The following is a 57,671-nucleotide window of genomic DNA, read 5'->3' as shown; positions in this document are numbered from 1 at the left end:
GATGCCAGCGTGCAGGGTGTGCGCCTGCTGGGCGGCGAGGAGCGCAGCAACTACCCGCTGACCCTCAGCGTCGATGACCTGGGTGAAGGCTTCACCCTCAGTGTCCTGGCCCAACAGGGGATCGGCGCCGAACGCGTCGCGCTGTGGATGGCGCAGGCACTGGCACAGTTGAGCCAGGCGCTGGATCAGGGTGGCGACACCCCGGTGGACGCGTTGTCGATTCTCGACCTGCCGGCCCGCCAGCAGGTACTGCATGCTTTCAACGCCACCGCCCGGCATTACCCGCAAGGGCAGACGGTGCATGCCTTGGTCGAGGCCCAGGCTGCACAGTCACCCCAGGCCGCCGCGCTGGTGCAGGACGGCCAGGTACTGAGCTACGGCGAACTCAACCGCAGCGCCAACCGCCTGGCCCATCACCTCATCGCCCGTGGCGTGCTGGTCGGCGACCGGGTAGCCGTGTGCCTGCCGCGCAGCCTTGAGCGCCTGGTCGCACTGCTGGCCGTGCTGAAGGCCGGCGCCGCTTATGTGCCGGTAGACCCTGCGTACCCCGCTGAGCGCATCGCCTACCTATTGCAGGACAGCGCACCGGCGCTGGTGCTGACCGACGCTGGCACCCGGGCCCTGGTTGGCGATACCCCGCGTGTCGACCTGCAAGCTGACGGCTGGCAGGCCCAGGCGGGCAGCAATCCATGGGTCGCCGGCCTGGAGGCGCAGCAGCTGGCCTATGTGATCTACACCTCCGGCTCCACCGGCCAGCCGAAGGGGGTGATGGTCGAACACACCACCCTGGCCAACCTGGTGCACTGGCACTGCGACGCCTTTGCCCTTGGCGCTGGCAACCACACCAGCAGCGTGGCCGGTTTCGGCTTCGATGCCGTGGCCTGGGAAGTGTGGCCGGCGTTGTGCGCCGGAGCCGTGCTGCACCTGCCGCCAGCGCGCATTGCCGGCGAGCATGTCGACGAACTGCTCGACTGGTGGCTGGAACAACCGCTGCAGGTCAGCTTCCTGCCCACTCCGGTCGCGGAACAGGCGCTGCGCCGCGAGCGCCAGCACCCGACCTTGCGCACCTTGCTGGTCGGCGGTGACCGCCTGCGCCAGTTCGAGCGCGACCCAGGCTTTGCCCTGGTCAACAACTACGGCCCGACCGAGGCCACCGTGGTCGCCACCTCCGGGCTGCTGCAAGCGGGTGGCGCGCTGCATATCGGCAGGCCGATCGGCAACACCCGTGCCTATGTGCTCGACGAGCGCCGCCAGCCCGTGCCAGTTGGGGCCGTAGGCGAGCTGTACATCGGCGGCGCCGGTGTCGCCCGTGGCTACCTGAACCGTCCGCAGTTGACCGAGGAGCGCTTCCTCGCCGACCCGTTCAGCGAGCACCCGGGTGGCCGTATGTATCGCAGTGGCGACCTGGTGCGCTGGAACGCCGATGGCGCCCTCGACTACCTGGGCCGCAACGATGACCAGGTGAAGATCCGCGGTGTGCGTGTCGAACTGGGCGAGATCGAGGCGCTACTGGCTGCGCAGCCGGGGGTTGCCGATGCCGTGGTCCTGGTCCGTGACGAGCGCCTGCTGGCCTGGTTCACCGAGGCCGCACCGGTGGCGGTGGGGGCCTTGCGCGAGGCGCTGCAAGCCAGCTTGCCGGCGCATCTGCTGCCGCTGGCGTTCATTCGCCTGGAGACCTTGCCGCTGACCAGCCATGGCAAGCTCGACCGCAAGGCCCTGCCAGACCCGGACCCGGCGCTGCTTGCCTGCCAGGCCTATGTGGCGCCGCAAGGTCCGGTGGAAACCGCCCTGGCGCAGGTGTGGGCGCAGATGCTCAACGTCGAGCGGGTCGGGCGCCATGACAACTTCTTCGAACTGGGCGGCCATTCGCTGCTGGCGGTGAACCTGACGGCGCGCTTGCGCCAGCAAGGCCTGCAGGTCGATGTGCGGACGCTGTTCGGCCAGCCGACCGTTGCCGCGCTGGCTGCCACCCTGGGCCAGGCACAGCAGGTTCAAGTGCCGGACAACCTCATCCCGGCCAACTGCCAGCACCTCACCCCGGCGATGCTGCCGCTGGTGGCGCTGGAGCAGGCGGCCATCGACCGTATCGTCGCCCAGGTGCCGGGTGGTGCTGCCAACGTGCAGGACATCTACCCACTGGCGCCGCTGCAGGAGGGCATCCTCTATCACCATGTCAGCGCCGTCGGGCATGACCCCTATGTGCTGCAGTCACGCTTCGCCTTTGCCAGCCGCGCGCATTTCGACGACTTCGCAGCCGCGCTGGACAAGGTCATTGCCCGGCACGACGTATTGCGTACGGCCGTGCTTTGGGAAGGCCTGCCACAGCCGGTTCAGGTGGTGTGGCGCCAGGCACCGCTCGGGGTGTTCGAGGGGGATACCGGCAATGCCTGGCTTGAACTGGCTCAGGCGCCGTTGATCCGCTTGCACCATCGCGAGACGGCTGCAGGCATCGAAGCCACCTTGCAGTTCCACCACATCGTCCTCGACCACACGGCCATGGAGGTGGTCGGCGAGGAGTTGATCGGCTTCCTGCAAGGCGGCGAGCCCACCCATGCACCGGTGCCTTACCGCAACTACGTGGCGCAGGCCCGGCTGGGCATCAGCCAGGCCGAGCACGAGGCGTTCTTCCGCACGCAACTGGGCGATATCGACGAACCGACCCTGCCGTTCGGGCTGAGTGATGTACAGGGTGATGGCCGCGATATCGAGGAGGCCCAGCTGTGGCTGGACGCTGACCTGGCCCAGCGCCTGCGTCAGCAGGGGCGGCAGTTGGGGATCAGCGTCGCCAGCCTGTTCCACCTGGCCTGGGCGCGCTTGTTGGGTGCGGCCAGTGGCAAGGACCGCGTGGTGTTCGGCACCGTGCTGCTGGGTCGCCTGCAAGGCGGCGAAGGCGCAGAGCGGGCACTGGGCATGTTCATCAACACCTTGCCGTTGCGCATCGACCTGGGCGGCATCAGCCTGCGCGAGGGCGCCCATGCCGCGCACCAGCGCCTCAGCGCATTGCTGGCCCACGAGCACGCCTCGCTGGCGTTGGCCCAGCGTTGCAGCGGTGTGGCCGCGCCGTTGCCGCTGTTCAGTGCCATGCTCAACTATCGCCACAGTACGGTGGCCACGGCCCGCCACAAGCAGGCGACCGAGGGGATCGACAACCTGGCCAGCCAGGAGCGCAGCAACTACCCGTTGGGCCTGAACGTGGATGACACGGGCGAGGGCTTCCGCCTGGTCGCCATGACACCTGCCGACGTCGGCGCGGCACGTGTCTGCGGGCAGATGAACCAGGTGCTGGCGGCCATGGTCGAGGCTCTTGAGCATGAGCCGGAGCTGCTGTTGCAGCGCCTGCCGGTGTTGGAGGCAGAGGAACGCCAGCGGGTGCTGGTGGACTTCAATGACACGGCAGTCGATTACAACCTTGAGCAGACCTTGCATGGCCTGATCGAGGCGCAGGTTGTGCGGACGCCGGATGCGCTTGCCGTGCGGGCTGAGGAGGGTGAGCTGAGCTATGGCCAGCTCAACCAACAGGCCAACCGCCTGGCGCATCACCTGATCGCCCTGGGCGTCAAACCGGATGATCGGGTGGCGATCTGCGTCGAACGTGGCCTGTCGATGGTGGTCGGGCTGCTGGCGATCCTCAAGGCCGGCGGCGCTTACGTCCCGGTCGATCCGGATTACCCGGCCGAGCGCGTGCGCCACATGTTGACCGACAGCGCGCCGGTGACGGTGCTGGTGCACGCGGCGACCCGTCATGTGCCGGATGCCGGGCAGATCATCGATCTGGATCAGCCGACTTGGAGCAATCAATCGGCTGACAACCCTGTTGTCGTTGGATTGACGCCACGTCATCTGGCCTACGTGATCTACACCTCAGGCTCCACTGGCTTGCCCAAAGGCGTGATGAACGAGCATGCCGGCGTAGTGAACCGCTTGCTGTGGATGCAGGACGCCTATCAGCTGGGCGCCGATGACGTGGTGCTGCAGAAGACCCCGTTCAGCTTCGACGTTTCGGTGTGGGAATTCCTCTGGCCACTGCAGACCGGCGCCCGCCTGGTCATGGCCCGCCCAGGCGGACACCGCGATCCCGAGTACCTGCGCCAGGTCATCCAGAGCGAAAGCATCACCACCTTGCACTTCGTCCCCTCGATGCTGGATGTATACCTATCTTCAGCAGCGAGCACGTCCCCTGTGGGAGCGGGCATGCCCGCGAACACCGGCGAAGCCGGTGCCATGCACCGCGTCGACTTCTTCGCGGGCACGTCGGATCGCCGCACCGCCGCTCCCACAGGGACTGTGCAGATCTTGGGAGAGGTGCAGGCCCTGAAGCGGGTACTGTGCAGCGGCGAGGCTTTGCCAGGCAGCCTGGTGCGCCGCTTCCACACCCAACTCCCCACCGTTGAACTGCACAACCTCTACGGCCCCACCGAAGCCGCCGTGGATGTCAGCGCCTGGCACTGCCTGACCGCCCCCGACAACACCCCGATCGGCAAACCCATCGCCAACACCACCCTGTACGTGCTCGATGGCCAAGGCCAGCCGGTACCGCAAGGCGTGGCCGGCGAGTTGTTCATCGGCGGCGTGCAGGTCGCCCGTGGTTACCTCAACCGCGCCGAACTCACCGCAGAACGCTTTATCGACGACCCGTTCCGCCCAGGCGGTCGGCTGTACCGCACAGGCGACCTCGCACGCCACCTGCCAGACGGCAATATCGAATACCTGGGCCGCAACGACGATCAGGTGAAAATCCGCGGCCTGCGCATCGAACTGGGCGAGATCCAGGCCGGCCTGACCGCCATCGATGCCATCAAGGAAGCGGTAGTGATCGCCCGCGACCAGCGCCTGATCGCCTACTACACCGGCACCGCGCAAACCGTGGAAACCCTGCGCACGGCACTGCTCGCGCACCTGCCGGAGTTCATGGTCCCGGCGCAGTTCATGCACCTCGACGCCTTGCCGCTGAGCCCCAACGGCAAGCTCGACCGCAAGGCGCTGCCGGCGCCCGACGCCCTTCAGGACCGCCCTTACGAAGCACCAGAAGGCGACACTGAAACCCTGCTGGCCAGCATCTGGTGCGAGCTGCTGGGTGTAGAGCGGGTAGGGCGCCACGACAACTTCTTCGAACTGGGTGGCCATTCGCTGCTGGCTGTAACCCTGACCTCCCGCTTGCGCGAACAAGGCCTGGAAGCCGATGTGCGCGCGCTGTTCGAGCAACCGACCCTGGCCGGCTATGCAGCCATCACAGACAGAATGGAGATCGTCCTGTGAGTATCAACCAACTACTGACAACACTTTCGGCCAACAACGTGCAGCTGGCGCTCAAGGACGGCCAGCTGGTGGTCCAGGGCAACCGTCAGGCGCTGACCGACGCTACCCTGGTGGCACGCCTGCGCGAACACAAGCCGGCGCTGGTGGCGCTGATCGAAAGCGGTGAATACGTAGCCGTGAAACAGGGCACGGTGCACGTGCCGGGCAACCTGATCCCGCGGGATTGCACGCGGATCACCCCGGCGCTGGTCAACCTGGTCGAGCTGGACCAGGACACCCTCGACCGGCTGGTCGCCGAGATTCCCGGTGGCGCGGCCAATGTCCAGGACATCTACCCGCTGGCACCGCTGCAGCAGGGCATGCTGTTCCACCACGCCAGCGCCAGCGGCCACGACCCCTACGTGATGCAGGCACGTTTCGTGTTCGCCAGCGAGGCGCGCCTGCAGGCGTTCGCCCAGGCCCTGCGCGGGGTGATCGCGCGGCACGATATCCTGCGCACCTCGGTGCACTGGACAGGCCTGGAAGCGCCGCTGCAGGTGGTGTGGCGGCATGCCGAGCTGCAGGTGCTGGCGCTGCCTGCCGATGACCCGGCGCGTGCCTGGCTCGACTTGACCCAGGCCCCGCTGATGCGCCTGTTGCGCGAGGCGCCCGAGGCCGATGGCAGGCTCAGTGCCACCTTGCAGTTCCACCATATCGCCATGGACCACAGCGCCCTGGAGGTAGTGCGCCACGAGCTGATCGCCTTCCTCGGCGGCGAAGATCAGCAGCTGGGCACGCCGGTGCCGTTTCGCAACTACGTGGCGCAGGCGGTGCTGGGGGTCAGCCAGGCGCAGCACGAGGCGTTCTTCCGCGACATGCTCGGTGATATCGACGAAGCGACCCTGGCCTATGGCATCCAGGACGTACAGGGCGAGGGCGACAGCCACCAAGAGCACGCCATCGACCTGCCGCTTGCCCTTTGCCAGCGCCTGCGCGCCCATGCCCGCAGCCTTGGCGTGAGCGTTGCCAGTGTGTTCCACCTGGCCTGGGGCCGGGTGCTGGGTGGCCTGACCGGGCGTGAGAAAGTGGTGTTCGGTACGGTGCTGATGGGCCGCCTGCTCGGTGCCGAGGCCACCGACCGGGCACTGGGGATCTTCATCAATACCTTGCCGCTGCGGGTCGACCTGGGCGACAGCGACCTGCCGACGGCCATCTGCGCCACACACCAGCGCCTGAGTGCGCTGATGCGCCATGAGCATGCGCCGCTGGCCCTGGCCCAGCGTTGCAGCGGCGTGGCGGCCCCGGCGCCACTGTTCAATGCTCTGCTCAACTATCGCCATAGCCCTGTGAATAGCCCGGCCGGTGCAGCCGCGCCACGCCGGGCAGCGTTGGCCGGCATCGATATCGTCGACTCCGCCGAGGCCACCAACTACCCGTTGACCTTGAGTGTCGATGACCTGGGTGAAGCCTTCCGCCTGACCTTGCTGGCCAGCGCCGAGGTGCCCGCCGAGCGTGTCTGCGCCTACCTGCAGCAGACGCTGGAAAGCCTGCTGCAGACGCCCGAGGCCCAGGTGCTGGCGCTGCCGATGCTGCCGCACAGCGAGCGCCATGCACTGCTGGAAGGGTTCAATGACTACGCGGCCGGCTTCGAGGCGACGCTGACCCTGCACCGGCGCATCGAAAACCAGGCGCAAGCGCACCCGGACACCGTCGCCGCCCGTTGCGGCGAGCAGGCATTGAGCTATGCCGAACTCAACCACCAGGCCAATGCCTTGGCGCACCGGCTGATTGCGCTGGGCGTGCGCCCCGATGACCGTGTGGCGGTGCTCGCCCGCCGAGGGCTGGAGACGTTGGTCGGGCTGCTGGCCGTGCTCAAGGCCGGTGCCGGCTATGTCCCCATCGACCCGGCGCACCCGGATGAGCGGGTGCACTACCTGCTGGGCGACAGCGCCCCGCTGGTGGTGCTTACCCAGCAGGCACTGCGCGGGCGCCTGGGGGCCGTCGCAGTGCCGGTGCTGCTGCTGGACCAGCCAGACTGGCCGGCCCGGGCCGGCAACCCGAGCGTGGCGACACTGGAGGCCAACCACCTGGCCTACGTCATCTACACCTCAGGCTCCACCGGCCAGCCCAAAGGGGTGATGGTCGAGCACCGCACCGTCAACAACCTGGTCGACTGGCACTGCCGCGCCTTCGACCTGTGCCACGGTCGCCATACTTCGTGCCTGGCCGGTTTCGGCTTCGATGCCATGGCCTGGGAGGTGTGGCCGGCGTTGTGCGCGGGGGCCACGCTGCACCTGGCGCCGCCCGCCGAAGGCAACGAAGACCTCGACGCCATGCTCGCCTGGTGGCGCGGCCAACCCCTTGACGTGAGCTTCCTGCCCACGCCAGTGGCCGAATATGCCTTCAGCCACCAGCTCGAACACCCGACCCTGCGCACCCTGCTGATCGGCGGCGACCGTCTGCGCCAGTTCAACCGTACCCAGCGCTTTGCCGTGGTCAACAACTACGGCCCGACCGAAACCACCGTGGTGGCCAGCTCTGGCGTGGTCGAGGCGGGCGGGGTGCTGCATATCGGCCGGCCGGTGCACAACGCGCGCCTGTACGTGCTCGATGCGCACCGGCAACTGGTGCCGCTGGGGGTGCCGGGCGAGCTGTACATCGGCGGTGCAGGGGTGGCCCGGGGTTACCTGAACCGCCCTGAGTTGACCGCCGAACGCTTTCTCGATGACCCCTTCAGCGCAGGCGGGCGCCTGTACCGCAGCGGCGACCTGGTGCGCTGGCTGGCCGATGGCACCCTCGAGTACCTGGGGCGCAACGATGACCAGGTGAAGATCCGTGGCGTGCGCATCGAGCTGGGCGAGATCGAGAGCCGCCTGGCCAGTCTGGCGGGTATCAACGAGGCCGTGGTGCTGGCCCGTGAGGACCAACCCGGTCAGCCGCGCCTGGTTGCCTACTTTACCCCCCAGCCCGACGTCGAGGCGGCTACCCCGGAAAGCCTGCGCGCCCAGTTGCAGGCACACCTGCCCGAATACATGGTGCCGGTGGCGTTCGTCGAGCTGCAGGCCTTGCCGCTGACCGCCAACGGCAAGCTCGACCGCCGCGCCTTACCCAGGCCCGAGCGTTCGGCCCTGTTCGAGCAGGGCTATGAGGACCCCGAGGGCGAACTGGAGCAGGCCCTGGCGCAGATCTGGGCCGAACTGCTGCAAGTCGAGCGGGTAGGGCGGCGTGACCACTTCTTTGCCTTGGGTGGGCATTCGCTGCTGGCCATGCGCATGGTTTCGCAGGTGCGCCTGCGCCTGGGCGTGGAGCTGACCCTGGCCGAGCTGTTCGCCAATGCCGAACTGGCGGCAGTGGCCGCGGTGCTGGCGGGGGCCGGGCGCAGCACGTTGCCGGCGATCGTGCCGGTCCCCCGCGAGCAGCCATTGCCCATGTCGTTCGCCCAGCAGCGGCTGTGGTTCCTGGCGCAGATGGACGGCGGCAACCAGGCCTACAACGTGCCGCTGGCCCTGGGCCTGCGCGGGCCGCTGGATGACGACGCCCTGGAGTGCGCGCTGCTGCGCATCGTCGAGCGCCATGAAACCCTGCGCAGCCATTTCGTGCCGCGCGACGACAGCGCCGAGGTGATCATTGGCACCAGCGCCGGCGCGGGCTGGTTCCAGCGCGAAGAGATTGGCCCGGATGCCTTGCCCGGCAAGCTGCGCGAAGAGGCCGGCAGGCCCTTCGATCTGGCCCACGGGCCGTTGTTGCGGGCGCGGCTGCTGCGCCTGGGGGCCGAACAGCATGTGCTGGCCTTGACCGTGCACCATATCGTGGCCGACGGCTGGTCGCTGGGGGTACTGACGCGCGAACTGAGCGCCCTGTATCCGGCTCTGCGCCAAGGCCTGGAAGACCCGCTGCCGGCACTGGCCATCCAGTATGGCGACTACGCGGTGTGGCAGCGGCGCTGGCTTGCCGGCGAGCAATTGCAGCGCCAGGCCGATTACTGGCGCGAGGCGCTGGACGGCGCGCCCAGCCTGTTGAAACTGCCGAGCGACCGGCCACGGCCCGAGCGCCAGGACTTCGCCGGGGCCAGCCTGCCCGTGCAACTGGCCCCGCGCCTGGCGGCCGGCCTGCGCACCCTGGCCCAGCGCCATGGGGTGACCTTGTACATGACCGTGCTGGGCGCCTGGGCCACCTTGCTGGCCAGGTTGTCCGGGCAACAGGAGGTGGTGATCGGCTGCCCGGTGGCCGGCCGTGGCCACGCTGAACTCGAGGCGTTGGCGGGGTTGTTCGTCAATACCCTGGCCATCCGCATCGACAGCGGCTCAGCGGCCACTGCCGAGGCGTTGCTCGAACAGGTCAAGGCCCGGGTGCTGGCGGCCCAGGCGCACCAGGACCTGCCGTTCGAACAGGTGGTCGAGATCGTCCGGCCGGCCCGCAGCCTTGGCCACACGCCGTTGTTCCAGGCGACCTTGAACTGGCAGGCGACCCAGGGCGCGGCCTTGCAGCTGCAAGGTTTGCAGCTCGAAGCCGTGGCACAGGCCGCGCAGGTGGCCAAGTTCGATCTCACCCTCAACCTGGGCGAGCACGGCGACGTCGTGGCCGGCAGCCTGGAGTACGCCACAGCGTTGTTCGACGAGATCACCGCGCAGCGCTACCTCGGTTACTTGCAAACCTTGCTGTGGGCCATGGTTGGCAACGACCAGGCGCCGCTGCAGCGGGTCGAGCTGATTGGCGAAGACGAGCGCCAGGCGCTGCTGCACACCTTCAATGCCACGACGGCGGATTACCCCCGCGACCTCAGCGTCGCCCAGCTGTTCGAGCAGCGTGCAGCCTGCCAGCCACTGGCCCTGGCGGCCGTGCATGGCGAGCAGGCGCTGAGCTATGGCGAACTCAACCTGCAGGCCAACCGCCTGGCCCATTACCTGATCGCCGAAGGCGTCGCGCCTGGCGCCTGCGTGGCGATCCTGCTGCCGCGCTCGCTGCCCTTGCTGGTGGCGCAACTGGCGGTGCTCAAGTGTGCGGCGGTGTATGTGCCGCTGGATGTGCATGCCCCGGTCGAGCGCCAGGGCTTCATGGTCGAAGACTGCCAAGCTGTCGTGTTGCTTACCTTGGCCGCGATTGAGGCGGACTTCCCGGTGCGTCGCCTGGACCTCGACACGTTGATGCTCGACCCGCAAGCCGGGCATGACCCAGGCCTGGCGCAGGATGCCGGCAGCGCCGCCTACGTGATGTACACCTCGGGTACCACTGGCCAGCCGAAGGGCGTGTGCGTGCCGCACCGTGGCATCGCCCGCCTGGTACTGAACAATGGTTATGCCGACTTCAATGCCCAGGACCGCATCGCCTTTGCCTCCAACCCGGCGTTCGATGCCAGCACCATGGACGTCTGGGGCGCGCTGCTCAATGGCGGACAGGTGCGGGTGGTCGATCACCAGACGCTGATCGACCCCCAGCGTTTCGCCAGGGCGCTGGCGAAGGACGGCATCACCGTGCTGTTCCTGACCACGGCGCTGTTCAACCAGTACGTGCAGCTACTGCCCGAGGCGCTGGCTGGCTTGCGCATCCTCATCAGCGGCGGCGAGCGTGCCGAGCCTGCTGCCTTCCGCGCCATGCTGGAGCAGGCGCCGGGCTTGCGCCTGATCAATGGCTACGGGCCGACCGAGACCACGACGTTTGCAGTGACGTGTGCCGTTCAGGGGCTGGCACCGAATGCCACTCAGGTGCCGATTGGCCGCCCCATCGGCAACACCCAGGTCTATGTGCTCGATGCCCATCGCCAGCTGGTGCCGCGTGGGGTGGTCGGCGAGCTGTACATCGGTGGCGATGGGGTGGCGCTGGGTTACCTCAATCGCCCTGAACTCACCGCCGAGCGTTTCATCGACGACCCGTTCAGCCAGCGCCCCGGGGCCAGGCTCTACCGCACCGGCGACCTGGTGCGCTGGCAGCCTGACGGCCAGCTGGAATGCCTGGGCCGCAATGATGACCAGGTGAAGATCCGGGGCTTCCGCATTGAACTGGGGGAAATCAGGCAACAGCTGTCGCAGTGCCCGGGCATTGGCGACGTGCAAGTGTCGGCGCTGGCGGACGGGCAAGGGCCACTGCGGCTGGTCGCCTGGTTCACCCGCCACGATGCGGCGCTGGACGCCAATGCACTGCGCAGCTTCCTGCGCGGTCGGCTGCCCGACTACATGCTGCCGGGGGCCTATGTGGCCCTGGCGCGGATGCCGCTGACCAACAATGGCAAGCTCGATCACAAGGCGCTACCGCAACCTGGCCCGCAGGACTTTGCCGCGGCGGCCTACGAGGCACCGCAGGGTGAGCGCGAAACGCTGTTGGCCCAGCTGTGGGGTGAGCTGCTGCAGGTGGAGCAGGTCGGGCGTCAGGATCGCTTCTTCGAGCTGGGTGGCCATTCGCTGCTGGCCATGCGCATGCTCGCCCAGGTGCGTCAGCGCCTCGGGTTGGAGCTGGCGCTGGGTGAGCTGTTCGCCGATGACAGCCTGGCGGCGGTGGCCGCCAGCCTGGGCAGCCATGCCGAGCGTGCCTTGCCGGCGATCCAGCCGGCCCCCCGGCTGGGCAGCCTGCCGCTGTCGTTCGCCCAGCAGCGCCTGTGGTTCCTGGCGCAAATCAGCGGCGGCAGCGCGGCCTATCACATCCCCCTCGGCCTGCACCTGCGCGGCACGCTGGATGCGCTGGCGCTGGAGCGGGCGCTGCGGCGACTGGTCGAGCGTCACGAGAGCCTGCGCAGCCACTTTGTGGAGCAGGACGGCGAGCCGCGTGTGGTGCTGGCCGCGGACGCGCGCGGTTTCCAGCTAGCCCTGGAAGATGCGCGCGATCTGCACGAGCAGGCGCTGGCGCAACGGGTCGAGCTGCACGCCAGCGAGCCCTTTGCGCTGAACCATGACTTGCCGGTTCGTGGCTGCTTGCTGCAGCGGGCCGACGATCACCACATCCTGCTGCTGACCGTGCACCACCTGGTCGCCGATGGCTGGTCGCTGGCGGTGCTGGTGAAGGAGCTGGGCGCGTTGTACCAGGCGTTCAGCGCCGATCGCGACGACCCGTTGCCGCCTTTGCCGGTGCAGTATCTGGACTATGCACTGTGGCAGCGGCGCTGGCTGAGCGCTGAAGCCCTGCAGCGCCAGGCCGACTATTGGCGTGGCCGGCTGAGCGGTGCGCCAACCCTGCTCAGCCTGCCGTGGGACCGACCACGGCCAGAGCGCCAGCAGTATGCCGGCGATAGCGTGGCGCTCAGCCTGGACCCACGCCTGAGCCTGGAGCTCAAGGCCGTGTGCCGGGCCCAGGGCGTGACCCCGTACATGTTGTTCATGGCGGCCTGGGCGGTGTTGCTGACACGCCTGGCCGGCCAGGATGAAGTGGTGATCGGCTCGCCGCTGGCCAACCGCCGGCAGGCGGAGGTGGAGGGACTGATCGGCATGTTCGTCAATTCCATCGCCTTGCGCGTGGACACGTCGGGCTCACCGCAGGTGGCCACGCTGCTGGCGCGGGTCAAGGCCGCAGTGCTCGAAGCCCAGGGCCATCAGGACCTGCCGTTCGAGCAGGTGGTCGAGGCCGTGCGCCCACAGCGCAGCCTGGCCCATACGCCGCTGTACCAGGTGTCGCTGGACTGGGATGCCACGCCCGAGCGCCAGGCCTTGGAGCTGGGTGATCTGGCGGTGACGGCGCTGGGCGGGCAGGCGCGCATCGCCAAGTTCGACCTGAGCCTGAGCATGGGCGAGGGCGCCGATGGCTTCAGCGGCGGCATCGTGTTTGCCACTGCGCTGTTCGAACGGGCCACCGTCGAGCGCTATGTGGGTTATCTGGAACAACTGCTGTGGACCTTCGCCGAAGGCGAGCACGCCGTTCCGGCCCACACCGGGTTGCCCGATGCCGACGAGCGCAAGCGGCTGTTGCTGACATTCAATGACACGGCAGTCGATTACAACCTTGAGCAGACCTTGCATGGCCTGATCGAGGCGCAGGTTGCGCGGACGCCGGATGCGCTTGCCGTGCGGGCTGAAGCGGGTGAACTGAGCTATCGCCAGCTCAACCAACAGGCCAACCGCCTGGCGCATCACCTGATCGCCCTGGGCGTCAAACCGGATGATCGGGTGGCGATCTGCGTCGAACGTGGCCTGTCGATGGTGGTCGGGCTGCTGGCGATCCTCAAGGCCGGGGGCGCTTACGTCCCGGTAGATCCGGATTACCCGGCCGAGCGCGTGCGTCACATGTTGACCGACAGCGCGCCGGTGGCGGTGCTGGTGCACGGGGCGACCCGCCATGTGCCGGATGCCGGGCAGATCATCGATCTGGATCAGCCGACTTGGAGCAATCAATCGGCTGACAACCCTGTTGTCGTTGGATTGACGCCACGTCATCTGGCCTACGTGATCTACACCTCAGGCTCGACCGGCTTGCCAAAAGGGGTGATGAACGAGCATGCCGGCGTAGTGAACCGCTTGCTGTGGATGCAGGACGCCTATCAGCTGGGCGCCGATGACGTGGTGTTGCAGAAGACCCCGTTCAGCTTCGACGTTTCGGTGTGGGAATTCCTCTGGCCACTGCAGACCGGCGCCCGCCTGGTCATGGCCCGCCCAGGCGGACACCGCGACCCCGAGTACCTGCGCCAGGTCATCCAGAACGAAAGCATCACCACCTTGCACTTCGTCCCCTCGATGCTGGATGTATACCTGTCTTCAGCAGCGACCACTTCCCCTGTGGGAGCGGGCATGCCCGCGAACACCGGCGAAGCCGGTGCCATAAACCGCGTCGACTTCTTCGCGGGCACGCCCGCTCCCACAGAGACTGTGCAGGTCTTGGGGCAGGCACAGGCCCTGAAGCGGGTACTGTGCAGCGGTGAAGCCTTGCCGGGCAGTCTGGTGCGCCGCTTCCACGCGCAGTTGCCAGCAGTAGAACTGCACAACCTCTACGGCCCCACCGAAGCCGCCGTGGATGTCAGCGCCTGGCACTGCCTGACCGCCCCCGACAACACCCCGATCGGCAAACCCATCGCCAATACCACCCTGTACGTGCTCGATAACCAGGGCCAGCCAGTACCCCAAGGCGTGGCCGGCGAGCTGTTCATCGGCGGCGTGCAGGTCGCCCGCGGTTACCTCAACCGCGCCGAACTCACCGCCGAACGCTTTATCGACGACCCGTTCCGCCCAGGCGGTCGGCTGTACCGCACAGGCGACCTCGCACGCCACCTGCCAGACGGCAATATCGAATACCTGGGCCGCAACGACGACCAGGTGAAAATCCGCGGCCTGCGCATCGAGCTGGGCGAAATCCAGGCTGGCCTCACCGCCATCGCAGGCATCAAGGAAGCCGTGGTGATCGCCCGCGACCAGCGCCTGATCGCCTACTACACCGGCACCGCGCAAACCGTGGAAACCCTGCGCACGGCACTGCTCGCGCACCTGCCGGAGTTCATGGTCCCGGCGCAGTTCATGCACCTCGACGCCTTGCCGCTGAGCCCCAACGGCAAGCTCGACCGCAAGGCGCTGCCGGCGCCCGATGCCGTTCAGGACCGCCCTTACGAAGCACCAGAGGGTGACACCGAAACCCTGCTGGCCAGCATCTGGTGCGAGTTGCTGGGCGTGGAACGGGTAGGGCGCCACGACAACTTCTTTGAACAGGGCGGTCATTCGCTTGCAGCGATTCGCCTGATCGACAAACTTGGCAAGGCCGGCCTGGCGGCCGCGATCAACGACGTGTTCCAGCAGCCCAGCGTGGCGGCGCTGGCCCGGCATCTGGATGCCAGCTGCAGCGCACACGCCCAGACCATTGTCACGGTGCGCGCCAGCGGATCACAGACGCCGCTGTTCCTGGTCCACGAATTCACCGGCCTGGACTTCTACTTCCCGGTGCTGGGCCAGCACCTGCCGGGTGATTTCCCGATCTACGGCCTGCCGGGTATCCCTGGTGGCGAAGCACAACCGCGCACGCTGGAGTGCCTGGCACGCTACCAGATTGCGCAGTTGCGCAAGGTCCAGCCCCATGGCCCGTATCGCCTGGCCGGTTGGTCGTTCGGTGGCGTGTTGGCCTTCGAAATGGCCAACCAGCTGCTGGGCGCGGACGAGGGGGTCGAGTTCCTCGGCCTGATCGACACCTACGTGCCCCGCCTGGCCGACCAGGGCAAGGCCCGCTGGCAGGGGCCGCGCGCCGTGGAAAACCAGCTGCTGCTCACCTGCAACAGCTTCTGGCGCACCCAGGGCGAAGCCGGGAATGCGCCGCTGGCGCAACTGCAGCGCCTGGAGGCCCAGCAAAGCGATTTCGCCAGCCTGCTCGCCAGCTGCCGCGAACACCACCTGCTCTACGGCTTGTGGTCGAGCATGAGCGATGTGCAGCTGCGCGACTACTTCGAGCGTGAACTGGCCCACGGTCATGCCATGGCCCATTACCGCCTGGCGCCACTGGACATACCGGTGCATCTGTTCCGCGCCGAGCAAGGCAGCGACAGCGTGGCGAGCCTGGGCTGGCGCGAGACATTGCCGGCCCAGGTGCTGCTCGAAGTCGGTGTCCCCGGCGATCACCGCAGCATGATGCAGGCACCCCACATTGCGACGCTGGGTGAGGCGATCGCCCGGGTGCTCCAACAGCTGCAGGGGCGTGCCGAGCAGCCGAGCTATCAGCCGTTGGTGGCGATCCAGAGCGGGCAGCCGGGGCATGCCCCGGTGTTCTGCGTGCCCGGTGCCGGCGACAGCGTCACCAGCTTCATCGGCCTGGCCGAGGCGCTGGGCCCGGACTGGCCAGTGTACGGCCTGCAGGCGCGGGGCCTGGATGGCAACCGGGTGCCGCACAGTGCCGTGGAGGCCGCCGCCGACTGCCATGTCCAGGCCATCGAAGGGTTGTACCCGCAAGGGCCGCTGAATCTGGTCGGCCATTCGTTCGGGGGCTGGGTCGCGCACGCCATGGCGGCACGTTTCGAGGCCAAGGGGCGGCAGGTGCGTTCGCTGACCCTGATCGACAGCGAGGCGCCGGGTGAAGCGGGCTCATGTGGCAGGCCGTACACCTTCGGCGAGGCGCTGGAGAAGCTGATACACGCGCTGCAGCTGTCCACCGGCAAGGCCTTGGGCATCGAGCCGCAGGCTTTCGCCCAGGCCAGCGACGACGAGCAATTGCGTCAGCTGCACGCGGCGATGGTGCGCATCGGCCTGCTGCCGGCCCGTTCGGCGCCACGGGCGCTGGATGGCACGGTGCGGACTTTCGCCACGGCGCTGCGCACCCGCTACCAGCCGCGCATGAACTACAGCGGGCCAGCAGGGCTGGTGCTGGTGGACGACCCGAGCCTGAACACGGCCGGCAACGCCCGCGAGCAGGCAGCGATGCAAGCCGGCTGGCAGGCGCTGATGCCGCAACTGGCGCTGTGGCAGGGCCCGGGCGACCACTTCAGCATCCTCAAGGTCCCGGATGTGTTCAGCCTGGCGGCCTGGTGGCACGACGGCCAGGCGCTGCAGCTCGGCAAGGTGACTGAGTAATCGAAGGCGCCTCGGACCTTGTAGGAGCGGGTAAACCCGCTCCCACAGGGCAAGAGGCAAGCTGTTGATGATGTGATTTGAATGGAAGTGAGTGTTCATGGATAAGTCCAGATTCCGCAAGTTCAGCCTCGGCGCCGCCGTGGCCCTGGTCGCCGGCATCAGCCTGTATGCCATCCAGGCCCCGGCCAAGCCGCCGCAGTACATCGTCGCCACGGTGGAGAAGGGCGACATCGAGAACGCGGTGCTGGCCACCGGCATGCTCGAGGGCATCAAGCAGGTGGACGTCGGCGCCCAGGTCTCCGGGCAGCTCAAGTCGCTCAAGGTCAAGCTCGGCGACAAGGTCAGCCAGGGCCAGTGGCTGGCCGAGATCGACCCGCTGGTGTTGCGCAACACCTTGCGCCAGGCCGAGGTCGACGAGGAAAAACTGCAAGCCGAAAAACGTTCGACCCAGGCCCAGCTGCGCCAGGCCAAGCGTGTCTACGAGCGCTACCGTGAGCTGCAGTCCGACGAGTCGGTGTCGCGCCAGGACTTCGAAAACGCCGAATCGGATTACGAGGTGAAACAGGCCTCGGTGCGTTCGCTGGACGCGCAGATCCAGAGCGCCCGGGTGGAGATCGACACGGCCAAGGTCAACCTTGGCTATACCCGCATCAACGCGCCGATCACCGGCCATGTGGTGGGCATCGTCACCCAGGAAGGGCAGACCGTGATCGCCAACCAGCTGGCGCCGGTGCTGCTCAAGCTCGCGGACCTCGACACCATGACGGTCAAGGCGCAGGTTTCCGAAGCCGACGTGATCCACATCACCCCAGGCCAAGAGGTGTACTTCACCATCCTTGGTGAGGACAAGCGCTACTACGCCAAGCTGCGCGGCACCGAGCCTGCGCCGCAGAACTACGCGCAAAGCACCGACAAGAGCGATGGCAGCAGCACCAAGCCCAAGGGCGCGGTGTTCTACAACGCCCTGTTCGAAGTGCCCAACCCCGACCACCGACTGCGCATCTCGATGACCGCCCAGGTGCACATCGTTCTGGACACCGCCCAGGGCGTGCTGACCATGCCGGTGGCGGCGCTGGGCCTGCGCAATGGCGACGGCAGCTTCCCGGTGCGGGTGCTCGATGCCAAGGGCTTTGCCCAGGTGCGCAATGTGCAGACCGGCATCAACAACAACGTCAAGGTGCAGATCAAGGACGGCCTGGCCGAAGGTGACCGGGTGGTGATCGGCGAGCCGGTGTCTGGCGAAGCAGGGGCGTGAGCATGAACATGACTGTCGAGCTGACCCCGCACCTGGCAGTCGCCCGTGGCCAGGGCGAGCCGTTGCTGTGCCTGCAGGGTGTGACCCGCAGCTTTCTCGCCGGCGACCGCGAGTTCCACGCGCTCAAGGGCATCGACCTGCAGATCCGCAGCGGCGAGCTGGTGGCGATCATCGGCGCGTCCGGCTCGGGCAAGTCGACCCTGATGAACATCCTCGGCTGCCTGGACAACGCCAGCAGCGGCAGCTATCAGGTCGGTGGCCAGGAAACCCGAGAACTGGACGACGATGCCCTGGCCGCACTGCGCCGTGACCATTTCGGCTTCATCTTCCAGCGCTATCACCTGCTGCCGCACCTGGATGCGCTGCACAACGTCGAGATCCCGGCCGTTTATGCCGGCTTGCCCCAGGGCCAGCGCCACCAGCGGGCGCGCGAGCTGCTGACGCGGCTGGGCCTGGACGGTCACCTCGAACACCGCCCCAGCCAGCTGTCCGGTGGTCAGCAACAGCGGGTGAGTATCTGCCGGGCGCTGATGAACGGTGGCCAGGTGATCCTCGCCGACGAGCCGACCGGCGCCCTGGACACCGCCAGCGGCAAGGAGGTGATGAACATCCTGCTGGAGCTGCATGGCGCCGGCCACACGGTGATCCTGGTCACCCACGACCCTAAGGTTGCCGCCCATGCCGAACGGATCATCGAAGTCAGCGACGGGCAGATCATCAGCGACCGCAGCAACGCCCGCGAGGCCCTGCCTACACCAGCTGCCGAGCCTGCGCCCAAGGCGCACGCCACGCAGCGCCTGCTGGCGAGCCTGGGGATGTTCCGCGAGGCGTTCAAGATGGCCTGGATCGCGCTGATCTCGCACCGCATGCGCACCTTGCTGACCATGCTCGGGATCGTCATCGGCATCACCTCGGTGGTGTCCATCTCGGCCATCGGCGAAGGCGCCAAGGGCTATGTGCTCAAGGACATCCAGGCAATCGGCAGCAACACCATCGACATCTACTCGGGCAGCAACTTCGGCGACAGCCGGGCCAAGACCATCGAGACCCTGCTGCCGGCCGATGTGGCGGCGCTGAATGCGCTGTACTACGTCGACAGCGCCACCCCGGTGATCGGCCAGAGCACCCTGGTACGCTACCGCAACCTGGATGTCGACGTGCAGCTCAACGGCGTCAGCGAACACTACTTCCAGGTGCGCAACATTCCGTTGGCCGCCGGCATCGTGTTCAGTGCCGACGACGCCCGGCGCCAGGCCCAGGTGGTGGTGATCGACCACAACACCCGCAAGCGCCTGTTCGGCAGCAATGTCGACCCGCTGGGGCAGGTGATTCTGGTCGGCAACCTGCCGTGCACGGTGATCGGTGTTACCGCCGAGAACAAGAACCTGTTCGTCGCCAGCAACCAGCTGAACATCTGGGTGCCCTACGAAACCGCCGCTGGCAGGGTGCTCGGCCAGCGCCACCTGGACAGCATCAGTGTGCGCATCAAGGACGGCGTGCCGAGCAAAAGAGTGGAGGAGGAGGTGACCAAGGTGATGCTGCAGCGCCATGGCACCAAGGACTTCTTCACCAACAACCTCGACAGCATCATGCAGACGGTGCAGAAGACCAGCCGCTCGCTGACCCTGCTGCTGTCGCTGATCGCGGTGATTTCGCTGGTGGTGGGCGGTATCGGGGTGATGAACATCATGCTGGTGTCGGTGACCGAGCGCACCCGCGAGATCGGCATCCGCATGGCGGTGGGGGCGCGGCAGTCGGACATCCGCCAGCAGTTTCTGGTGGAGGCGGTGATGGTCTGCCTGTTTGGCGGCGTGGTCGGGATCGGGCTGTCGTATGGGATCGGTTATCTGTTCGAGCTGTTCGTGAAACAGTGGGAGATGGTGTTTTCGCCGGCGTCGATCGTGATGGCATTTGCCTGTTCGACGTTGATCGGGGTGGTGTTCGGGTTTGTGCCGGCCAGGAATGCAGCAAGGCTGGACCCGATCGAGGCCTTGGCCAGGGATTGAGGTCGGCCTGTTCTGGCCTCTTCGCGGGCACGCCCGCTCCCACAGGGATATCACCACCCTTGAGTGCAGTGCAGTGCAGTAGCTGCGGGAGCGGGCTTGCCCGCGAAAGGGCCGGATCAGGCTAAAGAGATTCAGGCCTCGGCATACATCCAACGCATCAACGAGTGTCGCCCACTGATCCCCAGCTTGATTGCCGCCCGGCGCAGGTAGCTCTCCACGGTATTCACCTTCAGCGCCAGCCGCTCGGCCTGCTCGGGCGCCGTAAGCCCGGCCAGCAACCCCAGGCACACCTGGCATTCACGTTCCGACAGGGTCAGCCCGGACTGGGTGATACGCTCCAGAAAACGCGCTTCCAGGCTTTCCGCTGCGCAGCGCTGGGCAACAGGCTTGAGGGCATCGATATGCTTCTCCAGCATCGGCAGCAGCAGGGGTGAGATGTCATCAAGGCGGCTGCGTTCATGGGCCGAAAAACCATAGGTCGAGCCTGCGCGCAGCACCTGGATCTCATAACGCGATTCACCCTTGCGACGGATCAGGTGCAACCGCGCCGGGTCGTCGAAATCACCTTCGGGGTGGCGGTCGGAAGAAAACACGGTTTCGTTGATCAGCGTCGAGTCGTTGCCACGTTCGGCTGCCTGCACAGGTAACTGGCGAATCTGCATGGCATCGATGGTCAGGTGGGCCTGGATCAGGTCGTGCAGCATGCGTGGGAACTGGCGGCTGCCGGTACTGGCAATGACTTTGCCGATCTGCGGGTAGAGCAAGTGCGAATTCATCGTGTCATCCATGAGGTCCGGTGGAACGGGTCCCGCCTGGCTGCCGGCCAGCATCCTGGGCCGGCTGCGGGAGGTGGTTGGTATCCTAGTACAACGATTGAGTGACCGTTAAATGAAGTGGCAATAATGTCATAATAGTGGCACTTGTTCAGGCGTCCACTGCCATGTCGGTTGTCGGGTATGATGCAGCCCCGATATTTTCCACGAGGCCTGCACCATGTCCCTGAGCGCTGAACAGATCGGCGAATTCCAAGCCTTCGCCGAGCAACTGGCCGATGCCGCTGCACTGGCGATCCAGCCGTACTTCCGCGCAAGCCTTGAGGTCGAGGACAAGGGCGGGCGTCTGTACGACCCGGTGACCGTGGCCGACAAGGCAGCCGAAGACGCCATGCGTGAGCTGATCCAGGCGCGCTATCCGGAGCATGGCATTCTCGGCGAAGAGGCCGGCGTCGAGGTGGGCAGCAGCCCGCTGACCTGGGTGCTCGACCCGATCGACGGCACCCGTGCGTTCATCACCGGCCTGCCGCTGTGGGGCACGCTGATTGCCCTGAACGATGGCACACGCCCGGTGGTGGGGGTGATGAACCAACCCTTCACCGGTGAGCGCTTCGTCGGCACCCCGCAAGGTGCATGGCGCAGCGGTACGCCGCTGAAGACCCGCGCCTGTGCCGACCTGACGGCGGCCACGCTGATGTGCACCACGCCAGACATGTTCGACACCACCGAGCGCAAGGCGGCGTTCGAGGCTGTGGCAGGCAAGGCGCGGCTGATGCGCTACGGTGGTGATTGCTACGCCTACTGCATGCTGGCGTCGGGTTTCGTCGATGTGATCGTCGAGGCGAGCCTGCAGCCGTATGACGTGCAGGCGCTGATGCCGATCATCGAAGGGGCGGGCGGGGTGATCACTGCCTGGGACGGCAGCAGCGCGCAACATGGCGGCTGTGTGGTGGCCTGTGGTGACCCGGCGCTGCATGCGCAGGTGGTGGAGATGCTCCGCCACGCCATGTGATCCGGTCAGCGGATTGACCGGCACTGCACTTTTTCCGATTCCCGGGCTCTATGCTTGGCCAGGCTGCGCCGATCCCCGGCGCGGCCGCCGATTCCGACCCGGTGCCGATGGTTGCAAGCAATCCCCGATTTTTCCCGCGTCTGCTGCTGGCAGGCGCCCTGCTGGGCCTGGCCGGCTGCAGCCAGCAGCAAGGCCACGATATCGTCAGCCAGATCGGCAACGGCAAGCCCAGCGAGCTGTTCCAGACCAGCGTCGACCGTATGGCCACCCTGGCCATGCGCGACAACCTGCAAAGCCTGTACCTGCTGATGAACAAGCTGTACCTGCGCAACCCCAACCAGTGGAAGATGTCCGGCTACCTCGACGCCGCCACTGCCGAACGGCAGATCCGCATTGCCATCGAACAGCGCCAACCCCTGCCGCAACTGGGCAACCGCCGCGACCTCGCTGCACTGAGTTATGCCTTGAACCCGGAGTTTCGCGGCGACCGGGTCGGCGCCTTCATCTACGCCATCGGCAGCATGTTGATCACCGCGCATGGCGGGCGTACCGAGTTCTACATGACCGACACCCTCGACCCGCTGTTCATCAACAACGCGGCACGCAATATCGAGAAGGCCACCTGGATGCTCAGCCAGCGCCAGGATGCCAACGGCGTGCTGCTGCTGTTTTCCAACGAAATATCCGAAGAGGGCAGCAACCTGAGTTTTGCCGTGGAGTTCGGCAAGATCGTGGCGCGGCTGGATTTGCTGGCTGAGTTGCTCGACGAGCGCTATCGGCGGATCGGCTTGAACTACGCGCAAAGCCTGCTGTTGATGAACTTCCTGCCGGTACAGTGAGCCGGGACTGTCCGATGATCGCCCAGCGAGTCTCCCTCCGTTGTCCGCTATTCGCCCACCCAATCCGAACATCTGATTGCCCAAGCCCCGCCTTTTTGCTTAGCTGTAACCCGCGTGCGCCAGTGGTCAGCTGCCCCGAACTACCTGACCCCGGCCCGATAGAATGACCGTGAACGACCGCAATCACAGGCCTTCGGGCCAGTAGGAAGCGGCGCCCAGAACAATAACGATGCCGAGTGCCTTGCCTATGGAAAGCCGCCTGCTGAGCGAGCGCAGTAGCGTGTTCCATCACGCCGACCCTTACGCGGTGTCCGACTATGTGAACCAGCATGTCGGCCAGCACTGCATCGGCCTGTCACGCACCAGCCACCCGCAGGCCAGCCTCAGCCACCGCAAGTTCGCCGAATTCGACCTGTGTCGTATCAGCTACGGCGGCAGCGTGCGGGTCACCTCGCCGGCACTGGAATCCATCTATCATTTGCAGGTCTTGCTCAACGGCAACTGCCTGTGGCGCGGGCACCAGCGCGAGCACTACCTGGTGCCGGGCGAACTGCTGCTGATCAACCCGGACGACCCGGTCGACCTGACCTATTCCGAAGACTGCGAGAAATTCATCCTCAAAGTGCCGACCCGCATGCTCGACAGCATTTGCGACGAGCAGCGCTGGCAGCGGCCGGACGGCGGCGTGCGGTTCTTGCGCAACCACTACCGGCTGGATGAGCTGGACGGCTTCGTAAACCTGTTGGCCATGGTCTGCCACGAAGCCGAGGTCAGTGATTCGCTCCCGCGAGTGCAGGGGCACTACAGCCAGATCGTCGCCAGCAAGCTGATCACCCTGATGAGCACCAATATCCGCCGCGAAAGCCTGGGTACGCCAGGGGCGAGCCTGGAGCGGATCCTCGATTACATCGAGCGCAATCTCAAGCTTGAATTGTCAGCCGAGACGCTGGCAGAGCAGGCCTGCATCAGCGTGCGTTCGCTGTATGCGCTGTTCGATCGGCAACTGGGCATCACGCCCAGGCAATACGTGCGCCAGCGCAAGCTGGAGCGGGTGCATGCGTGCCTGCGTGACAGCCGTTGCGCGGTGCGCAGTGTGACCGAGCTGGCCATGGATTACGGTTTCATGCACCTCGGGCGGTTCGCCGAGGTGTATCGCCAGCGCTTTGGCGAGCTGCCTTCGGAAACCCTCAGGCAGCGCCACTGAGGGGGCTTATAACGGGTAGTGCTTGAGTTCGCGTGCGATCAGCATGCGCTGGATTTCGCTCGACCCTTCGTAGATCTGGGTAATCCGCGCATCGCGGTAGTAGCGCTCGACCGGGTAGTCTTCCAGGTAGCCATACCCGCCGTGCACCTGAATCGCCATCGAGCACACGCGCTCGGCCATTTCCGAAGCGAACAGCTTGGCCTGCGAGGCCTCCGACAGGCACGGCTTGCCTGCTGTGCGCAGCCGGGCGGCATGCAGGATCAGCAAGCGCGCCGCATTCACCTGCACCTGCATGTCAGCCAGCAGGTTGGCAATGCTCTGGTGCTCGTTGATCGGCTTGCCGAACTGGATGCGGTCACGTGAATACACCAGCGCCGCCTCGAACGCAGCACGGGCAATGCCCAGCGCCTGGGCGGCGATGCCGATGCGGCCGCCTTCGAGGTTGGACAGGGCGATGGCCAGGCCCTTGCCGCGCTCGCCGAGGATGTTGGCTGCCGGGATGCGGCAGTTGTCGAAGGTCACCGCGCAGGTGTCGGAGGCGCGGATACCCATCTTGTGCTCGCTGCGGTCGACCTTGAAGCCTGGGTTGTCGGTCGGCACCAGGAAGGCCGACAGGCCTTTCTTGCCCAGCTCCGGGTCGGTGACGGCAAAGACGATCGCCAATCCGGCGCGGCGGGCGTTGCTGACGAACTGCTTGGCGCCGTTGATCACCCACTGGCCATCGACCAGCTCGGCACGGGTGCGCAGGTTGTGTGCTTCGGAGCCGGCCTGTGGCTCGGTCAGGCAGAAGCAGCCGATCACCTCGCCAGCGGCCAGGCGTGGCAACCAGGCCTGTTGCTGTTCATGCGTGCCGTAGGCGAGCAGGGGGCCGCAACCGACCGAGTTGTGGATGCTCATCATCGCGCCGGTGGCGCCACAGCCAGCAGCGATTTCCTCGACTGCCAGGGCGTAGGCGACGTAGTCGGTGTAGCTGCCGCCGAACGCCTCGGGCACGACCATGCCCAGCAGGCCCAGCTCGCCCATCTTGCGCACCACGCCATCGTCGATCCAGCCAGCCTTTTCCCAGGCCTGGGCATGCGGCGCGATCTCGCCACGGGCGAAGTCCCGGGCCATGTCGCGGATCATGATCTGTTCTTCGTTCAGTTCCAGGTCTTGCATCTGTGTACTCCCGGGCTCACAGGCCTTCGAAGAATTGGTCGACCCGCTGGCGCGACAACCCGACCAGGGTTGGCGGGTTCCAGCGCGGCTGCTTGTCCTTGTCGATGATCAGGGCACGCACGCCCTCGATGATGTCACCGTACTGGAACCACTGGCGGTCGATGTGCAGTTCCATGGCGAAGCAGTCTTCCAGTGCCAGGTGGCGGCCGCGGCGCAGCATCTCCAGGGTAACCGCCATGGCCAGCGGCGAGCGGGTTTCCAGCTGTTCGGCGGTCGCCAATGCCCAAGGGTGGCTGTCGCCGATGCGCACCGCACGCAGTTGTTCGATGATCGCCGCCAGGTCGGGCTGGGCGAAGAAATGGTCGATGGCCGGGCGCAGTTTTTCCAGCGGCGCATCGCCCAGCACCTGGCTGCCGAGCTTGGCCAGCAGGTTCTGCAGGTCCTTGAGCGGGTGAGCGCCAAAGCGCAGGGTATCCAGCCCTTGGTCCAGGGCTGCGAGTTTGTCGCTGGTCACGTACCAGTCGGCCAGCCCGCAGTACAGGGCATCGGCGGCCTGGATCTGAGCGCCGCTGACGCCCAGGTAGGTGCCCAGTTCGCCTGGGATGCGCGACAGGAAGTAGCTGCCACCGACATCCGGGAAGTAGCCGATGCCGACCTCCGGCATGCCCAGCCGGCTGCGTTCGGTGACGATCCGCAGGTCGCAGCCTTGGGCCAGGCCCATGCCACCGCCGAGGGTAAAGCCGTCCATCAGCACCAGCACGGGCTTGCGGTAGCGGTGGATGGCCAGGTCCAGGGCGTATTCCTCGACGAAGAAGTCTTCGTGCAGCGTATCGCCTGCTTTGTAGCTGTCGTGCAGCGAGCGGATGTCGCCACCGGCGCAGAAGCCCTTGGGGCCTTCGCCGCGCAGCACCACGGCCTGCACCTGAGGGTCGTCGGCCCATTGGTCGAAGTGCTGGCGCAGGCTGCGCACCATGTCCAGGGTCAGGGCATTGAGACCGGCTGGGCGGTTGAGGGTGAGGTGGCCAATCTGGTTGCGGACCTCGGCCAGTACATGAGCCGTTGCCGAGGTATGAGCGTGCGCGGTCATCGCGTTCTCCCTGCTTTGTTATTGATTTTCCAAGTGAAGTCTGGAGTGCGCTGGAGGATCGCTGGATCCTGGCATGCGAATTTATCTTACGCAATGGACAAATCTGCAGGGGGATCGTGCGTTTATGCCTTGAGTTGTTCCTGGCTTGGGTTCTGCAGCGCCTGTGAGACCGAGCGCCGCCCGCGCGGCGCATCGCGGGCAAGTCGGATCGCCGCACCGCCGCTCCCACATCTGTTTCGGGCCAGTCACTCCTGTACCGCCAACAGGATCCGCCTTGGTGCATGACTGGAGACAGGTGCAACAGCATCAGCGCCCGCCAGGATGAATCGCCATGCCCCTGTTGGCTTCCACCAAGATGCATCGCCATGCCAACAAGGCGGTTCCTGTTGGCTTCACAGGAGAGATTGGCCCGAAACAGATGTGGGAGCGGGCTTGCCCGCGATGCGCCGCGCGGGCGGCGCTCGGTCTCGAAATCACTGAAAAACCATCGCCAGGTACCTCGAACCGCAAACCATTACTCCAACCGTAACGATCATCCCCCCAGCTTGATTGATCTCCCGACCAACCCCGTCCTACTGTGCCTCCACGACAGCGAACCCGTGGAGTCACCTGATGACCATAACCAAGAATCCACCGCCGCAATGGTCCAGGCGGCGCGCCGAGAAGCAGCGCCGCCTGGACCGCGTCCGTCACTTGGCCGACGGTGTGGTGCTGCCCACCGAGCGGATCGTCGAAGCCCTCGAACTGCTGATCGCCCCCGGCGACCGCGTGGTGCTCGAGGGCAACAACCAGAAGCAGGCCGACTTTCTCTCGCGTTCGCTGGCCAAGGCCGACCCTGAGCGCTTGCACGACTTGCACATGATCATGCCCAGCGTCAGCCGCGCCGAGCACCTGGACCTGTTCGAGCGCGGCATCGCACGCAAGCTCGACTTCTCCTTCGCCGGCCCGCAGAGCCTGCGCATCGGCCAACTGCTGGAAGACGGCCTGCTCGAAGTGGGCGCCATTCATACTTATATCGAGCTGTATTCGCGGCTGTTGGTCGACCTGATCCCCAATGTCACCCTGGTCGCCGGCTTCATGGCTGACCGCGACGGCAACCTGTACACCGGCCCCAGCACCGAAGACACGCCGGCGCTGGTCGAGCCAGCCGCCTTCAGCGACGGCCTGGTGATCGCCCAGGTCAACCGGCTGGTGGAGCGGGTCGACGACCTGCCACGGGTGGACATTCCGGCATCCTGGGTCGACTTCGTGGTGGTCGCCGATCAGCCGTTCTACATCGAACCGCTGTTCACCCGCGACCCACGCCACATCAAGCCGGTACACGTGCTGATGGCGATGATGGCGATTCGCGGCATCTACGAGAAACACCAGGTGCAGTCGCTGAATCATGGTATCGGCTTCAACACCGCCGCCATCGAACTGATCCTGCCGACCTACGGCGAATCCCTGGGCCTCAAAGGCAAGATCTGCCGCAACTGGACGCTCAACCCGCACCCGACCCTGATCCCGGCCATCGAGACCGGTTGGGTCGAAAGCGTGCACTGCTTCGGTACCGAGTTGGGCATGGAGGACTACATCGCCCAGCGCCCGGACGTGTTCTTCACTGGCCGCGATGGTTCGCTGCGCTCCAACCGGATGATGTGCCAACTGGCCGGGCAATACGCGGTCGACCTGTTCATCGGTGCCACCTTGCAGGTCGATGGCGACGGCCATTCCTCGACCGTCACCCGTGGCCGCCTGGCCGGCTTCGGCGGGGCGCCGAACATGGGGCACGACCCTCGCGGGCGGCGCCACGCGACCCCGGCCTGGCTCGACATGACCGTGCCCGAGACCCTGCTCGAACGCGGCCGCAAGCTGGTGGTGCAGATGGTCGAGACCTACCAGGAAGGTGGCAAACCGATCTTCGTCGAAACGCTCGACGCCGTGGAAGTGGCGAAGAAAGCCGGCATGCCCCTGGCGCCGGTGATGATCTACGGCGACGACGTCACCCACCTGCTCACCGAAGAAGGCATTGCCTATCTGTACAAGGCGCGCAGCCTGGAAGAACGCCAGCAGATGATCGCCGCCGTGGCCGGCGTCACCGCCATCGGCCTGCGTCACGATCCCAAAAACACCCTGCGCCTGCGCCAGCAAGGCCTGATCGCCTTGCCCGAGGACCTCGGCATCCGCCGCACCGACGCCAGCCGCGAATTGCTCGCCGCGCGCAGCATCGCCGACCTGGTCGAGTGGTCCGGCGGCCTCTACAACCCGCCCGCACGGTTCAGGAGCTGGTGATGACTGCGCACGACTTGAAACCGCATCAGCTTCTTCGCGAGCACGCTCGCTCCCACAGTTACTGTGCTGTACCTGAAACCCGCGCGATCCCTGTGGGAGCGGGCGCGCCCGCGAAGAGGCCGGACCTGCAAACCGATAGCTTCCAGGCCGACCGACTTGCCGACCTGGCCGTCGAGGCGCTCATCGACGAAGCCGACCTGTCGCCCAAACCCGGCCTGGTCGACCGCCGCAGCAGTGGCGCCCACGCCGACATGACCCTGGCCCTGATGCACGCCTCGGCGCTGGCCCTATGGCCTTGCCTGCGGCAGATCGCCGAAGCCGCGCAAGCCCATGGCGAAATTGGCCCACCGCTGCGCGCCGAACTGGGCCGTATCGGCCGCGCAGGCGAACAGGCCATGCTCGCCACCACAGGCGGCATCAACACCCACCGCGGCGCAATCTGGGCCCTTGGCCTGCTGGTCGCCGCCCAAGCGCTCGATGTCAAAGCCGCGCCCCAGGCAGTTGCTGCTCGCGCCGGCCGCATCGCCCTGATCGACGACCCGGCCGCCATCGCACAAGACAGCCACGGCATCCAGGTGCGCCAGCGCTACGGCGCCGGGGGGGCCCGCGAACAGGCCCAACAAGGCTTCCCCGCGGTGCTCGAACACGGCCTGCCCCAACTGCGCCGCAGCCGTGCCGCCGGCGCCAGCGAAAGCCAGGCCCGGCTGGATGCCTTGCTGGCGATCATGGCCGCGCTCAGTGACACCTGCGTGCTCTGGCGCGCCGGCCCGCACGGTCTGCACACCTTGCAAGCGGGGGCCCGCGCAGTGCTCGATGCCGGCGGCTGCGCCAGCCTCGCTGGCCGCCGTCAGCTGCGCCTGCTGGACGCGCAACTGCTGCAGCTCAATGCCTCACCGGGTGGCGCCGCCGATCTGTTGGCCGCCTGCCTGTTCCTCGACAATGCCGGGAGCCTGTGAAATGGAAACCCTGAACTTTCAATTCCCCGCCGCCGAGCCTGGCCGCGGCCGCACCTTGGTAGGCTGCGTCAGCTCCGGCGACCTGGAAGTGCTGATCGAGCCCGGCAGTGCCGGTCGCCTGGAGATCCAGGTGGTCACCTCGGTCAACGGCAGCAGCGCCCGCTGGAGCCAGCTGTTCCAGCGCCTGTTCGATGGCCGCACGCTACCTGCCGTGAAGATCGACATCCACGACTTCGGCGCCACCCCTGGCGTGGTGCGCCTGCGCCTGGAGCAAGGTTTCGAGGAGATTGCCCATGACTGACACCGCCCGTCTGCTGCAAAGCCGCAGCTTCGTCGAGCTGGGCGCTCGCCAGCGCGCTCGCGCCTTGCTCGACCCTGGCAGCTTCCGCGAACTGCTCGGCCCGTTCGACCGCCTGATGTCGCCATGGCTGCCGCGCCAAGGCATCGTGCCCCAGGCCGATGACGGCGTGGTCATCGCCAAGGGCCGGCTCAATGGCCGCCAGACCGTGCTTGCCGCCATCGAAGGTGCCTTCCAGGGCGGCAGCATGGGCGAAGTGGGTGGCGCCAAGATTGCCGGCGCCCTGGAGCTGGCCATCGAGGACAACCGCAACGGCATCCCCACCTGCGCCGTACTGCTACTGGAAACCGGCGGCGTACGCCTGCAAGAAGCCAACCTCGGCCTGGCAGCGATTGCCGAGATCCAGGCGGCGATTGTCGAACTGCGCACGCATCAACCAGTGATCGGCTTGATCGCAGGTTCGGTTGGTTGCTTCGGTGGCATGTCCATCGCGGCCGGGCTGTGCAGCCACCTGCTGGTCACCCGCGAGGCGCGGTTGGGCCTCAATGGCCCGCAAGTGATCGAGCAGGAGGCCGGTATCGCCGAGTACGACGCCAAGGACCGCCCATTCATCTGGAGCCTGACCGGTGGCGAACAGCGGTATGCCAGCGGCCTGGTGGATGCCTTTGCCGCAGACGACGTCGACAGCCTGCGCCAGCAACTGCTGCACCTGCTGGACGCGCCGTCGGCCAACCGCGCCGGCCGCCACCCCTGGTACCTGCAACGCCTGGCCAGCCTGGGCGTTGACTGCCCGCAACTGGACGCCGCCGCCGTGCGTGCCCTCTACCAAGGAGATGCCCCATGAACCGTGCCCTGAACTGGCTGCCTGGCCTGGCCGCGGGCGAACCGCTGGCAGGCTATCCCGCCTCGTTGCGAGTGGTCGATGGCGAACTGGACAACCGCCTGGCGCGCTTCATTGCGGTAGTGCCGGACGCGCACAACCCGTTCCCAAGAGCGCGTGCGGGCGAAGTCGGCCTGCTAGAAGGCTGGGGCCTGGCCAAGGCTGTCAGCGATGCGGTCGAACTGGACCGCGAGGGTGAAAAGCGCGTCATCGTTGCCGTCATCGATGTGCCAAGCCAGGCCTATGGCCGACGCGAGGAAGCCCTGGGGATCCACCAGGCATTGGCTGGGGCTGTGCAGGCTTACGCTCAAGCGCGCCTGGCGGGGCACCCGGTGATTGGCCTGCTGGTCGGCAAGGCCATGTCCGGTGCCTTCCTGGCCCACGGCTACCAGGCGCAACGGCTGATCGCCCTGGATGACAGCGGGGTGATGGTGCATGCCATGGGCAAGGCGGCAGCAGCACGCATCACCCTGCGCAGTGTCGAGCAACTGGAGGCGCTGGCCGCCGAGGTGCCGCCGATGGCCTATGACCTCGCCAGCTATGCCTCGCTGGGCTTGCTGTGGCGGCGCCTGCAGGTCGCAAGTGCCGAGGCGCCGAGTGCCGCCGACATTGCCCAGGTGCGTGCCTGCCTGGCCGACGCCGTGCGTGATATCGGCCATTCGACTGACCTGGCATCGCGGTTGAACGGTGAGAACCGCAGTGCCTCGCGCGATGTACGCGCACGCCTGCGCAGCCAGTGGCAGGAGGCCTGAGATGAACCAGCCACAGCCACACGACCTGCTCTGGGGCATGCCCGCAGCCGACCTGCCTGGCGACGCGCCTGCCTGGGCCGTGCAGGCACTGGCCACCGGGCAGCCGGTGGTGGTGCGGCGTGCCGCCTGCGCTAGCGGCTGGGTGGCCGTGGGCGTGCGCGGGCAGGGCCGTGAGCAGCGCCTGGGTGTGCTGATGCGCGTGCGCGACATCCAGCGGCAAACAAGCCCCGAGGCGTTGCGCGGCGCCGGTGAAGGGGCCTGGCCAGCCCTGCGGGCGCTGGCCTCGGTGGCGCCGGTACTCGATGCCAGCGGGTTGGCCTGGGGGCCGACCGGGGGCGTCGGTTACCAGTTGGCCACCGGCTGCAACGTCGTGCATGGCGCCAGTGACCTCGATCTGCTGGTGCGTACACCGCAGCGCATGACCCGGGCGCAGGCGCGCGAGCTGCTCGACATGCTCGACTGCGGCCAGTGCCGAATCGACGTGCAACTGGAGACGCCGGCGGGTGCGGTAGCCTTGCGTGAATGGGCCGGCATGGCGCGCCGGGTGTTGCTCAAATCGTGCCATGGCGCACGTCTGGTAGCGGACCCCTGGCAGGCTCTGGAGTATGCGGCGTGAGCAGCCTGTTTGCCTTCCCTGGCCAGGGCGCGCAACAGGCAGGCATGCTGGAGCGCTTGCCCGAGGGCGCCACGCCGTTACTGGAAGAGGCCAGTGATGCGTTGGGTGAACAGGTATCGGTGCTCGACTGTAGGCAGGCGTTGCAGTCGACCCGCGCCGTGCAGTTGTGCATGCTGCTGGCCGGGGTGGCCTGGGCGCGCTGGCTGCTGCAGCGCAGCCCGGCGCCGGACTATGTTGCCGGGCTGTCCATCGGTGCCTATCCCGCCGCTGTAACGGCCGGGGCGCTGCAGTTCGCCGATGCAGTGCGCCTGGTGGCCCTGCGTGGTGAACTGATGCAGCGGGCCTATCCGCAGGGCTACGGCATGACCGCCCTGAGCGGCCTCGACTTGGGCACTGTCGAAGGCTTGCTGGCCGAGGTGGGCGGTGAGGTGTACCTGGCCAACCTCAACAGCGACAACCAGATCGTCATCGCCGGCAGCGACACCGCCATGGCCGAGGTCGCTGCCAGGGCTCGCCAACGTGGTCAGGGCGTAGCCCGACGCCTGGCGGTAAGCGTGCCATCCCACTGCGCGTTGCTCGACGGCCCGGCCGCCGGGCTGGCAGCTGCCTTTGCCGGCGTCCAACTGCGTCGCCCGCGCATCACGTACCTGAGCGGCAGCAGTGCGCGGCCGATCTTCGATCCACAACGCCTGCGCGATGACCTGGCCGGCAACATGGCCCGGCTGGTCGACTGGCGTGCTACGTTGCGCAACGCCTATGAACGCGGCGTGCGCCTGCAGGTGGAGATACCACCGGGCAGCGTGCTCAGCGGCCTGGCCCGCCCGGTGTTCGAACAGGGCAGGGTGGTCGCCCTCGACGCCACCCGTTGGGATACCGTCGATGCGCTGTTGCGCCAGGAGGTGGCCGACAACCGATGACGGCGCTGTTACTCGAAGAACAACAACAAGCAACTTCGACTCAAGCTGAGGACAACAACAATGATCATCTATGGTGTGGCTCTGCTGGCGGTATGCACGCTGGCTGGCGTTATCGTCGGCGACTTCCTGGGCGTGCTGCTGGGCGTCAAATCCAATGTGGGCGGGGTCGGCATCGCCATGATCCTGCTGATCTGCGCGCGGCTGTACATGCACCGCAATGGCGGCATGAGCAAGGAGTGCGAGTTCGGTGTCGGCTTCTGGGGCGCCATGTACATCCCGGTGGTGGTGGCCATGGCCGCCCAGCAGAACGTGGTTACCGCGCTGCACGGCGGGCCGGTGGCGCTGCTGGCGGCGATCGGTGCGGTGCTGGTGTGCGGGCTGACCATTGCCGTGATCAGCCGCAGCCATCGCGGCGAACCCCTGCCGGCGCCTGATGCGCCTGAAGTTGCCAGCGCGCAAGTCGCCCCTGCCGGAGGGCGCTGATCATGTGGCCGATCATTGACAATGCCCTGGAACACAACGGCCTGATCACTGCCTTCGCGGTGGTTGGCGGGATCATGTGGTTGTCGGTGCTGCTGTCGAAGTACCTGACGTTTGGTCGGGTGCATGGCTCGGCAATCGCCATCGTCATCGGCTTGGTGCTGGCCTGGGTTGGCGGTACCGTGACTGGCGGTCAGAAAGGCCTGGCCGACATGGCGCTGTTCTCCGGCATCGGCCTGATGGGCGGGGCCATGCTGCGCGACTTCGCCATCGTTGCCACGGCTTTCGAGGTGCAAGCCACCGAGGCGCGCAAGGCCGGATTGATTGGTGCGGTGTCGCTGCTGCTGGGTACGGTGCTGCCATTCATCGTGGGTTGCGCGGTGGCCTATGCCTTTGGCTACCGGGATGCGGTGAGCATGACCACCATTGGCGCGGGGGCTGTGACCTATATCGTCGGGCCGGTGACCGGGGCGGCCCTGGGGGCGAGTTCGGATGTGGTGGCGCTGTCGATTGCCACCGGCTTGATCAAGGCGATCCTGGTGATGGTGTTCACACCTGTGTCGGCGCGGTTGCTGGCGTTGGACAACCCGCGCTCGGCGATGGTGTTTGGTGGGTTGGCGGGGACTGTGTCGGGAGTGACGGCGGGGCTGACGGCTACCGACCGGCGGCTGGTGCCTTATGGTGCGTTGACTGCGACCTTCCATACCGGACTTGGGTGCTTGATGGGTCCTTCAGTACTCTATTTTTGCGTGCGGGGATTGGTAGGTTGAAGATCAGGGGCCGTTCTACGGCCCCTGTCGATTCACTCAACGAGACACTGGCGTTGGTTCACGTACTTCGGGCATTACCAGTCTAGGAGTATTTGGGAGACTGCCAGGCTGAACCCGGTGACCCTGACCAGCGACCAACATTTCGAGACGGGCTCTGAGTACTTCAGGTGGCACTGGATTATTGCGACCATCAATCGCTACATGTAGGTGCTCGGCGCGTGGTGGCGTACCAGGTGTTTCTGGTGAACCTTGCAGTTCCGAATTTGAGCTTGAGGCGTTGGACCCCAATGAGCTCGGGGGGCTGGATCCAACACTTCCTCCAAGGCTTGGGTTCGCACCAGCGCCGCGTTCTTGCAAACCTGGTTGTGGACTTGGGCTTAAGCTGCGGGTCCGCGCTCGACTGGGCGTTACGCTCCCACTCGGGGGCAGGCTACGACTTCGAGGAGAACGACCAGGCAAGCGAGACGGCATGTGGCCATCCGGATCACGATAATTAACAGGGTCCCCAGCACAGTAGGCATAGGCATTCAGCCCGCCGCTTGCAAAGGGGCTATCACTGTCGGGCGAGTTGAAACGCATCAATTCGGCGCTGTACAGCCGATATCCCTGACTAAGAAAATAGCAATTCGCCCAGGTTTCCTTGCGTTCGCCGTTGAATCTCATATACGACGGTCTCCTACCGGTAACCGAGTCGGATCCATAGCAGGTATACTTCAGCACGCGGTCCTGCAACTGAAGCGCGCTAGAGGATAAGTGATCTGAGGTCATAAGCCACCGTGAGTAATGCTCCAATACCAGGCAAGAGCATGTCTTCCCGCGCAGTGTGCCGCCACTGGCATAAATGACAGGTTGCACAGTGTCAGGCCCCGCGGCTGTACATCCTGCATTCAGCCAACAATGCCAGCAGGTTTGGCTCTCGCTCCCGGGCCTTCAAAAACACCACCCCGATATGCTGCTGTAGTCGGTAGCGCGCCTGCAGCGCAATCAGCTTCACGCGGTTCTCGTATACCGCTGCGATGCGCCCAGGCAGCAGGGCGAACCCCACGCCCGAACTGACCATGCTCAGCAGGGTGAAGATGTCATTCACCTGCATCGCCACCTTCGGCTCGAACCCCGCCTGCTGGAACACCCGGGCGCCATCGCGGTGAGTGGCGAAACCCTGGGTCAGGGTGATGAAGGTGGAGTCGGCCAGGTCCGCGAGGTCCACTTCCTGTTGCTCGGCGAACGGTGAATCGGTGGGCACGGCGAGGAAGATATCGTCGGAGAACAGTGGCAACTGCTCGCAGGCCGGGTCCGCCGCGCTTTCGTCCAGTGACACCAGAATGGCTTCCAGCTCGTGGTTCTTCAGGCGTTGCAGCAAGTCGACGTTCGAACCCAGGGTCAGGTCGATGTTCAGCTCGCTGCGCCGCAGTTTCAGGCCCATCACCAGCTTCGGCACGGTCTTGACGGTCAGCGAGTAAAGCGCGCCGAGGCGGAAGCGCTCGGCATAGAAACCGGCGGCTTCGCGGGTCTGGCGGACCATCTGTTCGGCGTCCTGGATCAGTTGGCGGGCTTTCTTCTCCAGCACATAGGCGCTTTCCAGCGGGATCAGCTGGCGGCCTTCGTGCTTGAACAGCGGGCAGCGCAACGCGCTTTCCAGGGAGTGGATGGCGCGGTGTACGCTGACCGCGCTGGTGGACAGCTCGGCGGCGGCGCGGCCGAGGTTGCCGCTGCGCATGAAGGCGAGGAAGGTCTCGAGCTTTTTCAGGGTCAGTTCTTCGTCGATCAGCATGCACGCGGGCCAGGATGAAGGGAGGTGCTGATCATGCCACAGCCGCCAGCCTCATGGCGGCGTCAGGTTGCCAGGCAGCAAGCGTGCCCGGCGCAGATGCGCAAGGTTGCGCGAGCCGGTACAGAAGCAGGCGATGCGCAACTGGCGCAGAACAACCTCGAAATGTTCCACCACGGCCTGGGTCGAGATCACGGCGGCACTGAGGACATTGGCAGCCTGGCCTACCAGGTCGGCACCGAGGCGTATGGCCTTGGCGGCATCGACGCCGTTGGCCACGCCGCCAGAGGCGATCAGGCCGATTTCCGGCACGGCGCGGCGCACCGCCAGCAGGCAGTGCGCGGTCGGGATGCCCCAGTCGGCAAACGCCAGGGCGACCTCGCGCTCAGCGGCATTGCCGGCACGTTCGGCCTCAACGGCTGCCCAGCTGGTACCGCCGGCACCGGCCACGTCGATCATGGCAACGCCTGCATCGCAGAGCAGGCGCGCCACCCGGGGGGAAATGCCTGCACCGACTTCCTTGACGATCACCGGCGCTGGCAACTGGCGGGTCAGGGTTTCGATGCGTTGCAGCACTCCACGCCAGTCACGGTCGCCCTCTGGCTGTACGGCTTCCTGCAGGGGGTTCAGGTGAATGATCAGGGCATTGGCCTGCAAGGTGTCGACGGCGCGGCGTGCCAGGTCCAGGCCGTCGGCCTCACGCAGTTGGGCAGCGCCGAGGTTGGCCAGTAGCGGCACATCGGGTGCCAGGTGACGCAGCTCGCCGGTCAAGCCTTGGTCCTGGCCACTGCGCAGGCTGACGCGCTGCGAGCCAACGCCCATGGCGATGCCCAGTGCCTGGGCGGCTTCGGCGAGATGGTGATTGATGAAGTGCGCACGTTCGGCACCGCCGGTCATGGAACTGATCAACAGCGGGGCGCCTAGTGCACAGCCGAACAGCTCGGTGCTCAGGTCGACGTCGTCCAGGGCCATTTCCGGCAATGCGCAATGTTCGAAGTGCACTGACGACCAGCCGGGGTCTGCGCCATGGGCGTTGTTGCCGGCGGCCAGGACGATATCCAGGTGATCGTCCTTGCGTTGGCTCAGTGGGTTTTTCTTCATGCCGGCTCCATGTTGAGGGGCAGCAATTGTACAACGATGTTGGTCTTGTATAGCTAAGTTGAAGATTGCTACAGCATCAGGCAGCAGCACATGTGGGTGGTTCCTTTGTGAGTTGAGGAGGGGGCGTGAGGGTTGCGTAGAGGCTGGCAGGGGTTCGCCGAAAACCTTGCAGCACCTGTCAGCCTTGACTCTATCCAGAGGCAAGCACCTGTCAGCTGTCACACAATCGCATTAGCTCACCCCGAAGGGTGATGGCCGTGCACTACGCCCCATGCAAGAATCCCAACCACAACAACCCCGGCATGGGACCACGACAATGAGCAAAGACCGGCTGAAATCGCCCGACTGGTACGTGCAGATGGCCCGTGTCGTCGACGCCCAGGGCTCGCCGGGCTTCGTCGAGGCGCTGTTCGCTGCGCTCAAGCTGATTGCCCCGTGCCAGGCCATCACCGTGTTCCTCTACCCGCGCAAAGGCCTGCCCTCGGCATTGTTCGAAAAGGACGAGGAAGGTCCATGGCTACCGGAAGGCAACATCCACAAGTACCTCGAAGGCTACTACCTGCTATGCCCGTTCTACCGGGCCTGCATGGACGGCATCGGCCCCGGTTGCTACCGCCTCAGTGACGTCGCCCCTGACCACTTCAAGCGCAGCGAGTACTACCTGGCGTTCTACCAGCACGCCCACCTGGAAGACGAACTCAACTTCATCGTCCCCCTCGACGAGCACCTGACCATCGCCGTGGCCCTGGCCAGCACCCGCCGCCTGGGCCGCCAGCAGGTCAATGACCTCATGTGCGTGGCGCCGTGGGTCGTGGCAACGGTGCGGCGGCAGTGGAGCCACCTCGATGTCGACGCCCTGGGCGGGCGTTTCGAGAGTGCCTTGGGCCGGCAGATCAATGCCGCGCTGAACAACTTTGGCTCCTCGCTGCTCACCGAACGCGAGTGCCGCATCGCCCAGTACCTGCTGCGCGGCCACTCGACCCGGTCCCTGGCCGAGCGCCTGGGGATCAGCGAGGACACGGTCAAGACCCACCGCAAGAACCTCTACACCAAGCTCGATATCGCCAAGCAGTCCGAGCTGTTTTCGCTGTTCATCGACTCGCTCGCCCAGGCTCAGGAAGGCCTGAGCAAGGACCCGCTGGAAAGCTACCTGCGAAGGCGCTGAAGCGCCGTTTCACCCCACCCGTTTTTTACTGTCAGCGGTCTGGCAGGGCCAACTGCACGCCGCGTTTTACCCCGGAGAACAACAATGAACGCACCGTTCCAAGCCACGCTGCAAGCCCAGCGCGATACCCGTGACTACCAGGCCGGCGACGCCGCCCACCACATCCACGCGTTCCTCGACCAGAAGGCACTGAACGCCGAGGGCCCGCGGGTGATGGTCGGCGGCGAGCGCCTGCACCTGTGGGACAGCGACGGCAAGCGCTACCTGGACGGCATGTCGGGCCTTTGGTGCACCCAGCTCGGCTATGGCCGCAAGGACCTGACCGCCGCTGCCGCCGCGCAGATGGACCAGCTGGCGTACTACAACATGTTCTTCCACACCACCCACCCGGCAGTGATCGAGCTGTCCGAGCTGCTGTTCAGCCTGCTGCCGGGCCACTACAGCCACGCCATCTATACCAACTCCGGCTCTGAGGCCAACGAAGTCCTGATCCGTACCGTGCGCCGCTACTGGCAGGTGGTCGGCCAGCCAGGCAAGAAGATCATGATCGGCCGCTGGAACGGTTACCACGGCTCGACCCTGGCTGCCACCGCGCTGGGCGGCATGAAGTTCATGCACGAAATGGGCGGGATGATCCCGGATGTGGCGCATATCGATGAACCGTACTGGTACGCCGCCGGCGGTGACCTGACCCCGGCCGAGTTCGGCCGCCGCTGCGCTCTGCAGCTGGAAGAGAAGATCCTCGAACTGGGTGCCGAGAATGTCGCCGGGTTCATCGCCGAGCCATTCCAGGGCGCGGGCGGCATGATCTTCCCGCCGGAAAGCTACTGGCCGGAAATCCAGCGCATCTGCCGGCAGTACGACGTGCTGCTGTGTGCCGATGAGGTGATTGGTGGCTTCGGCCGTACCGGTGAGTGGTTTGCCCACGAATACTTCGGCTTCGAGCCGGATACCCTGTCGATCGCCAAGGGCCTGACGTCGGGTTATGTGCCGATGGGCGGGCTGGTGCTGAGCAAGCGCATTGCCGAAGCCCTGGTCGAGCGTGGCGGGGTGTTCGCCCATGGCCTGACCTACTCCGGCCACCCGGTGGCGGCGGCAGTGGCCATTGCCAACCTCAAGGCGCTGCGCGATGAAGGCATCGTGCGCCAGGTCAAGGAAGACACCGGGCCGTACCTGCAGCGCACCCTGCGCGAGGTGTTCGCCAACCACCCACTGATTGGTCAGGTGCAAGGCGCCGGCCTGGTGGCGGCGCTGCAATTTGCCGAAGACAAGGGTAGCCGCAAGCGCTATGCCAACGAGAACGACTTGGCCTGGCAGTGTCGCACTTATGGTTTCGAGGAGGGAGTGATCATTCGTTCGACCTTGGGCCGGATGATCATGGCGCCGGCCCTGGTGGCCAACCACAGCGAGCTGGATGAGCTGGTGGAGAAGACCCGGATTGCGGTGGACCGCACGGCGCGGAGCCTGGGCATTCTGTAAAAGCAGGGCCGCTGTGCGGCCCATTCGCGGGTAAACCCGCTCCCCCAGTAATCGCATCGGCCTGTAAGGCAGCACAGATCCTGTGGGAGCGGCTTCAGCCGCGAATGGCCCTTACAGGCAACAGATCAATGCATCCCGCGCGGAATGGTCTTGAGCAGGTCTTCCGGGCTGATGTGCCCCACCACCTGGGCCACCGCGCTACCCGGGGTCGGCAGGTCGATGATGTGGTTCTTCATCTTGCCGATCACATGCATCTCGCACGGCTTGCAGTCGAACTTCAGGGTCAGCACTTCATCGCCCTGGATCAACTGCATCGGCGCTACCTTGGTACGCACGCCGGTGACGCCCTTGGCCTGCTTGGGGCACAGGTTGAACGAGAAGCGCAGGCAGTGCTTGGTGATCATCACCGGCACTTCGCCGTGTTCCTCATGGGCTTCGTACGCCGCGTCGATCAGCTGCACGCCATGGCGGTGGTAGAAGTCGCGGGCCTTCTGGTTGTAGACGTTGGCCAGGAACGACAGGTGCGACTCCGGGTACACCGGTGGCGGTGTGGTCTCGGCCTTGCGCCCGCCACGTGGGTGCGCCTTCACCCGGGCCTCAGTCAGCGCCTCGATGGCTTCACGGCGCAGGGCCTTGAGCTGCGAGTTGGGGATGAAGAACGCCTGCGGTGCATCCAGCTCGATGCGGTTGGCGTGGTACATGGTGGTGCCCAGCTGGCCGAGCAGGTCGTGCAACTGGTCCAGGGCCTGCTGCGGCTTGTTGGCAGCACCAAACGGGCCATCCAGCGCCACTTGCACGCTGACGCCTTCTTCACTGCTGACGGTCAGCATCAGCCGCTGCTCGCGCAGCACCGCGTGCCATTCCACGCCAACCCGGCGCTCGGCCGAGGTGCGCAGCAGGGCCTGCTGCCAGTTGTGGTCGAGGTTACGCGACAGCGGGTGGTTCGGCCGCAGCTTGTGCAGGCCATCCGGCATCTCGTTAGGCTCGACGCGATAGCGGTAGCGCTTGTGGTCGTCTTCCTCGAACTCGCCACGCGGCTCGGCGATGTTGGCACGGAAGCCCACCACCTCGCGCTTGACCAGCACGTTGAGACCGTCGCCGTTGGTCAGCGGCACTTCGGTGACCACCTGCAGGTCACGCTTGCCGACTTTCTCCACCACGCCGACCGCAAGGCCGGTGAAGGTAGGCGAATCGAAGGCACCGATGTCGACCTTGCGCTCGGTGACGAAGTAGTCGGTGCTGCCGCGGTGGAAGGTCTTGTCCGGGTCGGGCAGGAAGAAGTGCTCGGTACGCCCGCTGGAGGCACGGGCCAGCTCCGGGCGGCCTTCGAGGATGGCGTCGAGTTGCTTGCGGTAGTGGGCGGTGATGTTCTTCACATAGCCCATGTCCTTGTAACGGCCTTCGATCTTGAACGAGCGCACGCCGGCATCGACCAGGTCGGCCAGGTTGGCAGTCTGGTTGTTGTCCTTCATCGACAGCAGGTGCTTCTCGAACGCCACCACACGGCCCTGGTCGTCCTTCAGGGTGTACGGCAGGCGGCAGGCCTGGGAGCAGTCACCCCGGTTGGCGCTGCGCCCGGTCTGGGCGTGGGAGATGTTGCACTGGCCGGAGAAGGCCACGCACAGCGCGCCGTGGATGAAGAACTCGATGGCTGCGTCGGTTTCGCTGGCGATGGTGCGGATCTGCTGCAGGTTCAGCTCGCGGGCCAGTACCAGCTGGGAGAAACCGGCCTGGTCGAGGAACTTGGCCCGTTCCAGGGTGCGGATGTCGGTCTGGGTGCTGGCATGCAGCTCGATCGGCGGGATATCCAGCTCCATCACCCCCAGGTCCTGGACGATCAGCGCGTCGACACCAGCATCGTAGAGCTGGTGGATCAGCTTGCGTGCAGGTTCCAGCTCGTTGTCGTGGAGGATGGTGTTGATGGTGGTGAACACGCGTGCATGGTAGCGGTGGGCGAACTCGACCAGTTCGGCGATATCGCTGACTTCGTTGCAGGCGTTGTGGCGCGCGCCGAAGCTCGGGCCGCCGATATAGATGGCATCAGCGCCGTGCAGGATCGCCTCGCGGGCGATGGCCACGTCACGGGCAGGGCTGAGCAGTTCCAGGTGATTCTTTGGAAGGGACATGTCGTTATAGGTTCGGGCTGTCACGGTTTAGGGCGGCATTGTAGCGGTGAAATGCCTGGCTGGCACCTTCGGGTGCCGAGAGGTGTGCCGCCAGTGCCGGCCCTTTCGCGGGCTTGCCCGCTCCCACAGGACTTCCTGAGGCCTTGGGCCTGTGCAGTACCTGTGGGAGCGGGTTTGCCCGCGAAGGGCTGCAAAGCAGCCCCAAAGGCTTAGAACTGGTATTCCATGCCGGCTCCGGCATACCAGGAGCGGCCCGGCGCCGCCTCGTAATACCGGCCATTGCCGTCACCGACAATCACCGACCCCACATATTGCCGGTCGAGCAGGTTGTCCAGCCGCACCAACTGGTGGAACGTCCACGGCCCGACCTGCTGCTGGAACTGCGTACGCCAGTTGAACACCGCATAACCCGGCGCCGGGTGCTGGTCATTCGTGTCCTCGACATACACCTTGCTTCGGTACTGCCCTTCGAGCCCCATGCTGATGCCGTCACGCGGCTTCCACACCAGCTCGCCGAACAGGCTGCTGCGCGGCACGCCGGGCAGATGGTTGCCCTTGTCGATGGTATTGCCGCCTTGGCTGAAGGCTTCGTCATAGGTGGCATCTAGCAGGGTGTAGGCCAGGTTGGCCTGCCACTGTTCATTCAGCTCACGCTGCACGCTCAGCTCGAAGCCGCGACGCAGGGTCTTGCCGGCATTGCGGTAGCTGGTGCGGCCATCGGTGGAGGCCGCGACCACGATCTCGTCCTTGGTACGGATTTCGAAGACCGCTGCGTTGATCCGCGTGCGTTCGTCCGGGCGCATCTTCAGGCCCAGCTCGTACTGGGTACTGGTGGCCGGCTCCAGGCCGAAGTTGAAACCTTCCAGCGCGCCTGGCGCATAGGCCATTTCGGCCTGGGTTGGCGTCTCGCAAGCCTTGCCGGCGCTGATGTAGCCATGCAGGCCGGGGGTGAAGGCATACATTACCGATAGCGTCGGGGTAGTGCGCTGGTACTTCTTCGAGCCACTGGCATCGCCGTTGGCCAGGTAGTGGTCGTCGACCTCCATTTCCATGCTGCTGTGGCGCAGGCCGGCGTCCAGGGTCCAGCGGTCCAGTTCCCAGTGCGCCTGCACATACGGGTCGAGGCTGGTGGCGGTGTCCTTTTCGTCGCGGCGCAACTCGCCTTTGACCCCCAGGGTATCGCCGTTGAAGTTCTGGAAACCACGGCGGTCGTCGCGGCTGCGGTCGTAGTCGGCGCCGAAGGTCAGGGTCAGGTTGCCGGGGGCGGCGCTGAGCGGCTGGATCCAGCGCAGGGTGCCGCCGTGGAACTCGCGGTCGAAGTCGACCACGCCACCACCACGGTTGTTCGCCGCGGTGTTCTTGGGGATCGACAGGTACTGGATCACGCTGCGCTTGCCGGCATACAGGTTGAACTGCAAGGTGGCGTCACCGAAGTAGCGTTCATAGTTCATGCCCAACTGCTGATGGTGAATGCTCTTGCGCGTGTTGTACTCCTCGGCGCGCGCTGCCACCGAGCGTGGGTCGTGCTTGTAGGCATCCCAGGTCTGGCCGAGCGGGTCTTGCGTGCCGTTCTGCTCCAGGGTGCTGAAGATCAGCGCCAGGCGGCTGTCTTCATCGGGCTTGACGTGGACCTTGGCAAAGGTCTGGTCGCGGCGTGCGGCACTGTGGTCGCGGTAGCCGTCGGTGTCCATGCGCGAGGCATCGACCAGGAAACCGGCCTGTTCGCTGCCGCCTTCGCTGTAGAGGTGGTTCTTGTTGAAGCCATCGCTGCCGAAGGTGGTTTCGGCGCCCACTTTGGGCGGGCCGGAACCGTCGCGAGAGAACATCTGGATCACCCCGCCGGCATTGCTGCCATAAATGGCGGACGCCGGGCCGCGCAGCACTTCGATGCGGTCAGCCACGTCGAGGTTCAACGAGGCCGCCTGGCCCTGGCCATCCGGGGTGCTGGCCGGGATCCCGTCGCTGAGCAGCTTGATGCCACGGATGCCGAAGGCCGAGCGGGCGCCATAGCCACGCGACGATATCTGCAGGTCCTGGGCGTAGTTCTGGCGGTTCTGCACCACCAGGCCAGGTACGCGGTTGAGCGCTTCCGACAGGTTGACGCCCAGCTGGCCATCGGCAATCTGCCGGCGTTCTACGGTGTCGATGGAGTAGGGCAGGTCGAAGCTCGGGTTGGGGGCGTAGGTGCCGGTGACCACCACCGGTTCCAGCAGATTGAAGGTGGTGACCGGTTCGGCCTGGGCCAGTGGGCACAGGCCGGGCAGCAAGACGATCAGGGCCTTGCGGCGAAAAGGGGGGAGTTGCATGCAGCGTCCTGCTTTCTGGAAGAAGGCTCCGCCCGAAGGCGGAGCCGGTAAAACACTAATCAGCGCTTGGCGGCCATGGCCGTCACTTCGACGCGCATTTCAGGGAAGGCCAGTGCAGCCACGCCTACCGCCGCGCGCACCGGCCACGGCTTGCTGAAGAAACGCTGGTAGACCTCGTTGAAGGCGGCGCGGTCGGCCATGTCGATCAGGTAGATGGTCAGGTGCATGACCCGGTCCATGCCGCTGCCGGCCTTTTCCAGGGCATCCTTCAGCGCCTGCAGGGTGCTCTCGCTCTGCTGGGTGATGTCGCCATCGAGATCGGCCGGGATCTGCGTAGTGACCAGGATACCGTTGTACTCAGCGACGTCGGAGGAAATGGACTCGGCGTCGGAATCCGGTGTGTAGATGAGATCTGCCATGTAGGTTCGCCTTGCAACGGGAGGAAAGCGGCAAGCCTACGCGAGCCTGTCGCAAGGGTCGAGCCGACGGGCGCTTATGCATTGAAATAGCCCGCCCTGGCAGTCAGAATCGCCGCCGATTGTCGAGCAAGGGGTCGGAGTTGAACGAACAGACATTATCGATGCGCCTGGAGCGTGTGGCGGCGCATGTGCCGCAGGGCGCGCGGCTGGCCGATATCGGCTCGGACCACGGCTACCTGCCAGTGGCCTTGGCACTGCGTGGCGTGATCGAAGCCGGAGTAGCCGGCGAGGTGGCGCAGACGCCTTATGCCTCGGCCCAGCGCAACGTGCGCCGCAACGGCCTGGCGGACACCGTCACCGTACGCCTGGCCGACGGCCTGGAGGCCATCGAGGCCAACGACCGTATCACTGCCATCAGCCTGTGCGGCATGGGTGGCAAGACCATGTGCGAGATTCTCGAGCGTGGCAAGGCGCGCCTGAACGGCCACGAGCGGCTGATTCTGCAGCCCAATGGCGATGAGCGTGAGTTGCGCGCTTGGCTGATGGACAACCGTTACCGGATCGTCTGCGAAGAGCTGCTGCGGGAAAACCGTTTCGACTACGAGATCATCGTGGCCGAACCCACCGAAGCGGTGGCCTACAGTGCCGAAGAGCTGTATTTCGGGCCGCTGCTGATGCGTGAGAAAAGCCCGGCCTTCCTGACCAAGTGGCAGCGCATGCTGCGTCAGAAGCAGCAGAGCCTGGCCAATTTCGAGCGTGCCCGCGGTGCCATCCCACAGGAGAAGCTGCGTGACTTCGCCCGGCAGATTGGCTGGATCAACGAGGTGCTGGGCTGATTCACTGCTGCGAGCAGTTGCCCATTTCGCGGTATTCGATTTCGCGCTTCTGGCCCTGATGGTCGACATACACCATGTGCGCGGTACCGACCTGGCAGTCGGCAGCGTTGATGGCCGGGGTGATCGAGATGACCTTGGCCACATCCAGCGGCATGCCGTATTCATAGTGGCTGGCGACGGGCTGGCCGGCCGGCGCATCGGCGAAGGCGCCGAACGAAGCAAGGGCGGCAGACAGGGCGACAAAAGCAATCGAACGTTTCATGGCAGGCTCCTTTTTCGATGTTTTACCAATGATGTATTCAATGGTGATCCTCAATAAATGGGCTAAGTCGTGATAGATTCCTGCCTGCAACGCACGAATAAGAGTGCTGAAGGAGCCCAGCGCCATGGACATGCTGCACGCAATGCGTACCTTTACCCGGGTGGTGGAGTGCGGCAGTTTTGCCGCTGCCGCCAATGCCCTCGATATTTCCGCGGCGCAGGTGTCGCGGATCGTTGCGGAGCTTGAGAACCAGCTGCAGACCCGCCTGTTGCATCGCACCACGCGGCGTTTGCGGATGAGCGAAGCGGGCGAGCGCTTTCTGGAGCGGGCGCGGCAGATCATGGCGCTGACCGACGAGGCCGTGGACGAAGCACGCGGTGCCCACCTCACGCCACGGGGCTGCCTGCGTCTGCACTGCCCGCATGGCCTGGGCCTGTTGCTGATGCCGCTGGTGGCCGGCTACAACGCGCTGTGCCCGGAAGTGGCCATCGAGCTGACGCTGTCCCAGCGCAACCCCGACCCGCTTGCCGAGGGGCACGACGTGGTGATTACCGTGGACGAGGCTTTGCCCGATTCGCAGCTGATTGCCGTGCCGCTGGGCACCATCTTCAGCATTCCCTGTGCAGCGCCCAGCTACCTCGAAACCCATGGCGTGCCCGAGCGGCCGCAAGACCTGCACGAGCACCGCTGCCTGCGCATGGCTTACCCGATGCATGAAGGGGACTGGGTATTCCCCCAAGGCCTGGACCAGTGCGTGATCGCCCCGCGTGACAGCTTCCTGACCAATGTCGCCGACGCCATGCTGGTGGCCAGCGAACTGGGCATGGGCATTGGCTTGTTGCCGTTCTATACCGCCAGCCAGGCCATCGAACAGGGGCGCCTGCGGCGGTTACTGGCGCCGTACCGGTTACGTGAAAATGCGCTGTATGCGATCTACCCGTCGCGGCATTACCTGGATGCCAAGGTGCGGACCTGGATCGATTACCTCAAGGAGCAGCTGCCGCCACTGTTCGAAGGGCATGCGAAGATTGTCGATGACCCACAATACTGGCTATAGCCTGTGCCGGCCCCTTCGCGGCTAAAGCCGCTCCCACAGGGACCGCACAGATTTCAAGCAATGCACCGTACCTGTGGGAGCGGCTTTAGCCGCGAAGAGGCCGGTAGCCTAGGCATCACGCTTCAGTGTCCATAACGCCCGACCAGGCTCTGCGCACCCAGCGCATGGTCTTTGAGCAACTCCATCAAGCCACCGCGATCCAGTTCCTGCGGCAAGGTGCCCAGCGGCAGGTCGGTGGCGATGAGGGTCAGTGCATAGTGGTGCGGCTTGTCCCCGGCCGGTGGGCAAGGGCCACGATAAGTCATGGTGCCGTGCGAGTTGCGCCCGACGATCAGCGCCTCGCTGGTCTTCCAGCCGGCGCCTTCCTCCAGGCCATTGAGCGCCGGGTCGATGTCATAGGCCACCCAGTGCACCACGCCCACGCCCTTGCCACCGTCCGGGTCGAACATCACCAAGGCCAGTGATTGCGTGCCATAAGGCAGGTTCTTCCAGCTCAGCTGGGGTGTGCGCCCTTCACCGGCGCCGCATGCCGGGTCCGGGCCGACCTGCTGCAGGCCGATGACACCGCCATCGGTGAAGGACGACGAGCTGATCGACAGCGCGGCAGAGTCGCCACCGCCAGCCAGGGCGGTGCAGGGCAGCAAAGCGGCGAGCAGCCAGGGTGTGAGGTTCATGGCGATTCCTCGGCAAGGCCATGCGCCGCAGTGTAGACCAGTTGAGGGTCAGCGGCTGTCCTGATCCTCGGCGCTGCCCCCGGTGCTCCCGGCGCCTGAGCCTGTGGCTTCACCGGTGCTATTGGAGCCACCGGCTGCGCCATCGGCGGCGTCCGAATTGCTGCCGGTGTCGCTGCTGTCATTGGCGCGGCCGCTGCCCGGGCTGTTGACGCTGCTGCCTTCGCCGGCAGTCTTGCCGCCACGCTGATCGGTTTGCGGATGGCTGTCGGTATGGGTCGTGTCCGTGGCGGCGTAGCTGGTGGCAGCGGCGGTACCCAAGGCAAGGGCGAGCAACAGCGAGTGAATGCGGATCATGGCACGTCTCCTGGAGGGATGATCTGTCATTCGTTTGGCTCGTCGAGGCGGGCAGGGTGCCCGACGGGCGACGGGCGGTCGAAAAAAGGGCCGCGACTGCGGCCCTTGCATTACTTGCCTTCTGGTTGCGCACTCGGCGCGTGAGGCGTTACCGGTTCCAACGGCGGATGCTCCTGCGCTGCATGCATCAGGTCCTCGGTCACCCGCAGTTCCGCGCCGGTCGGCGAGAACGTGGTCGACGCCGTGAACGGTGCCGGGTGCTCTGCGGCCGGGCGCTTGCCGCGCCGCCAGAGGAAGAAGGACACCATCCCCAGGTTGACCACGGCAAAGGCCCAGAACAGCCCCACTTCGCCGAATTCGGTCATCGCCGGCGAGATGGCCAGCGGCGCCATGGCCGAGCCCAGCGAGTTGATCAGCAGCAGGCCCTGGATCATCGGGACCAGGGCATCGGACGGGGCGCGGTCGGCAGCATGGCTCACGGCCACCGGGTACAGCGCGAACACGCCGCCACCGAGCAAGAACATCACCGCCGGCAGCAGGGCCGAACCCGAAGGCAGGAACACCGTGACCAGTGACAGCACCATGCACAGCGCAGCCAGGGCGATCAGCACATCCTGGCGGTCTTTGCGGTCCGACCAGCGCCCCACCGGGTACTGCAGCAGCATGGCGCCGAGGATCACCCAGGCCATCATGTTGCCGACTTCACCGACATCCAGGCCGATGCGCTGCAGGTACAGCGGCAACAGCGCGTAGATGCCGGCAATCACTACACCGGAGCCGAAGCAGCCGACCAGCCCCGACGGGGCCACGCCCAGTAGCTGACGGGGCTTGAGCGGCTCGACCTGGTCCAGCAGCGGCGACACCCGTGGCAGGATCACGATCGGCAGGACCGACAACGCAGCGAGCATGCCGGCCAGCATGAACGGGGCACTGTCGCCCAGGTGGGTGATCTCGCCAAGGCCGGCCTGGGCGATCACACCGGCGCCATAGAAGGCAATCATGTACAGCGCCAGCAGGCGCCCGCGGATCTTCGCGTCACCGGCCAGCAGCAGCCAGCTTTCGATCACCAGGAACACGCCGACGGCTGCCCAGCCATTGATCAGGCGCAGTACCGACCACCAGGTGGCGTCATAGAACAGCCCCTGCAGCAGAATGGTCGCGGCGATCAGCGAGGCGAAGCTGGTGTAGGCGCGGATATGGCCGATGCGCAGGATCAGCCGGTCGTTGAAGATGGCGCCGAGGGTCAGGCCGATGAAATAGGTCGACGAGACGATACCGATGGTCGTTGCCGATTCGCCGGCAGCGTCCAGACGCAGGGTGGTAAGGGAAGACATGAAGCCGTTGCCCAGGGCAATGATGAACAGCCCGAGCAGGGGCGCCAGCGCCATGGCCAGCAAACGCGGAGACATACGTACCTCAAGTTGGAGTGGCGGTCGGAAAACGCCTTTTCGAGCGCGCACGCCAGACCGACCCGTCGAGGGCAGAGGAAGGTGCACGGATGTGCCTGGGCTGGATGCGACCTGGGCAAGACTCAACCGCTGGGCCCTCAAGAGCCGGGCCAGGCGGGGTCGGTTGAGCCTAGTTCACATGGGCGTCATGTGTTCAGGCCTGGACTCTGTCGTTGCTGCCGGTTGCCACCGTTCAAGGCGACGGGCGAAAAGGAAGCGCGATTCTACGGCTTGCGACCGATTTGCCCAAGGGGCCAGGGCCTGCGACGAGACGCCGCAGGGCTATTGCTCGAACAGCCGTTCGTGCACCCAACCGCTGTCGGTCAGCACCATCACGCGCTTTTCCCGCGCCGGCGTTTCATGGGTCGCCAGCGCATTACCCAGATCACGGATGTTGGCCCTGACCTGGTCATTGGCCGCCCACTCAGGCAACCCGGTGACCTTGTAGGCATAGGTCACATCGGAAACGGTGTGCCCTCGCATCTGGCCCGGCTCGCTGAACTGCTCGATCGCCGTGACCTCGGCCCTGCCGAAGCACAGTCCGCCGCGGCTCTGGCCGTTGAGCATCTTCCGGGCTCCGGCCTTGTAGTACTTGCGGCCTTCATCGGTGAGGTCGTAGGCGTAGTAGATATCGGTGCGGGCCGGCTGCCACAGGCGCTCCGGCACTTCGACGCGGGCGATTTCCTTCTCGCTGACAATTCCGACCCCGGCCAGTGCATGCAGCGCCTTGTTGGTGCCGGTGACGTCGAAGTCCTGGGTCTTGGTGGGGAAGTCAGTGACCACGAAGCAATGGGGATACTGCGTGTCGAGGTAAGCCTGGGCCGCCTTGCGGAAATTGGCCTCGTTGGCGTTGTGGGTGTCCGAGCAGCCGGCCAGGGTGGCCAGCAGCGCCAGCGGTGCGATCGTCCTGTACATGATCAAGCGTCCTTGGGAGGCAAGTTAACCTGTGGGCGGCATTAGAACCTACGGGCTAGAGCGGCGCAATCATGGCAGTACGGCATCTGGACAGGGTTCACAAAGCTGCGCTCAATGATGCCCTGGCGGCTCCCGGGTATCGATGCTGACCACCACCGACATCCCCGGGCGCAAGCGCGCAGCATCCGGTTGGTCGGGGTCGACGGTGATACGCACGGGGATGCGCTGGGCGATCTTGACGAAATTGCCCGTGGCATTATCGGCCTGCAGCAAGGCGAACTCCGAGCCGGTGGCCGGCGAAATCTGTTGCACATGGCCGTACAGCTTGAGGTGGTTCAAGGCATCGACAGTGAAGCTCACCGGCTGGCCGATACGCACGTCGGCCATCTGGGTTTCCTTCATGTTGGCGATCACCCACAGGGTATCGGGCACCAGCGCCATCAGCTGAGCGCCCGAGTTGACGTAGGCCCCCAGGCGCGTGCCGATCTGCCCCAGCTGGCCGTCACGCGGGGCGGTGACGCGGGTGTTGTCGAGGTCGATGCGGGCCAGTTCGACGGCGGCCTTGGCGTTTTCCACCGAGGCCTCCAGCGAGGCGCGGTTGACGATCACCGTTTCGCGGTCCTGGCGGGCGATTTCCAGTGCGGCCTTGGCCTGGGCCAGGCTGGCGACGGCGGCAGCCTCGCTGGCGCGGGCCAGGTCCAGCGCGCTGCGCGACACCGAACCATCGCTGACCAGGGCCTGGTTGCGGCCGAGGTCAGCCTTGGCTTTGGTCGCCTGGGCCGCGGCATCGCCGATCGCCGCCTGGCGCTGGGCGATGGTGGCTTCGGCACTGTTGCGCTGCTGCAGGTTGTTGGCCAGCGCCGCCTGCTGCTGTTGCAGTTGGGCGATGGCCTGGGCCAGGCGCTGTTTGTAGATGCGGTCGTCCAGTTGCACCAGCAGGTCGCCGGCCTTGACGAACTGGAAGTCATGCACGGGCACGTCGACGACATAGCCGCTGAGCTGCGGGCCGATGATCGTCACCTGGCCGCGGACCAAAGCGTTTTCGGTGCTTTCGATGGTGCTGCTGAAGGGCGGCAGGTTCCAGGCGTAGAGCACCAGCAGGATGCCGGCCAGGGCCACACAGGCGAAGCTGATCGAGGACAGGATGCGCACCCGCCGTGTGCGCACCGGGCTGGTCGGTTCGCTGGGCGGTGTGCTGCCTTCCGGGGTTTCGGCGATGGCGGTGGTAGTCGTGGTGCGGGTTTGTTCGGTCATCGGTTGGCAGTACCGCTGGTGGAGTCGGATGAAGCAGCCTGGCGGGCGACATACCATAGCCAGGAGCCGCGAAGGGTAATCCAGATCATGGTCAGCACGGCGATGCTGCCGATCAGTACGAACACGTCGTTGTAGGCCATCACGTTGGCCTCGCGGGTGGCGGCGCTGGCCAGCACGCGCAGGCCGGCCTCGCTGCGCAATGCCGGGTCGGCGAGGACCCCGGCGTAACCGGCGCCGCCACTTTGCACGCGGGCATTGACCAGCGGTTCGAGGTAGCTGAGGCGGTCCATCAGGTGGCTGGAGTGGAACTTCTCGCGCCAGGTCTGGAAGGTGCCCAGCAGCGCTGCGCCGATCAGGCCACCGAGGTTGTTGCAGATGCCGAACAGCACCGAGAAACTCACCAGGTTGCGTGGGTTGGCACGCACGTGGCTGATGCCCAGGGCCATGGACGGGCCGAGGAAGAAGGTGCTGCCGAAGGCCAGCAGGAACTGGCTGAAGTACATCTGTGCCGGGCGTGTGAGGTTGCTCGAGCTGCTGTCCATGAACGCCCCGGTGGCCATCGCCAACAACGAGATGAACAGCGGGATCACCAGGTGCTTGGGGTCGATGGTCAATGCGCTGGTGGCCAGGCCCGCCACGGCGCCGAGCAGCATGATCCAGTACAGCGAGCGCATCTGCTCGCTGCCCATGTTCAGTAGCTGCAGAAAGCCCACGGCGCCGGTGGATTGCTCCGAGGTGACCATGCGGATCAGGATGACGCACAGGCCCAGGCGGATGATCGCGCCACTGCCCAGCCAGCGGGTCATCAGCAGTGGGTTCTGGCGGTTGTGCTCGATCGCCAGGCCAGTGAAGATCAAGGCGATCGAAGCGGCCAGGGCGACGCCGATCCAGGGCGCTTCCAGCCACCAGTCGATACGCCCGAGCGACAGCGCGGCGCACAGCAGGGCGACGCCGCCGGCCATCAAGGTAAAGGTGAGAAAGTCCAGTGGCTCGAACGTCTTGAAGCGGTCACCGGGTGGCAGCTTGAGCAGCAACACGCAGCCCAGCGCGGCCAGTGCCAGGCCCAGTTCGAACAGATACAGGCCGCGCCATTCGGCGATCTGCAGCAGGTCTTCGGAAAAGATTCGCGCCAGCGGCAGGGCCAATTGCGAGGCACCCAGGCCCAGCACCATGGCCTTGAGCCGCCAGCGCTCAGGGAATGCCTGGATCATGTAGTAAAGGCCCAGCGAACTGAGCGCTGCGCCGACCATGCCATGGGCGGCGCGTACGGCGATGGCCGAGTTGAGGTCGTTGACAAACAAGTGGGCGAAGGTGACCAGGGCGTAGAGCACCAGGAACACCTCGGTGAAGGCGCGCAGGCCGAACTGCTGGCGAAACTTGACCAGCAGCAGGTTGATCGACACGTTGGTCATCACATAGGCCGCCGGCAACCAGGCCATCTCGGCGCTGGTCGCGCCCAACGCGCCTTGCAGGAATACCAGGTTGGCGGTGACCAGTGCGTTACCCAGGCCACCGGTAATGGCCACCAGCAGGCCGACCACGCCATAGGCCAGGCGCTTGGCCGGCGTGTGCAGGGGCGTGGAAGGGGAGCCGGGGAGGCTGGGCTTCTCGTGCGGGAGCCACTGGCGTGGGGTGTATTTGTCCATGGGGCTGACTCTAGCACTGCCTTAAGCGTTTTTTGTAGGCGCGGCCTTGCGTCGCGATAGGGCCGCCAGGCGGCCCCAGGATATCAGCATGAACGCAGAGATTGCTGGGGCTGCTTCGCAGCCCTTTCGCGACACGAGGCCGCTCCTACAATGGCCTAGTGACCGACTACCATGGCGGTGAACGGCGCCACATAGGCCTGCAAGGTCACCAGCCCACCCACCAGCACCGCCAGCACGATCGAGTGGAAGAACACATAACGCAGGATCTCGCCCTCATGCCCGTACCAGCGGGTCGCGGTGGAGGCCACCACGATCGACTGGGCATCGACCATCTTGCCCATCACCCCACCGGAGCTGTTGGCGGCCGCCATCAGTACCGGGCTCAGCCCCAGCTGCTCCGCCGTCACCCGCTGCAGGCCGCCGAACAGCACGTTGGAGGCCGTGTCCGAGCCGGTGAGTGCCACGCCGAGCCAACCGAGCAGGGTGCCGAACATCGGGTAGAAGATGCCTGTGGCGGCAAACGCCAGGCCCATGGTCGCGTCCAGCCCCGAGTAGCGCGTGAGGAAGCCCAGCGCGAGCATGGCGACGATGGTGATCAGCGAATAGCGCACTACCCACAGCGTGCGTAAATATTGCCGCCCCAGCTCCAGAGGCGAGTAACCCATCAGCAATCCGCCGAGGATGGCCGCGAGAAAGATGCCGCTGCCGGTGGCGGTGAACCAGGTGAACTTGTACTGGGCGTCTTCTTTCTTCGGCGCGGGCACTACGGGTGGCACTTTCTCGATCTGCTGGTGGATCGAGTCGAAGGTGAACACCGGGGCGAACACCGGGTTGGCTTCACGCAGCGGCTTGCCCTGCGGGTCGAGCATCGCCGTGCCGCTGGCCGGGTCGAGTGCCGGGCGGGTGTCGAACAGGTTCTTGAAGCCCGCCGTGCCCCAGGCGAACACGAACACGGTCAGGATGATCCAGGGCAACCAGGCCTTGAACACGCTGCGCTGGCCGCTCTGGGCAAAGGTCGTCGCGGCAGCGGCCTTGCCGTCGTCTTCGACCTTGGAATTGTCGACCCGCCCGGTGAGCGCCGCCGAGGTATGCACGCTGGCCGGCTTCCACACCCGCAGGAAGCCGGTGAGGCAGGCCATGGAGATCAGTGCGGCGATCACGTCCACCAGCATCGGCCCGTGGAAGTTCGACACCAGGTACTGCGGCACTGCGAACGTCACCCCGGCCACCAGGATCGCCGGCCATACTTCGAGCATCTTGCGCCAGCCGGCAAAGGCCCAGATCAGCCAGAACGGCACGATCACCGAGAAGAAGGGCAGTTGCCGACCGACCATGGCCGACAGCTCCATTTCATCCAGCCCGGTAACCTTGGCCAGGGTGATGATCGGCGTGCCGAGCGCGCCGAATGCCACCGGCGCAGTGTTGGCGATCAACGCCAGCCCGGACGCGGCCAGCGGCGAGAAGCCCAGGCCGATGAGGATCGCCCCGGTCACCGCCACTGGCGTGCCGAAGCCGGCCGCCCCCTCGAAGAAGGCACCGAAGCAGAAGGCGATCAGCAGCAGTTGCAGGCGGCGGTCGTCGGTGATGCGCGCCAGCGAATCCTGCAGCACCTTGAACGAGCCGTTCTCGGTGGTCAGCCGGTGCAGGAAGATGATGTTGAGCACGATCCAGCCGATCGGCAGCAGGCCGTTGGCCGCGCCGTACAACGCCGCCGAGCCTGCCATGCTGGCCGGCATGCCGAAGGCGAAGATCGAGATCAGCAGCGCCGAGCCCAGGGCGAGCAGGGCAGCGATGTGCGCTTTGATGTGGAAGAAGGCCAATGCCGCCAGCATCACCACCACCGGTACGGCGGCCATCAGCGTCGAGAGCACGGGGCTTGCGAACGGGTCGTAGATTTGCTGCCAGACCATTTGCCACCTCGGTTGTTGTTATATGAGGTATCGCGATTTTTGGGCAGTCGGCATGCAAGGATGCCAAGGGGAGTATAGGAAGGAATTTTTCTCCTGCGCCGGCCTCTTCGCGGGCACGCCCGCTGCCACAGGATCCAAACCATCCCTGTGGGAGCGGGCGTGCCCGCGAAGAGGCCGGCTCTGGCGCTACAAGGCTCGAGCCAGAAACTCGGCAGTACGACTCTCCCCACACCCAGCCACCGCCTGCGGGGTACCGCTGACCACCACCCGACCGCCGGCTTCTCCAGCCCCCGGCCCGATGTCGATCACCCAGTCACTCTGCGCTACCACACGCATGTCATGCTCGACCACCACCACGCTGTGCCCGGCCTCGACCAACCGATTGAGCTGCACCAGCAAGCGGTCGATATCCTGCGGGTGCAGCCCGTTGGTCGGTTCGTCCAGCACGTACAAGGTCGCCCCACGGGCCACGCGCTGCAGCTCGGTGGCCAGCTTGATCCGCTGCGCCTCGCCACCGGACAGTTCGGTAGCCGGTTGCCCCAGGCGCAGGTAGCCCAGGCCGATATCCTGCAGCACCTGCAGGCAACGCCGCGCCGCCGGCTGCTCGGCGAACACCTCAAGCGCCTGCTCGACCGTGAGTTGCAGCACTTGGGCGATGTTCATGCCTTGCCAGCTCACGGCCAGCGTCTCGGGGTTGTATCGAGCGCCGTGGCAGACCGGGCAGGGCGCGTAGACGCTGGGCATGAACAGCAGTTCGACGCTGACGAAGCCCTCGCCCTCGCAGTTCTCGCAACGGCCCTTCGCCACGTTGAACGAGAAACGCCCGGCATCGAAACCGCAGGCCTTGGCCTGTTCGGTGGCGGCGAACAGCTTGCGCACATGATCGAACAGCCCGGTGTAGGTTGCCAGGTTGGAGCGTGGCGTGCGGCCGATCGGCTTCTGGTCCACCTGCACCAACCGCTTGATGCTGTCGAGGCCGGCAGTGACACGCCCGGCACTGTACTGCTCGGGTTCGTCTTCAAGGCTTTGTTCGTCAGCCTCGGCCTTCTGCCCGGCATGACCGAGGTGGGCGCCGACCAGCTCCAGCAGAGCCTGGCTGACCAGGCTCGACTTGCCCGAACCGGAAATGCCGGTGACCGAGGTGAAGCAGCCCACTGGAAAGCGGGCGCTGAGGTTGTCGAGGTTGTTGCGGGTAATGCCTTCCAGCACCAGCCAGTCGTGTGGCTGGCGTGGCGTGCGCGCATGGCGCTGCTGCTCGGCGAACAGGTAGGCGGCAGTGCGCGAGGCTTCGACCTGTGCCAGGCCGGCTGGCGGGCCACTGTAGAGAATCTGCCCACCATGCTCGCCGGCAGCGGGGCCGACGTCCACCAGCCAGTCGGCGCGGCGCATGGTGTCCAGGTCATGCTCCACCACATACACAGAGTTGCCGGCCTGCTTGAGCCGCTGCAAGGCATCGAACAGCGCTTCGCTGTCGGCCGGGTGCAGGCCGGCGGAAGGCTCGTCGAGGACGTAGATCACGCCAAACAGCTGCGAGTTGAGCTGGGTGGCCAGGCGCAGGCGTTGCAGCTCGCCGAACGACAGCGTCGGCGTGCTGCGCTCCAGTGCCAGGTAACCCAGGCCCAGGTCGATCAGGGTGTCGATACGTTCCAGCAGTTCATGGGCGATGCGTTGTGCGGCCAGGCGCTTTTCCAGGGTCAGGTTGTCGTCGTGCTGCTCCAGGTAGCCCGGCGCTGCAACCTGGCGGAACACCTCGGCCAGCGCCTGCAACGGCAGCCGCGACAGCTCGCCGATGTCGCGGCCGGCGAAGGTCACCTCCAGCGCCGCACGCTTGAGTCGCTTGCCCTGGCACAGCGGGCACGGGCTGGGGCGCATGTACTGCGACACGCGCTTGCGCATCTGTGCGCTCTGCGAGTGCATGAAGGTATGCAGCACGTAGCGTCGGGCACCACTGAAGGTGCCCTGGTAGCTCGGTTCGAGCTTGCGCTTGAGCGCTGCGCGGGTCTGTGCCGGTGTCAGGCCGGCGTACACCGGTACCGTCGGTGTCTCCTCGGTATAGAGAATCCAGTCGCGCTGTGCCTGTGGCAGGTCGCGCCAGGGGATGTCGACGTCATAGCCCAGGGTCACCAGGATGTCGCGCAGGTTCTGCCCCTGCCAGGCCATCGGCCACGCCGCCACGGCGCGCTCGCGGATAGTCAGCGACGGGTCGGGGACCATGGTCGCCTCGGTCACCTCATATACACGCCCCAGCCCATGGCACTCGGGGCAGGCGCCTTGCGGGGTATTGGGCGAAAAGTCCTCGGCGTACAGCATCGGCTGCCCGGCCGGGTAGCTGCCGGCGCGGGAGTAGAGCATGCGGATCGAGCTGGACAGGGTGGTGACGCTGCCCACCGACGAGCGCGCGCTGGGCGTGCCGCGTTGCTGCTGCAGGGCAACGGCCGGGGGCAGGCCTTCGATGGCATCGACATCCGGCACGCCGACCTGGTCGATCAGGCGCCGGGCATAGGGGGCGACCGATTCGAAGTAGCGGCGTTGGGCCTCGGCGTAGAGGGTGGAGAAGGCCAGCGAAGACTTGCCCGAGCCGGACACCCCGGTGAACACCACCAGGGCGTCGCGGGGGATGTCGACGTCGATGTTCTTGAGGTTGTGCTCGCGGGCGCCACGGACGCGGATGAAGCCGGGGGGAGTGTGCAACATGGGGCGGTCCTTGGCAGTGAAGAGCGCTCAAGGTAGCAGTATTTATGCTGGCTGTGCCGGCCTCTTCGCGGGACAAGCCCGCTCCCACACGTACTGCACAGGTTTCAGACTGGACTGCCCCCTAAAAGTTGGACAGTTCTATGCTGCAGCCTGAGCCCTGTACTCAACAGGGCTCAGGCCATTGAGCTTCAGTTTGATGCGGTCATGGTTGTAGTAGCGGATGTACTCGTCCAGACCCGCTTTCAACTCATCGACACTCTCAAAGCGCTTCAGGTAGAAAAATTCAGAT

39 protein-coding genes (1 of these 39 running past the window's edge) are annotated in these 57,671 nt (G+C 65.8%); 20 read left to right on the top strand and 19 right to left on the bottom strand.

What is annotated here, in order from left to right:
* From APH33_RS27830 to APH33_RS14575, 4 genes are all read left to right on the top strand, one after another.
* Positions 1–5,256, top strand: the final stretch of a protein-coding gene (locus APH33_RS27830; RefSeq protein ID WP_054885824.1) for a non-ribosomal peptide synthetase. 17,241 nt of this gene lie to the left of the window's left edge; only the last 5,256 of its 22,497 coding nucleotides appear in the window; its start codon lies off the left edge, out of view; the stop codon is at positions 5,254–5,256.
* A complete protein-coding gene (locus APH33_RS14585) occupies positions 5,253–16,691 on the top strand; it encodes a non-ribosomal peptide synthetase (RefSeq protein WP_054885823.1) in 11,439 nt (3,812 codons plus the stop codon). Before APH33_RS27830 ends, APH33_RS14585 begins: the two co-directional genes overlap by 4 nt.
* Before the next feature lie 97 nt (positions 16,692–16,788).
* A complete protein-coding gene (gene macA, locus APH33_RS14580) occupies positions 16,789–17,946 on the top strand; it encodes a macrolide transporter subunit MacA (RefSeq protein WP_054885822.1) in 1,158 nt (385 codons plus the stop codon).
* Between the two features lie 2 nt (positions 17,947–17,948).
* Positions 17,949–19,952 (top strand): MacB family efflux pump subunit, encoded by a 2,004-nt coding sequence (locus APH33_RS14575; RefSeq protein WP_054885821.1) that lies wholly within the window; start codon positions 17,949–17,951, stop codon positions 19,950–19,952.
* 131 nt (positions 19,953–20,083) lie between these two features.
* Here the strand turns inward: APH33_RS14575 and APH33_RS14570 are convergent, their stop codons facing one another.
* Positions 20,084–20,728, bottom strand: a complete 645-nt coding sequence (locus tag APH33_RS14570) for a helix-turn-helix transcriptional regulator (RefSeq protein WP_054885820.1) — start codon at positions 20,726–20,728, stop codon at positions 20,084–20,086.
* Between the two features lie 217 nt (positions 20,729–20,945).
* On the opposite strand from APH33_RS14570, the gene hisN reads away from it, so the two are divergent.
* From hisN to APH33_RS14555, 3 genes are all read left to right on the top strand, one after another.
* Positions 20,946–21,737, top strand: coding sequence for a histidinol-phosphatase (gene hisN / locus APH33_RS14565; RefSeq protein WP_054885819.1), 792 nt, complete (start codon positions 20,946–20,948; stop codon positions 21,735–21,737).
* 107 nt (positions 21,738–21,844) lie between these two features.
* Positions 21,845–22,576, top strand: a complete 732-nt coding sequence (locus APH33_RS14560) for a hypothetical protein (RefSeq protein WP_054885825.1) — start codon at positions 21,845–21,847, stop codon at positions 22,574–22,576.
* 247 nt (positions 22,577–22,823) lie between these two features.
* Positions 22,824–23,780 carry an AraC family transcriptional regulator gene (locus APH33_RS14555; protein WP_054885818.1) on the top strand — a complete coding sequence of 319 codons (957 nt, stop codon included), beginning with the start codon at positions 22,824–22,826 and terminating at the stop codon, positions 23,778–23,780.
* Between the two features lie 6 nt (positions 23,781–23,786).
* Here APH33_RS14555 and APH33_RS14550 read toward each other — a convergent pair whose 3' ends face one another.
* Both APH33_RS14550 and APH33_RS14545 read right to left on the bottom strand, forming a co-directional pair.
* Positions 23,787–24,938: an acyl-CoA dehydrogenase family protein gene (locus tag APH33_RS14550; protein ID WP_054885817.1), complete on the bottom strand. Its 1,152-nt coding sequence runs from the start codon at positions 24,936–24,938 to the stop codon at positions 23,787–23,789.
* Between the two features lie 16 nt (positions 24,939–24,954).
* A complete protein-coding gene (locus tag APH33_RS14545; protein WP_054885816.1) occupies positions 24,955–26,025 on the bottom strand; it encodes an enoyl-CoA hydratase/isomerase family protein in 1,071 nt (356 codons plus the stop codon).
* A 612-nt stretch (positions 26,026–26,637) separates the two neighbouring features.
* Between APH33_RS14545 and mdcA the strand changes: the two genes are divergently transcribed.
* The 9 genes from mdcA to madM are packed head-to-tail and all read left to right on the top strand — an operon-like array spanning position 26,638 to position 33,968.
* Positions 26,638–28,299, top strand: a complete 1,662-nt coding sequence (gene mdcA, locus APH33_RS14540) for a malonate decarboxylase subunit alpha (protein WP_054885815.1) — start codon at positions 26,638–26,640, stop codon at positions 28,297–28,299.
* Complete coding sequence (locus APH33_RS14535; protein ID WP_054885814.1) at positions 28,299–29,255, top strand: triphosphoribosyl-dephospho-CoA synthase; 957 nt, start codon at positions 28,299–28,301, stop codon at positions 29,253–29,255. The genes mdcA and APH33_RS14535 overlap by 1 nt, the downstream gene beginning before the upstream one ends.
* Before the next feature lies 1 nt (position 29,256).
* On the top strand, positions 29,257–29,556 hold the full coding sequence (locus APH33_RS14530; protein WP_054885813.1) for a malonate decarboxylase subunit delta: 300 nt from the start codon (positions 29,257–29,259) through the stop codon (positions 29,554–29,556).
* Positions 29,549–30,397 (top strand): biotin-independent malonate decarboxylase subunit beta, encoded by an 849-nt coding sequence (locus tag APH33_RS14525; protein ID WP_054885812.1) that lies wholly within the window; start codon positions 29,549–29,551, stop codon positions 30,395–30,397. Before APH33_RS14530 ends, APH33_RS14525 begins: the two co-directional genes overlap by 8 nt.
* Complete coding sequence (mdcE, locus tag APH33_RS14520) at positions 30,394–31,185, top strand: biotin-independent malonate decarboxylase subunit gamma (protein ID WP_054885811.1); 792 nt, start codon at positions 30,394–30,396, stop codon at positions 31,183–31,185. The genes APH33_RS14525 and mdcE overlap by 4 nt, the downstream gene beginning before the upstream one ends.
* 1 nt (position 31,186) lies before the next feature.
* Positions 31,187–31,801, top strand: a complete 615-nt coding sequence (locus APH33_RS14515) for a malonate decarboxylase holo-ACP synthase (protein WP_054885810.1) — start codon at positions 31,187–31,189, stop codon at positions 31,799–31,801.
* The gene (mdcH, locus tag APH33_RS14510; protein ID WP_054885809.1) at positions 31,798–32,718 is read left to right on the top strand and encodes a malonate decarboxylase subunit epsilon; all 921 of its coding nucleotides are present in this window, start codon (positions 31,798–31,800) and stop codon (positions 32,716–32,718) included. The genes APH33_RS14515 and mdcH overlap by 4 nt, the downstream gene beginning before the upstream one ends.
* A gap of 60 nt (positions 32,719–32,778) precedes the next feature.
* Positions 32,779–33,201 (top strand): malonate transporter subunit MadL, encoded by a 423-nt coding sequence (gene madL, locus APH33_RS14505; protein WP_054885808.1) that lies wholly within the window; start codon positions 32,779–32,781, stop codon positions 33,199–33,201.
* A 2-nt stretch (positions 33,202–33,203) separates the two neighbouring features.
* Entirely contained in the window at positions 33,204–33,968 is a 765-nt protein-coding gene (gene madM, locus APH33_RS14500; RefSeq protein WP_054885807.1) for a malonate transporter subunit MadM, read from the top strand.
* Between the two features lie 36 nt (positions 33,969–34,004).
* On the opposite strand, the gene APH33_RS27970 is transcribed toward madM, so the two are convergent.
* The 3 genes from APH33_RS27970 to fni form a co-directional block, all read right to left on the bottom strand.
* Positions 34,005–34,736 carry an RHS repeat-associated core domain-containing protein gene (locus APH33_RS27970; protein WP_082433608.1) on the bottom strand — a complete coding sequence of 244 codons (732 nt, stop codon included), beginning with the start codon at positions 34,734–34,736 and terminating at the stop codon, positions 34,005–34,007.
* Between the two features lie 91 nt (positions 34,737–34,827).
* Positions 34,828–35,739 (bottom strand): LysR substrate-binding domain-containing protein, encoded by a 912-nt coding sequence (locus APH33_RS14490; RefSeq protein ID WP_054885805.1) that lies wholly within the window; start codon positions 35,737–35,739, stop codon positions 34,828–34,830.
* A 51-nt stretch (positions 35,740–35,790) separates the two neighbouring features.
* On the bottom strand, positions 35,791–36,837 hold the full coding sequence (fni, locus tag APH33_RS14485) for a type 2 isopentenyl-diphosphate Delta-isomerase (protein WP_054885804.1): 1,047 nt from the start codon (positions 36,835–36,837) through the stop codon (positions 35,791–35,793).
* 316 nt (positions 36,838–37,153) lie between these two features.
* On the opposite strand from fni, the gene APH33_RS14480 reads away from it, so the two are divergent.
* Positions 37,154–38,002, top strand: a complete 849-nt coding sequence (locus tag APH33_RS14480) for a helix-turn-helix transcriptional regulator (RefSeq protein WP_054885803.1) — start codon at positions 37,154–37,156, stop codon at positions 38,000–38,002.
* Between the two features lie 84 nt (positions 38,003–38,086).
* On the top strand, positions 38,087–39,481 hold the full coding sequence (locus APH33_RS14475; protein ID WP_054885802.1) for an aspartate aminotransferase family protein: 1,395 nt from the start codon (positions 38,087–38,089) through the stop codon (positions 39,479–39,481).
* A 125-nt stretch (positions 39,482–39,606) separates the two neighbouring features.
* Here APH33_RS14475 and APH33_RS14470 read toward each other — a convergent pair whose 3' ends face one another.
* From APH33_RS14470 to APH33_RS14460, 3 genes are all read right to left on the bottom strand, one after another.
* A complete protein-coding gene (locus APH33_RS14470) occupies positions 39,607–41,607 on the bottom strand; it encodes a U32 family peptidase (RefSeq protein WP_054885801.1) in 2,001 nt (666 codons plus the stop codon).
* A 209-nt stretch (positions 41,608–41,816) separates the two neighbouring features.
* On the bottom strand, positions 41,817–43,913 hold the full coding sequence (locus tag APH33_RS14465; RefSeq protein ID WP_054885800.1) for a TonB-dependent receptor: 2,097 nt from the start codon (positions 43,911–43,913) through the stop codon (positions 41,817–41,819).
* Between the two features lie 59 nt (positions 43,914–43,972).
* The gene (locus APH33_RS14460; RefSeq protein WP_054885799.1) at positions 43,973–44,332 is read right to left on the bottom strand and encodes a RidA family protein; all 360 of its coding nucleotides are present in this window, start codon (positions 44,330–44,332) and stop codon (positions 43,973–43,975) included.
* Positions 44,333–44,472: 140 nt separating this feature from the next.
* Here APH33_RS14460 and APH33_RS14455 point away from each other — a divergent pair, with 140 nt between their 5' ends.
* The gene (locus APH33_RS14455; protein ID WP_054885798.1) at positions 44,473–45,168 is read left to right on the top strand and encodes a tRNA (adenine(22)-N(1))-methyltransferase TrmK; all 696 of its coding nucleotides are present in this window, start codon (positions 44,473–44,475) and stop codon (positions 45,166–45,168) included.
* Position 45,169: 1 nt separating this feature from the next.
* Here the strand turns inward: APH33_RS14455 and APH33_RS14450 are convergent, their stop codons facing one another.
* Positions 45,170–45,430, bottom strand: a complete 261-nt coding sequence (locus APH33_RS14450) for a DUF2790 domain-containing protein (RefSeq protein ID WP_054885797.1) — start codon at positions 45,428–45,430, stop codon at positions 45,170–45,172.
* 124 nt (positions 45,431–45,554) lie between these two features.
* Between APH33_RS14450 and APH33_RS14445 the strand changes: the two genes are divergently transcribed.
* Complete coding sequence (locus APH33_RS14445; protein WP_054885796.1) at positions 45,555–46,487, top strand: LysR family transcriptional regulator; 933 nt, start codon at positions 45,555–45,557, stop codon at positions 46,485–46,487.
* Positions 46,488–46,609: 122 nt separating this feature from the next.
* Here APH33_RS14445 and APH33_RS14440 read toward each other — a convergent pair whose 3' ends face one another.
* The 9 genes from APH33_RS14440 to APH33_RS14400 form a co-directional block, all read right to left on the bottom strand.
* The gene (locus APH33_RS14440; protein WP_054885795.1) at positions 46,610–47,161 is read right to left on the bottom strand and encodes a YbhB/YbcL family Raf kinase inhibitor-like protein; all 552 of its coding nucleotides are present in this window, start codon (positions 47,159–47,161) and stop codon (positions 46,610–46,612) included.
* 48 nt (positions 47,162–47,209) lie between these two features.
* Positions 47,210–47,515: a hypothetical protein gene (locus APH33_RS14435; protein WP_054885794.1), complete on the bottom strand. Its 306-nt coding sequence runs from the start codon at positions 47,513–47,515 to the stop codon at positions 47,210–47,212.
* A 110-nt stretch (positions 47,516–47,625) separates the two neighbouring features.
* Positions 47,626–48,924 (bottom strand): MFS transporter, encoded by a 1,299-nt coding sequence (locus tag APH33_RS14430; RefSeq protein WP_054885793.1) that lies wholly within the window; start codon positions 48,922–48,924, stop codon positions 47,626–47,628.
* 321 nt (positions 48,925–49,245) lie between these two features.
* The gene (locus APH33_RS14425) at positions 49,246–49,878 is read right to left on the bottom strand and encodes a hypothetical protein (RefSeq protein WP_054885792.1); all 633 of its coding nucleotides are present in this window, start codon (positions 49,876–49,878) and stop codon (positions 49,246–49,248) included.
* 111 nt (positions 49,879–49,989) lie between these two features.
* The gene (locus APH33_RS14420; protein WP_054885791.1) at positions 49,990–51,132 is read right to left on the bottom strand and encodes an HlyD family secretion protein; all 1,143 of its coding nucleotides are present in this window, start codon (positions 51,130–51,132) and stop codon (positions 49,990–49,992) included.
* Complete coding sequence (locus APH33_RS14415) at positions 51,129–52,778, bottom strand: MFS transporter (RefSeq protein WP_054885790.1); 1,650 nt, start codon at positions 52,776–52,778, stop codon at positions 51,129–51,131. Before APH33_RS14415 ends, APH33_RS14420 begins: the two co-directional genes overlap by 4 nt.
* 155 nt (positions 52,779–52,933) lie before the next feature.
* Positions 52,934–54,688, bottom strand: a complete 1,755-nt coding sequence (locus APH33_RS14410) for an L-lactate permease (RefSeq protein ID WP_054885789.1) — start codon at positions 54,686–54,688, stop codon at positions 52,934–52,936.
* Between the two features lie 186 nt (positions 54,689–54,874).
* A complete protein-coding gene (gene uvrA / locus APH33_RS14405) occupies positions 54,875–57,382 on the bottom strand; it encodes an excinuclease ABC subunit UvrA (RefSeq protein WP_054885788.1) in 2,508 nt (835 codons plus the stop codon).
* Between the two features lie 138 nt (positions 57,383–57,520).
* A partial coding sequence (locus APH33_RS14400; protein WP_156351953.1) for an IS3 family transposase occupies positions 57,521–57,671 on the bottom strand: 151 nt, incomplete at its 5' end.

Source organism: Pseudomonas sp. NBRC 111130 (genome assembly GCF_001320485.1).
Taxonomy (GTDB): domain Bacteria; phylum Pseudomonadota; class Gammaproteobacteria; order Pseudomonadales; family Pseudomonadaceae; genus Aquipseudomonas; species Aquipseudomonas vlassakiae.
This window is presented reverse-complemented; position numbering and strand designations above follow the sequence as displayed.

Coding starts and splice junctions, on each gene's coding strand:
- macA (WP_054885822.1), top strand. CDS start 16,789: ATGGATAAGTCCAGATTCCGCAAGTTCAGCCTCGGCGCCGCCGTGGCC.
- APH33_RS14575 (WP_054885821.1), top strand. CDS start 17,949: ATGAACATGACTGTCGAGCTGACCCCGCACCTGGCAGTCGCCCGTGGC.
- APH33_RS14570 (WP_054885820.1), bottom strand. CDS start 20,728: ATGAATTCGCACTTGCTCTACCCGCAGATCGGCAAAGTCATTGCCAGT.
- hisN (WP_054885819.1), top strand. CDS start 20,946: ATGTCCCTGAGCGCTGAACAGATCGGCGAATTCCAAGCCTTCGCCGAG.
- APH33_RS14560 (WP_054885825.1), top strand. CDS start 21,845: ATGGTTGCAAGCAATCCCCGATTTTTCCCGCGTCTGCTGCTGGCAGGC.
- APH33_RS14555 (WP_054885818.1), top strand. CDS start 22,824: ATGGAAAGCCGCCTGCTGAGCGAGCGCAGTAGCGTGTTCCATCACGCC.
- APH33_RS14550 (WP_054885817.1), bottom strand. CDS start 24,938: ATGCAAGACCTGGAACTGAACGAAGAACAGATCATGATCCGCGACATG.
- APH33_RS14545 (WP_054885816.1), bottom strand. CDS start 26,025: ATGACCGCGCACGCTCATACCTCGGCAACGGCTCATGTACTGGCCGAG.
- mdcA (WP_054885815.1), top strand. CDS start 26,638: ATGACCATAACCAAGAATCCACCGCCGCAATGGTCCAGGCGGCGCGCC.
- APH33_RS14535 (WP_054885814.1), top strand. CDS start 28,299: ATGACTGCGCACGACTTGAAACCGCATCAGCTTCTTCGCGAGCACGCT.
- APH33_RS14530 (WP_054885813.1), top strand. CDS start 29,257: ATGGAAACCCTGAACTTTCAATTCCCCGCCGCCGAGCCTGGCCGCGGC.
- APH33_RS14525 (WP_054885812.1), top strand. CDS start 29,549: ATGACTGACACCGCCCGTCTGCTGCAAAGCCGCAGCTTCGTCGAGCTG.
- mdcE (WP_054885811.1), top strand. CDS start 30,394: ATGAACCGTGCCCTGAACTGGCTGCCTGGCCTGGCCGCGGGCGAACCG.
- APH33_RS14515 (WP_054885810.1), top strand. CDS start 31,187: ATGAACCAGCCACAGCCACACGACCTGCTCTGGGGCATGCCCGCAGCC.
- madL (WP_054885808.1), top strand. CDS start 32,779: ATGATCATCTATGGTGTGGCTCTGCTGGCGGTATGCACGCTGGCTGGC.
- madM (WP_054885807.1), top strand. CDS start 33,204: ATGTGGCCGATCATTGACAATGCCCTGGAACACAACGGCCTGATCACT.
- APH33_RS27970 (WP_082433608.1), bottom strand. CDS start 34,736: ATGACCTCAGATCACTTATCCTCTAGCGCGCTTCAGTTGCAGGACCGC.
- APH33_RS14490 (WP_054885805.1), bottom strand. CDS start 35,739: ATGCTGATCGACGAAGAACTGACCCTGAAAAAGCTCGAGACCTTCCTC.
- fni (WP_054885804.1), bottom strand. CDS start 36,837: ATGAAGAAAAACCCACTGAGCCAACGCAAGGACGATCACCTGGATATC.
- APH33_RS14480 (WP_054885803.1), top strand. CDS start 37,154: ATGAGCAAAGACCGGCTGAAATCGCCCGACTGGTACGTGCAGATGGCC.
- APH33_RS14475 (WP_054885802.1), top strand. CDS start 38,087: ATGAACGCACCGTTCCAAGCCACGCTGCAAGCCCAGCGCGATACCCGT.
- APH33_RS14470 (WP_054885801.1), bottom strand. CDS start 41,607: ATGTCCCTTCCAAAGAATCACCTGGAACTGCTCAGCCCTGCCCGTGAC.
- APH33_RS14465 (WP_054885800.1), bottom strand. CDS start 43,913: ATGCAACTCCCCCCTTTTCGCCGCAAGGCCCTGATCGTCTTGCTGCCC.
- APH33_RS14460 (WP_054885799.1), bottom strand. CDS start 44,332: ATGGCAGATCTCATCTACACACCGGATTCCGACGCCGAGTCCATTTCC.
- APH33_RS14450 (WP_054885797.1), bottom strand. CDS start 45,430: ATGAAACGTTCGATTGCTTTTGTCGCCCTGTCTGCCGCCCTTGCTTCG.
- APH33_RS14445 (WP_054885796.1), top strand. CDS start 45,555: ATGGACATGCTGCACGCAATGCGTACCTTTACCCGGGTGGTGGAGTGC.
- APH33_RS14440 (WP_054885795.1), bottom strand. CDS start 47,161: ATGAACCTCACACCCTGGCTGCTCGCCGCTTTGCTGCCCTGCACCGCC.
- APH33_RS14435 (WP_054885794.1), bottom strand. CDS start 47,515: ATGATCCGCATTCACTCGCTGTTGCTCGCCCTTGCCTTGGGTACCGCC.
- APH33_RS14430 (WP_054885793.1), bottom strand. CDS start 48,924: ATGTCTCCGCGTTTGCTGGCCATGGCGCTGGCGCCCCTGCTCGGGCTG.
- APH33_RS14425 (WP_054885792.1), bottom strand. CDS start 49,878: ATGTACAGGACGATCGCACCGCTGGCGCTGCTGGCCACCCTGGCCGGC.
- APH33_RS14420 (WP_054885791.1), bottom strand. CDS start 51,132: ATGACCGAACAAACCCGCACCACGACTACCACCGCCATCGCCGAAACC.
- APH33_RS14415 (WP_054885790.1), bottom strand. CDS start 52,778: ATGGACAAATACACCCCACGCCAGTGGCTCCCGCACGAGAAGCCCAGC.
- APH33_RS14410 (WP_054885789.1), bottom strand. CDS start 54,688: ATGGTCTGGCAGCAAATCTACGACCCGTTCGCAAGCCCCGTGCTCTCG.
- uvrA (WP_054885788.1), bottom strand. CDS start 57,382: ATGTTGCACACTCCCCCCGGCTTCATCCGCGTCCGTGGCGCCCGCGAG.